Origin of the sequence: Solidesulfovibrio fructosivorans JJ], from assembly GCF_000179555.1 — a bacterium.
Classification (GTDB): domain Bacteria; phylum Desulfobacterota; class Desulfovibrionia; order Desulfovibrionales; family Desulfovibrionaceae; genus Solidesulfovibrio; species Solidesulfovibrio fructosivorans.
This window is the reverse complement of the sequence record NZ_AECZ01000024.1, coordinates 1-54,180: the sequence shown is the minus strand read 5'-3', so window position 1 is coordinate 54,180 and position 54,180 is coordinate 1. Positions and strand designations below refer to the sequence as shown.

Here is a 54,180-nt window from a genome sequence, read left to right as displayed (position 1 = left end):
CCCCGCGGCCAGGCAGACAAAGGCAATGCCGGCGGCCACCCAGGCCCGCCATGGCGGCGGCACGGCGATGAGCACGGCCACGCCGACAAGCCCCAGGCCCACGACCAGAAGCGCCGCGCCCGCGCAGGCCAGGATCAGGCACTGGGCCAGACGGACCTTGGCCTCCCTGGCCTCCAGCCCCAGAAGTTCCAGCCGGTCGGCCAGGATGTCCAGGCAGACGCCGGACAACCGGCCCCCGGCGGCAAGGGTTTCGTCAAGCGGGCCAAGCCCGGAGGCCATGCTACTTCCTGCTCATGAACCAGCCGAGGAACAGCCCCAGCAGAAAGGAGCCGCCCACGACGTGGTAGGGTTTTTCGCGCACCATGCGGTCCGCCGTGGCCACGGTCTCGTCGAGCAGCCCCTCGATGTCGGCGTATTTGCCTTTGGCGGCTTCGAGGCGTTCCTCCAGGCGCTGCCTGGCCTTTTGGATGCGCTCGTCGGCCTCGTCGGCCGTGGCGTCGAGGAGCGCCCCGGCGTGGCGCACGATTTCGCGCAATTCCTCGGAGGCCTGGTCGGCATAGGCGGGTTTCCTTGGCATCGCATTCCTCCTTGCACGGGCTTTGTCCATTATTTTGCAGGGTAGTCCGTAACGGGCGCGCTTGTCCATGCCCGGGCCTCGTCGTCCGGGGCGGCATCCGCTTCCCGGGACGAAGCGTCGGTGTCCACGGGCAGGAGGAAATGGAAGGCGCTGCCTCCCTCCGGCCCGCCGCGCAGGACCACGCGGCCGCTCATGCTCGTGGCCAGCAAGGCGCACAGCGCGAGTCCCAGCCCGGCGCCGCCCTGGCTCCGCGTGGTCGAGGCGTCGAGCAGGGTGAAGGGCATGAAAACGGCCTGCCGTTTGTCCGGCGGGATGCCCACTCCGGTGTCGATGACGCTGTAGCGCAAGACCTCCCGGCCAGTGCCCTCCAGCGAGCGGGCGAGCTCCAGGCGGACCTCCCCCGTGGCCGTGAATTTGACGGCGTTGTCGAGGAGATGGTCGAGCACTTGGCAGATTTTTTCGGGATCGCCGCAGGCCTCGGACGGCACGTCCGGTGCGACGGCCACGGTGAAGGCCAATCCCTTGGCCTCGGCCCGGGGGGCGCAGGCCTCGCCGGCCTGCCGGGCCAGGTCGGCCGGGACGTAAGGCCTAGTTTGCAATTGCAGGGTGCCGGAGTCCAGGCGCGAAATGGTCAGGACATCCTCGAGCAGGGTCAGAAGCGATTCGGCGGCCTGCTCGAGAGCGGCCAGATATTCGGACTGCGGGCCGGTGAGCCCGCTGTCGCGCAGCACGTCCACCATGCCGAGGATGGTGTTCATGGGCGTGCGGACCTCGTGGCTCATGACGGAGAGGAACCGCGTTTTGGCTTTGCTCGCCGTCTCGGCCGCCTCCTTGGCCTGGCGCAGCTCGCGCTCCATGTCCTTGCGTTCGGTGATGTCCATCATGACGCCGAGGAGGCAGGGCTCGCCGTAGGCGTCGAGGGGGATGCAGGAGAGCAGGCCGGTGGCCTTGCGTCCGTCCTTGAACCGCACCCGCAACTCCATGTTGCGGACGATGCCCTTGCGTTTGATGGTCCTGGCCACCCGTTCCCGGTCTTTCGGGTCCAGCCAGATGTCCAGGGATCTGTTGCTGCGGCCGATGACATCCTCCCGGGTGTAGCCGGTCATGTCGGTGAAGGTCTTGTTGATGTCGATGTAGCGCGCGTCCGCCTGGGTGGTGATGGCGATGACGGCGGGGGTGAGGTGGAAGATCTTGTCCAGCCGCTCGCGGCTTTCCCGCAGCATGGCTTCGGCTTCGAGCTCCTCGGTCACGTCCCTGGCGTAGATGGCCAGCCGGACCGGGGCGTCGGCCACGCCCGGCAGGCGGTACAGGACGCTGTCGTAGGTGCGCCCGCCCCGGATATCCCGGAAGCGGACGGTGCGGCCCGTGGTCATGGCCTCCGTGTAGTGCCGCCGGCGGGCAGCGGCGACGGCGGGTTCGGTCAGGTCCAGGATGACCCGGCCGCGCATGGAGGCGACGTCGCGGTCGAACCGCGCCGCCGCGGTGCGGTTGGCCGTGAGCACCCGGAAATCCTGGTCAAGGACCAGGATGGCGTCGCTTGTGGCGTCGAAGACCGTTTCGAGCAGGTCGTGCTGGGCGCGCAGGGCGCGTTCGGCTTCTTCGCGGCGGACGGTTTCGGCCCGCAGAAGGCGGTTGCGCCACAAGGCCAGGACCAGGGCAGTGACAAGGGCCAGGGCGAACAGGATGTCGACTGTGATGGTATGGGAAAGGTCGGTCCCAGCCTCGGCCGGGGCCGGAAGGCCGAGGAGGGCGGCGGGCAGCAGCCCGGCCCGGCCCGCTATCGCGGCTACATGAAGGCGTAGGCGCTGTGTCCGTGCTGGCGGCGCACCCGCTCGATCACGGCCGTGCGGTCCTCGGAGGCGTGCCCGCCGGGGCTGGTGGCGCAGACGAGTTCGGCCGGCGAAAAGCTGTAGCCGTTGAGGATGACGAAGCGGCGGCGCTCCCATTTGTTTTTGCATTCCCCAAGAGCCCAGCGAAAATCCTGGTCCTCATGGAGCCGGCTGACGAATTCCTTGGCGCTTTGCAGTGACATGGCTGCTCCTCCCTGTACGTGGCGCGGGCGAAGCAATGACCATGCCAATCCATGTCATACGGCTCCTCGAAAAGAGCTCTTTGATATTAACGGGTTGTGTTGTCGTTGTACGTCCGCTTCCCGCCCGCCCGGCCGGTCCGTTTCACCGGGGCAAACGGCCGCGCCAGGCGTCTGCATTTGGCAAACGCGGCCCCGGGTTACTTCGGATAGTTCGTATTGCAGTATTTCGCGCACCAGTTGTTGGCCATCATCACCGTGGACACGCACCCGTCGAACTCGTTGGGGACGTACAGGCGGTTGTAGACGTCCTGGCAGGCCTTGACACAGGCTTCCCGGGAGGCGTGTTTGACCGAGAGCACGTCCGTGTCGAATTCGTTGCAAATGGAAATGGTGTCGCAGGAGGCGCGTCGGCCGATGGAGGTGTAGCAAAAGCCCCGGAATTCGGAGTCGGTCAGGGGGCGCGCGGCGCAACCGGCAAGGCCGAGGGTGAGTCCGGCCAAAGCGAGTGCTAACAGCGTTTTCATGGGTTCCTTCCTTTTCGGAGCTCCGCGTCGGTTTTCCAAGTCCTGGTCGCGGACTCCGCCTGCATGCATATTATACTGTTTGACCGCGCGTTGGGAAGGGGGGCCGCCCGGTTGCGGCGGAAAGGGGCCGGGTACAAAATCTTGTACCGCCTGTCCGGGGGTTGGCTGGTCCGGTCAAGGATTCTGTACCCGAAACGACTGCCGCGGCCTGGAATTCTCTCCGCACCTTTCCTGCCAATACCTTGTTATTCCATGATGATTTTTTTTATTTTGAAGAAATGGGCGGGTTGGCCCCATCCTTGCTTATTAAAAAGTATCCTTCCTCCAAGAACGCAAATTTAGAAAAAGGACTTCCGGGATGGCGACCCGAAAGTCCTTTTTCGTTTGTGGCCGCTTCCCTGACGCCGCGACGGCCTGTGCCCGCAACCGGCCGGTCGGGGCGAAAAAAAAGGGGCGGCTGGCCGCGCGGCCGGGAAATCCCGGACATGCGCGGCCAGCCGCCCCGTCGCCCGCGGGCGTACAAATCCTTTGACCGCTACCGGCCGGCCGCCTTGGCCCAGGAGTCCCGAAGCGCCACCGAGCGGTTGAAGACCGGTTTTTGCGGCGTGCCGTCCTTGTCGGCGCAGAAATAGCCCAGCCGCTCGAACTGGATGTTCTCCCCGGCCGTAACGCCGGCCAGCGCCGGCTCGATCAGGGCGTCCTCGATCACTTCCAGGGAATCGGAATTGAGCCAGTCCTTGAAGTCGCCCTTGCCCTCGGACGGATTTTCCTTGGTGAACAGGCGGTCGTAGAGGCGCACCTCGGCCGGCTTGGCATGGGCGGCGGACACCCAGTGCAGCGTGCCCTTGACCTTGCGTCCGTCGTTGGACCAGCCGCCGCGCGTGGCCGGATCGTAGGCGCAACGCAATTCGACGACCTCGCCCGTGGCCGGGTCCTTTATGACGCCGGTGCAGGTGACATAGTAGGCGTAGCGCAGCCGCACCTCGGCCCCGGGGGCCAGACGGAACCATTTCTTGGCCGGGGTCTCCATGAAGTCGTCGCGCTCGACGTATATTTCCCGGGAAAACGGCACCGGCCGCGAACCCTGGGACGGGTCCTCGGGGTGGTAGGGGCAGTCGAAGGTTTCCACCTGGCCCTCGGGATAGTTCTCGATGACGACCTTGAGCGGCCGCAGCACCGCCATGACCCGTTTGGCCCGGCGGTTCAAATCCTCGCGCAGGCAGTGCTCCAACAGGGCCATGTCCACCATGTTGTCGGCCTTGGAGATGCCGATGCGCTCGCAGAAGTCGCGGATGGCCTCCGGGGTGTAGCCCCGGCGGCGGATGCCGCTTAAGGTGGGCAGGCGGGGGTCGTCCCAGCCGGTCACGTGCTTTTCCGTCACCAGCTGGATGAGTTTGCGCTTGCTTAAGACCGTATAGGAAAGGTTTAAGCGCGCGAATTCGATCTGCTGGGGATGCTGGGGCACGGGCAGGTTGTCGAGGACCCAATCGTAAAGCGGCCGGTTGTTCTCGAACTCCAGCGAGCACAGGGAATGGGTCACCCCTTCCAGGGCGTCGGAAATGCAGTGGGTGTAGTCGTACATCGGGTAGATGCACCACTTGTCGCCGGTGCGGTGGTGGGCGACGTGCTTGATGCGGTAAAGCACCGGGTCGCGCAGGACCACGTTGGGGCTTTGCATGTCGATTTTCGCCCGCAGCACCTTGGCCCCGTCCGGAAATTCGCCGGCGCGCATGCGGCGGAACAGGCCGAGGTTCTCCTCGGGCGTGCGGCCGCGATACGGGCTGTCCTTGCCCGGCTCGGTCAGGGTGCCCCGGTAGGCCCGGATCTCCTCCTGGGACAGGTCGTCGACGTAGGCCAGGCCCTTTTCGATCAGCATTTCGGCAAAGGCGTAGAGCCGGTCGAAGTAGTCCGAGGCATAGAACAGCCGGTCTTCCCAGTCGAAGCCGAGCCAATGCACGTCCGCTTTGATCGAGTCGACGTATTCCACCTCTTCCTTGGCCGGATTGGTGTCGTCGAAGCGCAGGTTGCACTGGCCGGAGAATTCCTTGGCCAAGCCGAAATTCAGGCAGATGGACTTGGCGTGGCCGATGTGCAGGTAGCCGTTGGGCTCCGGCGGAAAGCGGGTATGGACGCGGCCGGCCCATTTGCCGGTGCGCATGTCCTCGTCGATGATCTGGCGGATGAAATCCCGGGCCGGGGCGGCCCCGGCGGCGTCCTTGGCTTCCGCGTCGCGTGCGGTCATGGCTGTGCCTCGTTGCTTCTTAAGGAATGCGGCGGCCGGGCGGCCGCGAGAAGCGCGAAAAATAGGGCAAAAGCCGGGGACGGTCAAATGGGGCGGCCCCGTCCCGGACGCTTCCGGACGAGCCGGGGGCCGGGATCGGGGCCAGTTGGCGGACAGCGGCCGCGCTTTGGCGCGGGATGGTCAATTATTGGAAGATGTTGTTGGTGTTGACCCAGCCGTACATGTTCAGGGTCGGCACATGCACCAGGGCCCAGCCCTCACGGTCGTCCAGCAGGACGTCGACCTGGGTGCCGATGGGCATCTTGGCCAGCACGCCGCAGGAGAGGCCCTCGCAGTTGCGAAGCGGCAGCCCGGTGAAGCCGGCGTGGGCCGAGCGTTGCGGGGTCAGGGTCCAGGTCTCGGCCAGGATGGCCTGCTGTTGCGAAGACATGGCCGGGGCCTGTTGCATGGATTGGGCCTGGGCGGTCGCGGCCAGGGCGAAAGCGAACACGGCAACCCCGAACAGAAAACCGAAGATGCGCGTTTTCATGATGCAACTCCTCGTTTACGTTTCCCGACGGGCCATAAGACTGGCGTAGCTTTTCGCGGCGCGGCCGGTCCGCGCCACGGCGCTATGTCGCCGTTCCAGCCTGGAACGGCGAGACTGCCTTGTTCATAGCGCAGTTTTGGGGGTGGTCAAACTCTTTTTGTGAAAAAAGCGAAGTTGCGATTGCGCAAAAGTCTTTGAAATCTGCTGCGTTAATATTCATGTTCCATATATTTCAACACGTTGACAATTCGCGGTGCCTCCTGCAAAGCTCAAAGCATTCCTGTTGAGGCGGTGCCCATGTCTTTCGTTGCTTCCCTGTCTTCCTCAGGCGTGCCGGATGACGCCTTCAAGCGAGTCTTTCTTTCCTCCCCCAACGCCGCGCTCTTGCGGGATGCCGACGGCATGGTCATGGCCGTCAACACGGCCTTCGAGGCGCTTTTCGGCGTGGAGGCGGGCGAGATCGTGGGCCTGGACCTGCGCGAGGTGGTGCGGCCCATGGACGCGCGGGCCGAAGAGCCGGAAGGCGGGGCCTGGAATCTGTGCGGCGCGGCGCTCTTGCGCTGCACGCGCTGGAGCGCCGGGGAAAACGGCGCCGTGGACGTCAGCGTCTCCAATTTCACCGTGGGGGCCGTCGACGGCCGGCCCGTGTCCTGCATGCTCTTTCGGGACATCTCCACGCGGCGTCGGGCCGAGGAAAATCTGCGGGCCGCCGAGCGCAAGTACCGCTCCATTTTCGAAAACGCCGTGGAAGGCATCTTCCAGACGACGCCCGAAGGCCGCTATCTGGAGGCCAACCGGACCCTGGCCCGCATTTACGGCTTCGTCTCGGTGGTCGAGATGACGCAGCATTTTCGCGACATCGGAAGCCAGCTCTACGTCGATCCGGGCCGGCGCGACGATTTCGTGCGCCAGCTGTCCGCCCACGACCAGGTGCGCGATTTCGAATCCCAGATCCGCAAAAAGGACGGCGCCGTCATCTGGATTTCCGAAAACGCCCGGGTGGTGCGCGAGGCGGACGGCAAAGCGGCCTACTATGAAGGCACCGTCGTCGACATCACCGACCGCAAGCGGGCCGAGGAGAGCGCCGCCGCCCAACGCGCCTACTTCTCCCAGCTGTTCGCCAACTCCCCCCAGGCCATTTCGCTGATCGACATGCATCGCAACATCGTGGACGTCAACGCGGCCTTCGAAGACCTTTTCGGCTTTCGGGCAGTGGACCTCAAAGGCTTCGGCATGCGCGCCTTCATCGTGCCCGAGCCCCTGCTGACCGAGTGCGAAAACGTCCGCACCGCCATCCTGTCCGGCAAATCGGTCGTGCGCGAAACCTCGAGACGCCACCAGGACGGCCGGCTCATCCCCGTGTCCATGATCGGCTTCCCCATCCGGATCGCCGGCGAGACCCAGGGCATCGTCTACATTTACCAGGACATCTCCGAACGCAAGGCCTTCGAGGAGCAGATCACCCACCAGGCCTTCCACGACGCCCTGACCGGGCTCCCCAACCGCAGCCTGTTCGCCGACCGCCTGGAACGGGCGCTGACGCGCACGAGACGCCGCGACGACTACCAGTACGCGGTGCTCATGATCGACCTCAATAAGTTCAAGGGGATAAACGACACCATGGGCCATGCCGCCGGGGACCTGCTCCTGCGGGAAGTGGCGCGGCGGTTGGCCGGCTGCGTGCGCTCCATGGATACGGTGGCCCGGCTCGGCGGCGACGAATTCGCCGTCATTCTGGAGGAGCTCAAGTCGAAAAAAGAGGTCATGGCCGTTGTCGACCGCATCGGCGTGACCGTGGAACAGCCCTTTTGTCTGTGCGGCACTACGGTTTCGCCCGGGGCGAGCATCGGCATCGTGCTGCACACCCGGGACTACGCCGCGTCCGAGGATGTGCTGCGCGACGCCGATATCGCCATGTACCGGGCCAAGGAACAGGGCCGGCTGTCCATGATCTTCGACCGGCAAATGCACCAGGAAATCCTCGAGGCCATCACCCTCGAAGTCGACTTGCGCAACGCCCTCGAACAGAACCAGCTCCTGCTGCACTACCAGCCCATCGTGGACGTCAAAACCGGCGATATCGCGGGGTTCGAAGCCCTGGTGCGCTGGGACCACCCCAGCCGGGGCCTCGTGCCGCCGGTCAAATTCATCCCCCTGGCCGAGGAGACCGGGCTCATCGTGCCGCTCGGCCGCTACGTCATCGACGAAGCCTGCCGCCAACTGCGCGCCTGGCAGCTGGAAATGCCCGAAGCCGCCCATCTCACCGTCAGCGTCAACGTCTCCTGCCGCCAGTTCGTCAAGGACGGCCTGGTCGAACACGTGGCCGGCGTACTGGCCGAAACCGGATTGGCCCCTTCCTGCCTCAAGCTCGAGATCACCGAATCCGTGCTCATGCACGACGCCCGGGTCACCGCCCGGGAACTGCAACGCCTCAAAGACCTGGGCGTCAAAATCGCCATCGACGACTTCGGCACCGGCTACTCCTCCCTGTCCTATCTGCGCCAGCTCCCCATCGACCAGCTCAAGATCGACCGCTCCTTTATAAGCGGCCATGAATGCAACGACGAAAGCCAGGAAATCGTCAAATCCATCATCTCCCTGGCCCGTAGCCTGGGGCTGACCGTGGTCGCCGAAGGCGTGGAATGCCCCGACCAGCTCGACCGGCTGCGCCTGGCCGACTGCGACAAAGCCCAGGGATTCATGTTCTCCCGCCCCCTGGACAAGGACGCCGCCCACCGCCTCATCCGCGGGAACGGGTAAGAGCGGAACCGGGGCGCCGCCCCGAACCCCCGGCAGGGGAGGCGCTGCCTCCCCCGCACCCCACCGCCGAGGGGCCACGGGCCCCCCGGACCCCCCTTCTCGGCTCTGGCTTGTCGGGAATGGCATTGGTTGTCGGGGAGTCGGTTGGGTAAAGATGGAGGCGGAATTTGTCGGGACGGTGCGTGTCGCTGCGCGACAAGCTCGTCCCAAGCAAATTCCGCCTCCACCACGCCGGTCGCCCCAAGGGGGCGACATTCAGAAAAAATCTCTTGTTCTTAAAATGCGGCGCTTCGCCGCTGGCGTGGTTGTTGCCGCAATCGCGTCCGGCGTCGAGGCGCGAAGCGCCTCGTGTCGCCGGGCCGATTGCGGCAACAAACGTTCGGCGTCCGCCGCCGAACGACATCGGCCATCCCGTCCTCTCCGCTCCAGCACCACCCGCCAGACCAGCCCGGTAAAGGGGGGACCGGGGGGCATCAAGCCCCCCGGCGGGGGTGCGGGGGCGGAGCCCCTGCGTCTCTTCTCTTCTCTCCGCTCCTCTAGTCGACGTATTTCTTGGCGTAGGCGGCGTCGTTGTAGAGTCCGGCGCCGTATTGTTTCTTGCCGTAGTTGCCGATGATGTGCTGGCCTTCGGGGGAGGCGACGAAGGCGATGAATCCGGCGGCCAGGTCGGAAGTCGGCTTGCCGTCTTTTTGGCCGCACAGGGCGTGGTAGGTGTTGACGAGTTTTTTATCGCCGGAGAAGAGCACCTTGAGTTTGGGCATGTTTTTTTGTTCGGCCACCCAGGTGCTGCTGTCGGTCATGAAGTAGCCGCCCTCGTCGTTGGCGCGTTTGAGGGTGGCGGTCATGAAGTCCTTGGTGACGATGTACCAGTCTCCGGCCGGCTCTATGCCGGCGTCCTTCCATATGCCGAGTTCTTTTTTGTGGGTGCCGGAGTTGTCGCCGCGCGAGAAGAATTTGGCTTTGGCTTTGGCGATGTCCCGGTAGGCGTCGGCGGCGGTTTTGGCTTTGGCAATGCCGGCCGGGTCGCTTGCGGGGCCGACGATGAAAAATTCGTTGGACCCGAGCAGGGTCGGGCAGCCGGCCCAGCCTTCGGCCACGGCTTTTTTCTCGGCGGCCGGGGCGTGGACCATGATCATGTCCACCTTGCCCGCTTTGAGCAGGTCGAGGGATTGGCCGGAGCCGGCCTTGATCCAGTCGAGGCGGCAGCCCGCCTTGGCGCAGTAGGCGTTGCCGAGGATTTTGAGCAGCCCCAGTTCGCCGGGGCTGCCGGTGGCGAGGGTGAAGACTTTGGGACCCGGGCCGTAGGAGGCCGCGACGGGCGGCTCGGCCTGGGCGATCCGGGCAGCGATCAAAAGCAAGAACGCAAAGGCCAGGTAACGCAGTGTACGCATGGGGAACCTCCTTTATGATTTCGAGAACATATGAAATAGTGATTTGTGCGTCTATCGTTTCGTAAGAATACTATTAATAATCAATAATTTATGTTGGAAATGATAGAAGGTCAAAAAAAGGAAAAAAGCTCCTTTACACGTAATATGATTACGTGTTTGTATACATTTCCGCGAGGGAGCCGTCCCTTGTCGCCATTATGAAACGATCCGGATTCGCCACCGCTTTTGGCCGCAGACTGCGCCATTTGCGCCGGTTGGCCGGCCTGACCCAGGCCGCGCTGGCCGGACAGTCCGGTGTTTCCCTGGAACATCTCAACAAAATCGAACGCGGCGCGGCCGCGCCGTCGCTTGCCGCCGTCGAGTCCCTGCAACAGGCCTTGGGCGTGGAGCCGGCTTCGTTGTTTCTTTTTTCCGGCGAGGGGCGGGCCGAGGCGGAAGTCGGCCCGTGTGCCGGTTCCTCGCCCCGGGTCGGTATTTTCACCTGGCGTCCGGACTCCGGGTTGGTCCGGGCCGCGCCGTCCCTGCGTCGTCTGCTTGGCCAGGCCGGGCACGCGCGCCAGGAGCCGCCGGCCGTTTTTTTCGAAGCGTTGTTTCCGCTGGATGCCGAGCGGGTGATGGCCGCGTTTGACGCCCTGGAAAAGCCGAGTGACCGTCAGGTGTTGATGTCGCGCTTTCGCCGGCGCGACGGCGAGATGCGCCAGGGCACGCTGACCCTTGAGCTTTTCGCCGAGGAGCGGGGCGGCAGGCGGGTCGGCGTCGGCGTGGTGGCCGACATTTCCGAATCCCTGCGCCTGCAGCGGCTGGTGCGCGGCGAGGGAGAGCTGATCGATCGCCGGGTGCGGGAGCGCACCGCCCGTCTGGAGCGCATGGTGGAGCGCCTGGGCCGGGAGAAGGCCGAGGTGGAGGCGCGGGAGCGCCGCTACCGGGGGAGTTTTCACAGCGCGCCCTTGGGCATGTTCCACTCCACGCACGAAGGCGGCTATCTGGACGCCAACCAGGCGTTGGCCACGCTTTACGGCTACGACAATCCCGACGCCCTGCGCCGCCGGGTCAAGGATATCGCCCGGCAGATCTACGACGATGCGGCGAGAAGGGAGATTCTGACCCGGCTGTTGGCCGAACATGGCCATGTCAGCGGGTTCGAGGCGACCGTGCGCCGTCGCGACGGGACGTTGGTGTCCACCCGGCGCGACGTGCGGGCCGTGACCGGCTCCGAAGGGGAAATCCTTCATTACGAAGGCTTCGTCCAGGACGCCACGGCCCTGGACAATGCCGGGCAGTACCTGCGCCGTTACGTCCGCATCATCGCCGCCTCGTCGGACATGGTGGCGCTTGTCGATACGGACGGGCGGTATCTCTTCGTCAACGACGCTTATGTCAGGGCTTTCGGCCGGGAGCGCGAGGACATCCTGGGACGCCGGATCGGGGATTTTCTGGGGCATGCCTTCTACGAGGCGACCGTGGCCCCGCAGCTGGCCAAGTGCCTGTCAGGCACGCCGGTCATGTACGAGACATGGACCGAACTGCCGGCCCTGGGCCGCCGCTACCTCAGCGTGCATTTCGCCCCCTGGCTGGAGGATGACAAGCCTTGCGTGGTGACCAGCGTCAGGGATATGACCGAAACCCGGCTGGCCGTGGAGGAGCTGCGCGAAAGCGAGAAAACCACTTCCATCCTTTATCGCGTTTCCAGCGCCGTGGCCTCGGAAGAGGACATGCAGGTCCTTTTCCACACGATTCATGGCATTCTCGGCGAGGTCGTCGACGCCGACGAATTTTTCATCGCCCTCGTCGACCAGAAGCACGACCGCCTGGAATATGTGTACCATGTCAGCGCCAACGAGCCCGCGCCTCCGCCCCTGGAGCACGTAAAAAGCCTCGTCACCCCGCTGACCCGCGACAATTTCAGCGACTTCAAGGGGGCCGACGCGCTTGTCGAGGTGATGCGCACGGCCCATCCTCTGCGCGTCACCCGCCGGGGCATGCGGCTCTCCGGCATCACCTGTTCCCGGCGTACGCCCGAGGTCTGGCTCGGGGTGCCCATCCGGGTGCGCCAGGAGGTGCTCGGGGTCATGGCCGTCCTGCATTACACCGATGCGACGCGCTATGGCCGCAAGGATGCCGAGCTGCTGTTGTCCGTGGCCGAACAACTGGCCCTTGGCGTGGAGCGCCGCCGCACCCTGGACGCCTTGTGCGCCGCCAAGGAGGAGGCCGACCGGGCCAACGAGGCCAAAAGCCGGTTTCTGGCCAGCATGAGCCATGAGATCCGCACGCCCATGAACGCGATCCTGGGGCTGACGGAAGTGACGCTGCGCACGCGGCTGTCGGAGGAGCAGCGCGACTATATCGACACGGTGCGCGACTCGGCCCGCCATCTGCTCGACATCCTCAACGACATCCTGGATTTCTCCAAAATAGAGGCCTGCCAGATGACCGTAGACGTGGTGGACTACGACCTGCACGAGCTGCTGCGCCGCGTCATCAAGACCCTCGGCGGCGCGGCCCGGGACAAGGGCCTGTGGCTGACCCTGGACATCGACGTCGGCGTGCCGCGAAACGTGCGCGGCGATCCGGGCAAGGTCCGGCAGGTGCTCGTCAACCTCGTCGGCAATGCCGTCAAGTTCACCGAGGCGGGGGGCGTGACGGTGCGGGCCGCCCTGATGATGCCCGGGGCCGGCGGCCTGCCGCTTTTGGGCGTGGAGGTGGCCGATACGGGCATCGGCATCCCGGCCGAGATGCGCGAAGCCGTTTTCGAGAGTTTTCGCCAAGCCGACAATTCCACGGCCCGCCGGTTCGGCGGCACGGGCCTGGGCTTGGCCATCAGCCGGGAGCTGGCCCGCCTCATGGGCGGCGACATCCACGTGCGTTCGACGCCGGGAGGCGGCAGCCTGTTCACCTTCACCGTCGCCTTCGTGCCCGGCGCGTCCCTGCCGGAGGCCGATACGCCGCCCGGGAGCGACATCGCCGCCCCTTGCCGGCCGTTGCGGGTGCTTGTGGCCGAGGACAATCCGGTCAACATCAAGCTCATGTCCATCCACCTCAATAAGCTCGGACACACGGCCGTGGTGGCCACCTCCGGCGAGGCGGCGCTGGCGCTCCTGGCCGCCGGGGGTTTCGATCTGGTGCTCATGGATGTCGAGATGCCGTCCATGGACGGCCTGACCGCCGCCAGGGTCATCCGGGCCGGTGGAACCGACGACGCGCCCATCGCCTGCAAGGACATCCCCATCATCGCCGTGACGGCCCATGTCACGTCCGAGGCGCGCGAGGCCTGCGCGGCGGCCGGCATGGACGACTATGTGGGCAAGCCCGTCAATCTGGAGGAGCTTGGCCATATCATCGACCGGCTGGCGGCCCGGGGCGAGGCGGCCGGGCAGGGCATGCCCTGCGGGCGCGAGCCCGACCAGCCCAAAGGCGTGTTGGACGTGGATTGGGCCTTGCGCCGCATGGGCATTGAGCGGGAAATGTTCGCCCCGATCCTGGCCGCTTCACTGGATGAATTCGAAAAACGCCTGAAGGCGGCCGGTCGCGCCCTGGCCGGCGGCGACAGGGAGAACTTGCGGCTGCACGCCCATACCCTCAAGTCCATCGCCGCCACCATGGGCGCGGGGGAATGTCTGCGCCTGGCCGTATCCTTGGAACAGGCCGCCGGGGAAGAGACGCCGCGGGCGCTTGCCGATCTGTTGGCGCGACTCGGCCGGGCGCTCGCGGACGTGGCCGGAGCCGGCGGATCTTGACGCCGTCTGATGCAGATGAGATTATATCTGAATTGATAATCAGCAGCCCCGAGAGGGGCTGGCATGGGATGCCCAAATGCCGACATTGCTTATTGCCGACGACTCCATGTTCCAGCGTTTCCAGGCGGCCAAGGTCGCCCGGGAGGCCGGATTCGACGTCATCGAGGCCAAGGACGGCGCGGAATGTCTGCGCCTGGCCCGCGAGCACCGACCCCAGGCGCTGTTGCTCGACCTCAACATGCCCGACCCAGGCGGCATGGCCGTCATGGAGATCCTGGCGCGCGAGCTGCCGGACATCGCCGTGGCCGTGGTCACGGCGGACATTCAGGAAACCACCCGGAGCCGTTGCCTGGAGCTTGGGGCCAAATGCTTTCTCAACAAGCCGCTGGACGCCGCGGACCTGACGCGCGCCCTCGGCGCGTTGCTTCAGTAGCGCCGCGTTCTTGAAGCCTGTGCACACGCTCTTTTAAGAGAATCATTTCATCAAATTGATTTCCCTGTAAAAATGCTTCTGTATTTTTACGGGCTCAACACGAGCGCCGGGACGGCGCGGAACGGTCATGCCCCTTTCCCCATTGCAACTCGATATCCTGCAGGAACTTATCAATATCGGCGTCGGGCGTGCCGCCGGCATGCTCAACCAGATGGTCAACACCCATATCCAGTTGCAGGTGCCGGTGCTCAAGGTGGTTTCCACCGCCGAACTGGCCGCCATGCACGCCGGCCGGGCGAATACGCTTTTTTCCGTGGTGCAACTTCAGTTCTCCGGTGGTTTCGCGGGGATAAGCGCCTTGGTTTTCCCGCCGGAATCCGCCTCCAAGCTCGTGTCCGTGGTGCTCGGCAAGGAGGGCATGGGCTGTGACGAGGCCATGCGTTGCGGCACGCTTCAGGAAGTGGGCAACATCGTTTTAAACGGCGTCATGGGCTCCATCGCCAACATTCTCAAGGAGCCGCTCCATTTCGCTCCCCCGGATTTCGTCGAGGCCGACATCACCGACATCATTGGCCGGCAGTCGAGCATGATCCTCGTGGCCTGCACCCAGTTCAGCATCAAGGACCACCTCATCGAAGGCGAGGTCCTGATCATCTTCAGCCTGTCCTCGTTCGACGCCCTGCTCGCCGCCATCGATTCCCTGGCCGGCACGGCCTGAGGGCAGGGACGGGGGGAGGATGCGAGAGGGGGACCCTTTTTTCAAAAAGGGTCCCCCTCTCGCGCTCTCCCCTCCCCAAAACTTTAACGGTGACAGGTGTGGTGACAATAACAGCCCATACCCGTTAAAGTCTTTAGGAGGGGGGTCTGGGGGGAACCCTTTCTACAGAAAGGGTTCCCCCCAGCTCTTCTACCCCGTGACGAGCTTCACCATGGAAGCGATGGCCCCGGGGACGATGGTGTCCAGGGTCATCAGCGCCGTGAGTCCGATGAGCCCGGCCATCGTCACCCAGGCCACGGTGTTAAATACCGGGCCGTTGACGAATTTTCCCATCAGCCGCTTGTCGTTGACCAGCAGCAGCATGAGGATGAGCACGAAGGGCAGCACCACGCCGTTTATGACCTGCGAGACGTACATCACGGCCAGAAGCGGCATGCCCGGGAGGAGGATGGTCAGCGCCCCGATGACGATGCTGATGGTGAAAAGCCAGAAGAATTCCGGAGCCTTGCGAAAATCCTTGTCGATGCCGAGCTCCCAGCCCATGGCCTCGCAGATGTAGTAGGCCGTGGACAGCGGCAGGACGCCGGCGGCGAAGAGCGAGGCGTTGATGAGCCCCACCGCGAAAAGTCCCGAGGCGTATTTGCCGACCAGCGGCTCCAGGGCCTTGGCCGCGTCGGCGGCGGTCTCGATGGGCAGCCCCTGGCCGAAGATCGAGGCGGCGCAGGCCACCACGATGAAAAGCGCCACGGCCACGGCGAACAGGCAGCCGAAAATGACGTCCAGGCGCGTGTAGCCGTATTTCTCGGCGGTGATCCCTTTTTCCACCACGGCCGCCTGCTGGTAGAACTGCATCCAGGGGGCGATGGTCGTGCCGACCAGGCCGATCATCATGGCCACGTACCCGCCGTCGGCCCGGAAGCTCGGCGTCACCGAGGCCTTGGCCACCTCGAGCCAGGGCACGTCGGCGGAAAGCGCCGCCAGGGGATAGGCCAGGTAGATCACGCAGGCGACCAGAAAGACGCGCTCCACGATGCGGTACGAGCCCTTGACGATAAGCAGCCAGACCAGGACCGCGGCGATGGGCACGGAGACGAACTTGGAGACGCCGAAAATCTCCATGCCGGCGGCGATGCCGGCGAACTCCGAGATGGTGTTGCCGAGGTTGGTCAGAAACAGCGCGATCATGATGTAAAACGTGGTGCGAAGGCCGAACGACTCCCGGATGAGGTCGGACAGTCCCTTGCCCGTGACCGCGCCCATGCGGGCGCACATCTCCTGGACCACCACCAGCGAAATGGTGGTGGGGATGAGCATCCACAACAGCGAGTAGCCGTATTGGGCGCCGGCCAGGGAGTAGGTGGTGATGCCGCCGGCGTCGTTGTCCACGTTGGCCGTGATGATGCCAGGCCCAAGAATAGCTAAGAACATCAATATGTTGCGTCGAGAAAGCTTTTTGAACGGCGAAACGAGATCGGAAGCGGTCATGATGCAAATCCTCTTGGGCGCGCGTGCGGCCTACAGCGCGGCGAACCGCTTCCGGGTCACGGATTCGGGCAAAAACATCTCCAGCACGTCGTCGGCCGGCACGATCCCGGCCATGTGTCCGGCGTCGTCGAGCACGGGCACGGCGAGCAGGTTGTACTTGGCGATGATCTCCATCACGTCGTGGGGCGTGGCGTCGACGGACACGGCCTTGAGGCCCACGGTCATGATCTCGGCCACGGGGGTCTTGGGCGGGGCCAGAAGCAGCCGCTTGAGCGTGACCACGCCAAGCGGGGTCTCGTCGCCCCGGATGACGTAGACGTAGTAGATGTTGTCGACTTCGGCCCCGACGAGGCGGACGTAGTTGATGGCCTCCTCGGCGGTCATGGCCGGGGGCACGGAGGCGTAAAGGTTGTTCATGAGGCCGCCGGCCGTGTCTTCCTCGTGTTCCAGGAGTTCCTGGACCATCTCGGCGTCGTCGGCGTCCATGAGGTCGAGCAGTTCCTTGGCCTTTTCCTCGGGCAGGTCGCCGAGCAGGTCGGCCGCCTCGTGGGGCTCCATCTCCTCCAGGATGTCCGAGGCCCGCTCGCTGTCGAGCTGGCTTATGACCTTGACCCCGAGTTCGGGGTCGAGTTCGCCCATGGTCTCGCCCAATGTTTCGGGGTCGAGGGCGCCGAGCATGGCTCCGGCCTCCTTGTGGGGGAGTTGGGCCAGGATCTCGGCGATGTCGGCCGGGTGCATGTCGGTCAGGCGTTCGCGGGCCACGGTCAGGGTGAGGCGGTCGGCGTTGGGGTCGAGCTGGGCCACGTAGCGCCAGTCGATCTCGCGCGTCGGGAGGCTCGCGCCGAAAAGCCCGGCCAGCCGGTTCCAGAAGCGCAGCATGCCGAGCCTTCTGGCCATGCCGCGAAGGCCCACGTCCACGGCGGCCAGGAGCAGGTTCGCGCCCCGGGTGACGAGCTTGAGGTCGTTGACCCGCACCACCTTGGCTCCGTCCACATCCACGATCTGGCGGTCGAGGATGTCGCGGCGCAGGCGGATGTCCGGGGAATCGGCCAGGTGGGCGTCGGCGTGGCCGGCCACGTCCGGGTCGGCCGAGACCACCACCGGGGTGAAGAGGGTGACCGCGCTCCAGGGGATGAAGCGGCGTTCATGGCCTTCGCGGATGAAAAGCCCGGTGACCATGGGCAGGGAATCGCCCGGGACCAGGCGCAAATCCTCCAGGCGGCCGAGGGCCGCGCCGGACGGGTCGATGACGGGACGCCCCAGCATGGAGCTGATGTAGACTTCGCTCATGGCAAGCCTCCTCATGGGTAAAACGCGCGCGCGACGGGCGCGACGCATGCATTTTCTGCCCGCGGCGCGCGGCCGGCGGACACGATGCGCGAATGAGGGAATCTGTCAGCGGGCGAAATTCGCCCATGGCCCTACGCGAAGGGCGGGAGGCTTAATGAGGGAGGTTCCAGGGCGGCGCCGCCGGAAACGGCGCACAGCCTGCGGGAACAGGGAAAGATCTGCGCATGCCCGAGGAGGCAGGCGCACAAAAGGGGCCGCGAGGCGATATGACGGGACCGGATGAAGAATGCTTTCATCGGGCGCCTCCTTTGCCGCCGCCCATCCGGCGGGGCTGGCGGAGGCGACCTGTTTCCCGGACGGGAGGGCAGGCGTCGGCGCGGGCCGAGTCGGCGGGAGGCGTTATCTCAAAAGAATCCGCAACACCGTATGGTTATTGCGACAACTACTGTACGGCTCGTCCATTTTTTCCTCAAAAGGGTTTCCGTGTTGGTTGGGCTGTAAGCTCCCCCGGGACGCTTGTCAACCGATCCGGGCCGAAACGGCCTGGACCGCCGCGTCGAAGATGCCGGCGACGCCGTCGCCGCCTGATCCCGCGCCGCCCGTTTTGTTTTTCGCCTTGGCGTATTCGAGCTTGAGCTGGACCAGCTGGGTCTCGAGCAGCATTTGCCGGGCCTGTTTTTCCTCGTCGGGCATGGAGTCGGCGTCAAGCTCTTTGAGTTGCTTTTCGAGATCCTCGATGCGTTCCTTGAGCTGCTTGAGGGTGGCGTCGGCGGTATCGTCGTCAGCGGAGGAGGAGCGCGCGGAATCCTAGGATGCCCGGGTCGGCATTTTCCGGCCGGACGCGCTTAGGCGGGGGCGCGGCCTTTGCCGGGGGATACTACCGAATGAGCCGCCGGCGCATGCCGGCCAGGGCCAGGGGCAGGAAGGCCAGGAAGAACGCGGCCAGGACCAGGGCGTGGACCAGGGAGGCGGCGCGCAGGCTGCCCAGGCAGGCGGCCCGGGCCAGCTCGGCCAGATGGTAAAGCGGCATGGCGGCGGCGATATGGGCGGCCCAGGCGGGCAGGGCGTCGACGGGGAAAAAGGTGCCGGAAAAAAGAAACATAGGGGTGATAATCAGGAAAATCGGGATGTTGAACATATCGATGGAGCCCGTGACGCTGGTTACGGCCATGCCCATGGCTCCGAAGGCCAGCCCGCCGAGAAGGGCGATGGGCAGGCAGGCGAGCGCCTGCCAGCTCGGGGCGTAGCCGAGCCCGGCCACAACCGCGAGCATGAGCGTGGCGGCGATGCCCGAGCGGGTCGCGCCCCAGACGATCTCGGCCACGATGATTTCCTCGAGGGACAGCGGCGTGGCTAAAAGCGCGTCGTAGGTCTTCTGGTAGAACATGCGCACGAAGGAGGCGTAGGTCGTCTCCATGAAGGCCTGCCACATGGCTGTGGCGGCAATCAGCGCCGGGGCGAAAAAGCGGATGAAGCCAAGGGGCCTGCCGTGCCAGGTCACGTCGGAAACGAGTCCGGAGAACCCGACGCCGAAGGCGAGCAGGTAAAAAAGCGGCTCCAGAAGCGGCGGCAGAAAATTGATGACCCAGATGCGGCGATAGACCAGCAGGTTTCGCCGCCAGACCGTCCAAAAAAGGCTTGTGAAACGGGCGTCCGCCGTCATTCTCGAAGCTCCCTGCCGGTCAGGCGCAAAAACACGTCCTCAAGGGTGGCCGGACGAAACATGCCCAGCTCCGGGCAAAACCGCTCGCGCAAGGCGAGCAGGGCGGCCCGGTCGTCGCCGTAGACCAGAAGCCGGCGGCCCGACCGGTCGAAACGCCAGGCCTCGCGGGCGACGGTCTCGACGAAGTCCTCGCCGGGCGACTCCACCTCCAGCACATGGCGTCCGGCGTGCCGCGCGATAAGGCCGCGCGGGTCGCCCTCGGTCGTCACCCGGCCGTGGTCGACGATGCACAGCCTGTCGCAGAAGCGCTCGGCCTCCTCCATGGCGTGGGTGGTGAGCAGGATGGTGAGCCCCTGGCGCTTGAGGTCGAGCAGCCGGTCCCAGAGCGTGTTTCGCGACTGGGGGTCGAGGCCCGTGGTCGGCTCGTCGAGGATGAGCAGGTCCGGCTTGTTGATGATGGCCCGGGCGAGCATGAGCCGGCGGGCCATGCCGCCGGAAAGCTCCTCGTAGCTGAGGCGCTTTTTTCCTTCCAGGGCGAAAAAGGACAGCAGCGATTCGGCCCGGGAAAGCGCCTCCCGTTTGGGGATGCGGAAATAGGCGGCGAAAACGAGCAGGTTTTCGAGCACGCTTAAGTCCGGGTCCAGGGTGTTGGCCTGCTGGCACACGCCGAGCCGGGCCCTGATGCGGCGAAAGGCCGTGGCCACGTCCAGGCCGAAGACGCGGATGTTCCCGCCGCTTAAGGGCGAGAAACCGTAGATCATGCGGATGGTGGTGGTCTTGCCCGCGCCGTTCGGCCCGAGCAGGCCGAAACATTCTCCGCGCGCCACGGAGAAGCTCACGCCGTCCACGGCCGTAAACGTCCCGAAATTTTTGCGTGCCCCGGTCACTTCGAGCACCGGGGCGGAAGTCGTCTCGCGCATGGGGGCTTCTACCCCAAGCGTCGCCTTCCCGCCAGAGGCGCGATTTGTCCGTTTCGCGGCATGGCGGGTCGGGACGGCGACAGACGCGGGATACGGAACCGGGCTAGAGCCGCCAGTATCGTCTCCCGTCTTGCCGTATTGTCATGCAGGGGAAAGGTCGGGAGGAGACTTTTATGGTATGAAAAGAAAAAAGGAGGCGTCATCATGTTCGCAGGGCTGTTCGAACCCATCCATCTGCTGCTTATCCTCGGCGTGGTCCTCATCATCTTCGGGCCGGGCAAACTGGCCAACGTGGGACACGACCTGGGCAAGGCGGTGCGGGATTTCCGGGCCGCCACGGAAGCCCGGGACGTGACGCCGGAAGTCGCGGCGGCCGCCAAGCCGGTTGAAGAGGGGAATGCGAGAGGGGAAACCCTTTAAAAAGGGCAGTAGCCCCTCTCGCGCTCTCCCCTTCCTCAATTTTTCAGTGATTACAGCTGGTGTGCGGATGGCTCGCTGTAATTGTTAAAAGTCTTTGGAAAGGGGGTCCGGGGGGAAACCTTTCTTCAGAAAGGTTTCCCCCCGGCGGCCTCCATCTCTTTCCTCACCTCTCCCTCCTCTTCTCCACCCGGGCGGGCGGCGCATTCGGCGAAGACCCGGGTGTGGCAGCAGGCGCAGCGCTCGGGGTCCAGGCGCGAGATGATGCCGGCGATAGCCGTGGATTTGTCCGGAAAGACATTTTGCGGCCCGATGCGGGCCAGGCAGCCGCCACGCCGCAGCAGCTCCAGCACTTCCGACTTGAGCGAGCAGAAAAAGATTTCCCGTCCCGAAAGCCGCATGGTCCCGGCCTCGTGAAACAGCATGTGGCAGCCGCCGGCATCGATGAAATTGATGCCCGAGCCGAGGATGAGGATGTGGCACTGTTCCGGGCTTTTTTCGGCGATGCGGTGCAGTTCCTCGGCGATATGGTTGACCGCGCCGAAAAAGATCGAGCCGTCCAGGCGCAGGATCTTGAGTTGCGGGCACTCGGGCAGGGGGCGGCGGCGCACGTTGACCAGCGCCCGGTGGGGCGAGTCCGGGTCCGGGGCCAGGGTGATGAAGTGGGGATGGCTGGTGCGGCGCAGGTAGAGCAGGAGCGACAGGATCACGCCGGCGTAGATGGCGAATTGGAGCTCCGTAAAAAGCGTGGCCAGAAGCGTGGCCAGAAGCACCCCGGCCTCGCCCTTGTCCGTTTTCACGATGTGGCGGATGGCCGGGATGTTGATGAGCCCGGCGGCCACGACCAGGATGACGCCGGCCATGGAGGCGATGGGCAGGGCGGCCGAGAGCGGGGCGATGAGCAGCACGATGGCGGCCAGGAACACGGCCGAGAACACGGCGGCCAGCGGGGTCTTGGCTCCGGCGTCGAAGTTGACGCCCGTGCGGGTGAACGATCCCGAGGTGGCGTAGGCCGAGAAGAAGCTGCCCACGACGTTGGCCAGGCCCTGGCCGATGAATTCCTGGCTGTTGTCGATGTGCTGGTGGGAGCGGGTGGCCACGGCCCGGGCGATGGACACGGCCTCGGCCAGCCCCAGCATGCCGACGGCCACCGCGCCGGGGACCAGGATGCGCAGCGTGTCCAGGTCGAAGCGCGGCAGGGACAGGGGGGGCAGCGAGGCGGGCAGCGCGCCGACCAGGGCCACGCCGTGGGCCGGGCCGTTGATGGCCATGGAGACCAGGCTGCCGATGACCATGGCCAGAAGCAGGGCCGGGGCCTTGGGGTTCAATTTGCGGATGGCCACGGCGCAAAAAAGCGTGGTCACGCCGATGCACAGCACGCGCGGATTGACGTCCGGCAGGTGGCTTATCAGCGCGATCCAGGTGTCCAGGAACGAGCCGCCCCGGGGCAGGGTCAGGCCGCAGAAATGCCCGAGCTGGCTGGTGGCGATGAGGATGGCCGCCCCGGCCATGAATCCCGTGACCACGGAGTGGGAGACGAAATTGACCACCCCGCCGAGCCGGGCCAGGCCCAGGCCCAGCTTGAAGATGCCGGCCAGGAGCGTCAGCGCCAGCACGAGGTTCAGGTAGTCGGGGCTTCCCGGCGCGGACAGCTGGCTGACGTTGGCGAAGATGACCAGGGAGGCGGTGGTGGTGGGGCCGGAAATGAGGTGGAACGAGGAGCCGAAAAGGGCGGCCACGACCACCGGCACCATGGCCGCGTACAGGCCGTAGACCGGCGGCAAGCCGGCGATGGCGGCGAAGGCCACGCCCTGGGGCAGCACGATCACCGCGCCGGTGAGCCCGGCCCACAGGTCGGCGCGCGCCGTGCGGCGGTTGACCAGGGGCCACCAGGACAAAAACGGCAGGATATGGGGGAGGGCGGCCTTGATGCGGTCGCCGCGGGTTTTGGGGCGGGGAAGTTCGCATTGCTCCATGACGACGTGCTCCAAAAAAGACGATTGTCATCACAATACCCCGGCGTCGGTGCAGGTCAACCCGTGGGCTTTTTGGAACAAGGCCCCGTTTCGTAATCGTCGCTGGCCTGCCGGCCCAAAACGGCATATGCCGGAGAAAACCGAAGTCCGCCGTCGCGACGGCATTGCCGGCGCGCGCGGGCTTGATCGCGGGGGAGTTTCGCCATGCCCGATGCCGTGCTGGTCAGCGATTTCGACGGGACCATGACCGCCGACGATTTTTACCGACTGGTCGCGACGCGCTTGTTGCCGCCGGAAGCGCTTGCGCCCTGGGACGAATACCGGGCCGGTCGGATGACCCATTTCCAGGCGCTCAAAACGATTTTCAGCCGCATCCGCGCGCCCGAGGAAGATGTCCTGGCCGTGGTGGCGGACATGGGGCTCGACCCGGGCCTGGCCGCCTCCCTGGACAAGCTGCGCCGGGGCGGCTTCGAGGTTGTCGTGGCCTCGGCCGGCTGTGACTGGTACATCCGCCGGCTTCTGGCCGGGGCCGGGGTGACCCTCGAGGTGCACGCCAACCCCGGAACCTACCGGCCGGGCGGGCCGCTGGTCATGGACGCGCCGCCGGCCTCGCCCCTGACCTGCCCGGAGACGGGCGTGGACAAGGCGGCGGTGGTGCGCGACGCGGCCTCGCGGGCGTCGGTGGTGGCCTTTGCCGGGGACGGGTTCGCCGATCTGCCGGCGGCGCTGCTCGTGCCGCGCGAACGGCGTTTCGCTCGGGCCGACCTGGCCCAGGCGCTTGCGGCGCGCGGCGAGACGTTCCGGACGTTTTCGGTCTGGTCGGACATCGCGGACATGCTGCTGGCCGGGGAGGCGAGGACGTGAAGACGATTTCCGTGCCGGGGCTCGTGCGCATCAAGCCCGGGGCGATCGCCCGACTTGGCGTGTATCTGCGCCGGGCCGGGCACAGGCGGGTGCTGGTTCTGGTGAGCACGGGGCTGCCGGAAGCCATTGGCCAGGCGGCCCGGGCCGGCATGGCCGGCGAAGGGGTGGAGGTCGCGCACTGGGAGGAAGCGGCGGACAACCGCTTCGAGGACGCGGCCGCCGGGTTCGCCGCGCTGCCCAAAAAAATCGCGGCCGTGGTGGGCATCGGCGGCGGCAAGGCCCTGGACATGGCCAAGTACCTGGCCTTTCTGGCCAGGCTTCCCTATTACGCTGTGCCCACCTCGCTTTCCAACGACGGGTTTTGCAGCCCCCAGTCGAGCCTGACCATGGGCGGCAAGCGCCGGTCCCTGGCCGCGGCCCTGCCCCAGGGCGTGGTCATCGACGTGACGGTGTGCCTGTCCGCGCCGAAAATCCTGTGGCTTTCCGGGGTGGGCGACCTGGCTTCCAAGCTGACCGCCGTGTTTGACTGGAAGCTGGCCTTCCACCACCGGGGCGAGCCGGTGGACGATCTGGCCGCGCTTTTATCCGACGCCACGGTACACCAGTTCATGGACAGCCCGCGTTTCGACGAGCCCAGCCTGGCGCTGCTCGGCACGGCGCTGATGCTTAACGGCATCGCCATGGAAATGTGCGGCTCGTCGCGCCCGGCCAGCGGCTCCGAACACCTCATCTCCCACGCCCTGGACGCGACTGCGGCCCGGCCCCGGCTCCACGGCCTGCAAGTGGGCACGGCCGGCTACATCGTCAGCCGTCTTCAGGGCGGACAGCAGACCGACACCCTGGCCCGGCTCTTTACCGAAACGGGCTTTTTCGACGCCATCCGGGCCGACCCCTTTTCCCGGTCGGAATGGATCACGGCGGTGCGGCTGGCGCCGGGCGTCAAGGACGATTTTTTTACAGTCCTTTCGTTGCGGGACTGCCTGACCGAGGTGCTGCAAACCATCGACCACGATCCGCTTTTGGCGGGCTGCTTCACGGACTGACGGAATTCCGACGCGTCGGGCCGGCTTGCCACGACGGCTTTGATGCGTATATGAAAAAAAAAGACCTCTCCACGGATGGAGCCGGTTCCCGACGGTCGGGACCGAGAGGGCAGGCACGCTCGTGTCCCTGTGGCGGCGTGACGCCACGCCCGGAGACCGCCCATGGCCGCCATCCAAGCCGTCGCCAGCGCCAGTTCGGCCTACCAGCGGGAAGCCGCGCGCTTTGTCGCGTCCACGCCCAAGGTCGGCGGCAAGGTCATCAACCGCGAGGCCACGGTTTCCTTCGGTCCGTTTCGCGTCAGCTACGCGGCCACGGATTACGAATTCGACCTGACCGGGGCCAAGGCCCAGACGTCGTTCGCCGACGCCCTGGACGCGGCCGCCACAACCGCCCGTCTGGCCGATACGCCAAGCCAATCCGATGCAAGCTTCGGGCCGACGAACGCCATAAGCCGCCGTCTGGCCCTGGCCGGCTACCAGGCCGCCGCCAATGCGCCGCAAACGCCAACCTCCGGCATGTTTTCCGCCACGGCCTGAGAACCCCTCTTTATATCCTGTGCAACTGCGGGCGCATAAGCCCGGTGATCGCCTCGCCGCGCAGATAGCGCCCGATGTTGGCGAAGGCCGCTTCGTAGCTCAGTTGCGGCCATTCGGCCACGTCGAAGGAGTTGTGCGGGCTGGCCAGCAGGTTCGGCAGGTCCAGCAGCGGATATTCCACCTCGAAGCGGCCGTGGCGCAACGGCTCCACCCACCAGGACTCGATGCCGGCCCGAAACGCGGGATGGTCGCGCAAGTGCTCGTAGAGCGCCTTCTGGTCGAGAATCTCGCCCCGGGCCACGTTGACCAGGATGGCGTCCGGGGCAAGGAGGGCCAGCTCCCGCGCGCCGATCATCTCATGGGTGAGCCGTGAATAGGGCAGGGTGAGCACCGCCACCTGCGCGCCTTCGAGGATGGTTCGCAGATTGTCGCGGGTGCCGACGTAGGCCACGGGCTCGTCGGTCTTGCCCGAGGTGTTGAGGGCGTAAATCTCCATGCCCAAGGCGGCAAGGAGCCTGGCCACGGCCTTGCCCGCGCCGCCGAGCCCGAGCACGGCCGCTTTTTTGCCGGATAAAAGCAGGGTGGGGACCATCTGGTTGAACTCCCCGCGCCGCATGGCCGCGTCCTCCTCGCGCAAGCGCTTGGCCAGGCACAGCACCATGGCCAGGGCGTGCTCGGCCATGGGCCGGGCAAAGGCCCCGGAATTGCCGGCCACGGTCACGCCGTCGGGAATCCTGTCGAACGGCAGGTCGTCGAGACCGGCCGAAAGGATCTGGAGCAACTGCCCCGGATGCAGGGCGGCCATGGCGTCTCCCATTTCCTTGTGGGGCTTGAACGACAGCACCACCTTGGCGCTGGCCACAGCGGCGGCCCGGTCGGCCTCGGGCACGTCGGCGAAATTCGCATAGCCGCCGTACGGGGCGGCCATTTCGTCTAGGAGCGGGCGGTTGGCATGGGGGCTGGTCAGGGTCACCAGGATGTCGGCCATGAAAACGTCTCCTTCCCCCCGCCGCGAAAAACGACAGCCAGGGCGGGGGAAAAGGAGCTGGCCGGGGCGCGCGCCGAAGGGCGGCTCCAGTCGATTATCACAGGAACGAAGTCGGGAAAAGTCGTCTTCTTTTCATCGGGATACAGCGCCTTTGGCGCGTTTTTTCCGTTGATGGTCAGGGGGAGGGGGCGCGGCGGCGGGCGGCGGCGTGATGATTGGCGGCGCAGGCTGTGAGGCAGTGGGGGAGAGAGGGAGAGGGGGGATACCGTTTGGATATGGTTCGGTTTCTTTCGCTGATGTCCGTGGCGGGGAGAGCGCGGGCGGGCGGCGCATATTTGAAGAATACGCCTTCGCCCGCGCTTCCCCCCGCCACGGCCCAGGCCACGCGGCCCATGGGTGGCAGCGGAGCGGTCGCGGTGCGAAACGACGGGCATGTGCCTTTTGTCAGATGAAAAAAGAAATTGCGGCCGACGAGGCCGGCGGCACAAGGTGCTTGCCCCGACTCGTTTTTCCTTCAACCGGTTATAAAATTTGAAATTTCTTCCCGTTGAAAGTTTTTGAAGGGGGTCCAGGGGGAAACTTTTTTCAAAAAGTTTCCCCCTGGCCGCCGGAGGCATATCTTCCCCGGTTTATGCGTCTTTCAAGTACGCGGCGATGGCGGCGTCGTAGGCGCTGGTCTTGGCGAAGGTGGCGGCGGCGGTTTTCTGGCGCAGGGGCAGGGGCGCGGCCATGGCGTTTTGGGCCAGGGTGTCCATGACCTCGGGGTAGAAGGCCGGGTCGGGCACGACCAGGATGCTGGAGAAATTTTTGGCCGAGGCCCGCAGCAGGGTGGGGCCGCCGATGTCGATCTGTTCGACCATTTCGGGCAGGGCCAGGCCTTTTTCGAGGGCCTTTTCGAAGGCGTAGAGGTTGACCACCACCATATCGAAGGGGGCGATGCCGTGCTTCGCCAGGGTGGCCAGGTGCTCGGGGTTGTCCTTGTCGGCCAGGATGCCGCCGTGGATATGGGGGTGCAGGGTTTTGACGCGGCCGCCCAGGATTTCCGGGAATCCCGTCACGTCGCTGACGGCGGTGACGGGTAGGCCCGCTTCCATGAGCAGTTTGCGGGTGCCGCCGGTGGAGACGAGTTCGACTCCGGCGGCGCTTAAAAACCGGGCCAGTTCGGGCAGGCCGGACTTATCCGTGACGCTTAAAAGCGCCCGTTTGACAGGCAGAAGTTCCATGGCGACCTCGCGGATGTTTTCGGCGAGGTGCCACACTCCTTGGGCCTTGGCAAGTCCGGGGCCTGGCCGGGGCGACCGGTCGCGGCTTTTTTGCCGCGACCGGTCGGCGCGAAGGGGATAAATCCGGTGGAAGCCGGTCTGGTCAGGCGGCGATGCGCTTGAGTTCCTCGGCCAGGTCCTTGGCGGCGGCGTAGCGGGGGTCCTGGGCCAGGATGGTCTCGAGTTCGGCGCCGGCTTCGGCGTGGCGGCCGAGGCTGACCAGGCAGCCGGCCAGGGTGAAGCGCACGTCGTGCTTGGCCGGGTCGATGGCGAGGTAGTCCCGCAGGTAGGGCAGGGTTTCCTCGATGCGGCTTTCGGCGTGGCCCAGGCGCACCATGCCGAAGATGGCGACCAGGTTTTCCGGGTTCTTGGCCAGGGCGCCCCTGAAATGGGTGAATGCCTCGGCCGCTTCGCCGCGTTCCATCTCGATGAGCGCCATGCCGGAAAGGGCCCGGTCGTCGGGCTCGATGGTGGAGGCCTTGCGGTAGAGCGTCATGGCCTGGTCGAGCTCGCCGCGCTGCACGGCGATGGTGGCCAGCCCCAGATAGGGATCGGGGTGAACGCCGTTATTGGTCATGGCCTTGGAGTAGTATTCTTCGGCCTTGTCCAAATCGCCCATGAAAAGATAGCACTCGCCGAGTTCCTTGTTGATTTCGTAATCCAACTGCCCGCTCATGACGTCCCCTCCGTAGTCGACGCCCGCTTTTTGTGCTCGCGTGCGCGTCGCCGGGTTGGCGCGCTTCCCTGCGCCGTTTTTTTTCGCGTCTTTCTTTTTTTACGGCCTGTGGCCGAAACCGGCAGCGCGTTCTGCCGGGCACGAGGGGTTTAGCAAGCCGCGTGCCAGCCATGGGGTGCGAAGGTTTTGCCGGGAAAATCTCGCTTTCGGGGAGGGGAGTTAGGTCTGGGGCGCATGTTTTTTTGAGAAAGTGAAACGCGCCGGTCCGGTAAAAAATTCCCAGCTTCCGGCGTCGGGTTTTCGTGATGGAACGTTTTTTGCCCAGTAGTCCCCCGAAAGCGATCGGCCGCCATGGGGCGCGGCCACGGTAAAGCGAGGGAAAAGGCCATGAAATCAATATTTCCCGAAAATACGGACCTGCTCGGCAAGGTTTTGGACCTGCGCCTGGAGCGTCAGAATGTCGTCATGTCCAATCTGTCCAACCAGGACGTGCCCGCCTACAAGGCGCGCCGGCTGGAATTCGAGAACGAACTGCAATCCGCGCTCGGGCTCGAAACGGAGGGCAAGCTGACGCGCACCGGATCCAAGCATCTGTCCCAGAAGTTTTCCCCGGCCACCTTCACGGGCGCCCTCGAGATGGGCTGGAAGCCGCGTGTGGTGGCGGGCCTGGACAGCGTGGATATGGACAAGGAAATGTCGATCATGGCCAAGAACACGCTCATGTACAACGCCCTGACCGAGATCACCAAGAAGGGCTTCGAAGGCCTGCAAAAGGTCCTCGCCGAGGGAGGTAAGTAGACATGGACCTCTTTACCGCCATGGACATCGGGTCCTCGGGCATGTCCGCCCAGCGCACCCTGATGAACACCATCTCCATGAACCTGGCCAACATCCGGACCACCCGCACGGTCAACGGCGGCGGCCCCTATGTGCGCAAGTCCGTGATGCTCGAATCCACCCCCATCGACTCGCCTTTCTCCGAGGCCATGAAGACCGCCCAGGATCGCGAACTGGCCGGGGTCAAGGTCACGGGGCTCGTCAACGACAACCGCCCCTTCCGCATGCAGTACGAACCGGGCCATCCCGACGCCAACGCCGAGGGCTACGTGGCCTACCCCGACATCAACGTGGTCGAGGAGATGGCCAACATGATCACGGCCATGCGCAGCTACGAGGCTTCGAGCTCGTCGATCGGCACCGTCAAGACCATGTTCAGCAAAGCCCTGGAAATCGGGCGATAACGGAGGCGTATCATGATATCTCCCCTGGCGCTCAGCGCATACAAGACCGCCATGGCCCAGACCGGGGCCATCGACGCCCAGGTCTCCAAGTCCCTGACCAAGCCGGGCGCGCCGGCCGAGGGCTTCGGCCAGATGCTCACGGACTCGCTGACGACCGTCAACAATATGCAAAACGAGAAGAACGACATGGTCGAAGCCTTTGCCGCGGGCAAGAGCCAGAACGTGCACGAGCTGATGATCAACCTGCAAAAGGCCGGCATGGCCATGCAGATGACCACGGCCGTGCGCGGCAAGGTGCTCGAGGCCTACAAAGAACTGGTGAAGATGCAGTTCTAGGGAATCCGTTCCGCTAACCGACGCGCCCTGGGAGAAAAGCCATGCCCCCGTTCTTCAAGCAGAGTTTCGAAAAGCTCATCCAGTACTGGTCCAACCGCACCGCCGCCCAGCGCATACTGCTTGGAGGCCTGGCCGCCTCCACGGTCGCCGCCTTCCTGGTCATGATCTACTTCCTCAACCAGCCCGAGATGCGCGTGCTCTACACCCGGCTGGCCCCCGAGGACGCGGCCCGGGTCGTGGAGCAGCTCAAGGCCTCCAAGACGCCCTACGAACTGCGCGACAACGGCGCCACCATCATGGTCCCGGCCGAATCGGTCTACGAACAGCGCCTGAAAATCGCCGGCGAAGGCCTCATGCACGGGCAGGGCGTCGGCTTCGAACTTTTCGACCAGCTCAAGGTCGGCCAGACCGATTTCGTCCAGCGCATCAACTACACCCGCGCCCTGCAAGGCGAACTGGCCCGCACCATCACCGAATTTCCCCAGGTGGAAAAAGCCCGGGTCCATCTGGTGCTGCCCCAGAAGAGCCTTTTTATCGAGGAACAGAAGCAGGCTTCGGCCTCGGTGGTCCTGACCCTCAAGCGTGGCCAAAAACTTGACGCCAAGCAGCTCCAGGGCATCGTCAACCTGGTGTCCATGGCCGTCGAGGGCCTCACCCCGGAACACATCACCATCACCGACACCACGGGCCAGTCGCTGTACCAGCCCCAGGGCGATTCCGGCCTGGCCGGCATGTCCAACAGCCAGTTCGAATTCAAGAACACCTACGAATCCAACCTCGAAAACCGCATCGAACAGCTGCTGACCCCCATCGTCGGGCCCGGCCGGTCCATCGTCAAAGCCAACGTGGACCTGGATTTCAGCCAGCGCACCATCCGCAAGGAACTCTACGACCCCAACGTCACCGTGGTGCGCAGCGAGCAGAAAAACGAGGAAACCACCTCCGGCACGGCGGCCGTGGACGCCTCCGGCCAGACCGTGACCCCGCGCGGCGGCGGCGCGGCCGTGCCCAACAACAATTTCCAGGGCTCGGGCTATTCCGGCACCGAATCCACCCAGAAATCCAGCCGCCAGAACAGCACCACCAATTTCGAGATCAACAAGGAAGAACAAAACGTCGTCACCCCGGTCGGCGACTTGAAGCGCCAGTCCATCGCGGTTATCGTGGACGGGACCTACGTCAAGGATAAGGACAAGGAGACCTACACCTTCGTGCCCAGAAAGGCCGAAGAGCTCGAGCGCATCAAGCAGGTGGTGGCCCGGGCGGCCGGCCTCGACCCTTCGCGCGGGGACGAGATCCAGGTGTCGAGCTTCGAGTTCGGCGCGCCGGACGGCTCGGACCAGCCGAGCCTGGTCCAGACCATGCTGGAATACGCCCAGCGGCTGGGCAAGCCTTTCCTGAACGGCCTGCTGCTCTTCCTCTTCCTGATCCTGGTGGTGCGGCCGGTGGTGCTGGCGCTGATCCGCCCGCGCGTCACCGAAGAAGAGATCGAGACCCTCGAACGCCTGCCCGAAGGCGAGGCGCGGCTGGCCCTGGCCGAACCCGAGGAAAGCGAGGGGCTGGGCATGCTCGAGGGCGGCAAGGAGCTGGAGCTGGCCAAGAACCTGGCCCTGCAACTGTTCGAGGAAAACATGGAACAGTCCATGACGCTGCTCAAAGCCTGGCTCAAGCAAGAGGCTTAGGATGAAAGCGCTCGATAGTGTGCGGATAACGCTTCGCTATTATTAAAAGTTTTTGGAAAGGGGGCCTGGGGGGAAACCTTTCGGAAGACAAGGTTTCCCCCCAGGAGAGTTGACCGGAGATGGCCACCATGACCGGACCGCAAAAAACCGCCGTCTTGTGCCTGGCGCTCGGCGAGAAGTTCACGGGCGAGGTGTTCAAGCGCCTGGAGCGCAAGGAGATCGCCCGCATCTCCAAGGCCATGATGGAGATGGAGACCGTGCCCAAGGAGCAGGTCGAGGAAGTGGTCCGGGAATTCAACGAAACCATGCAGGTCGGCAAGGACATGGTCACGGGCGGCCCCGAGCAGGTGCGCCGCATGCTGTCCAAGACCCTGGACGCGGACACGGCCAAGTACATCATGGAGACGTTGGAGCTCGACACCGGCCCGACCCCCTTCCAGGAGCTGGTCAACGTGTCGCCGCGCATCCTGGCCCAGATTCTGCGCAACGAACACCCGCAGACCCTGGCGCTGATCCTCGGCCACCTGCATCCCGATCAGGCGGCCGAACTCCTCCAGAACCTGCCGTCCGGGGTGCGGGCCGAAGTGCTCATGCGCCTTTCCAAGCTCGAGGCCGTGGCCGAGGACATGCTGCTCGAAGTGGACAAGGTGCTACAAAACCAGCTCATCGCCATGGGCGGCAAGGAAGGCAAGAAGGTCGGCGGCATCACGTCCGTGGCCGAAATCCTAAACGCCGTGGACCGCGCCACCGAGGAAGAGGTCCTCTCCGAGATCGAAGAGGAATCCGCCCAGATGGCCGAGGATATCCGCAACCTCATGTTCGTGTTCGAGGACATCAAGGGCCTCGACGACCGGGCCATCCGCGAGCTTTTGAAGGAAGTCTCCAACGAGGAGCTGACGCAGGCCTTAAAGGGCGCTTCCGAGGATCTGCGCGACAAGTTCTTCAAGAATCTCTCCGAGCGCGCCGCCACCATGATCCAGGAAGACCTGGAAATCATGGGCCCCATCCGACTGGCCGAGGTGGAGTCCGCCCAGCAAAACGTGGTCAAGACCGTGCGGCGTCTGGAAGCCGAGGGCAAGATCGCCATCGGCCGCGGAGGCGGGGATGTCTTTATCTGACGGCAACTCCCTGGGCGTGCTCACCGGCCGGGTCATTCTCGGCCCGGGCACCGACGGCGGCGAGGCCGAGACGACCGTCTCGGAGATGGAGTCGCGCCGTTCGCCCATGCATTTCGAAGAGGTCGAGGCCCAGTTCTGGGAGCGTGTGCGGGCCAAGGCCAAGGCCAAGGCGTCGGCCATCATCGCCGAGGCCATGGCCGAGGGCGAGCGCATCAAGGCCAAGGCCCAGGAAGAGGGCTATGCCGCGGGCGTGGCCGCCGCCGGGGAACAGATCCAGACCGAGCTGGCCCAGATGTCGAAATCGCTCGGCTCCATGCTCGAGTCCCTGACCGCCGAGCGGGGCAAGCTGTGGGCGACGCACCGCCAGGAATTCGTCACCCTGCTGCGCCTGGCCGTGGAGCGCACCACCATGGCCGCCATCGACGCCCGCCGGGAAGAGATTCTCGGCAACCTGCTCGGGGAATGCCTGGAACTCATGGACGCCAAGTCCAGCCTCACCCTGGTCGCCCATCCCGACGACGAACCCTTCGTGCGCGAACTCATCGCCCGGGCCGGCCAGGAGCGCGGCGGCCTGGACAAGGTCCTGGTGCGCACCGATCCCCAGCTCATCCCCGGCAGCCTGATCCTCGAGAGCCCGGACGGGCTGGTGGACAATTCCATCGGCAGCCGCTTTAGCGAAGTGGAAAAGATTTTCGAGCAGCTCGCCGCCTCGGGAGACGACGGTGCCGGCGCTTGACGCCTCCGGGGCCATCGGCTTTCTGGAGCGGCTGCGCCCGGCCCACACCTTCGGCAAGGTGTCCAAGGTGGTGGGGCTTATCGCCGAGGGCCGGGGGATTCGCGCCCCGGTCGGCTCGGTGTGCCAGCTGCTCTCCGACGACGGCGGCAACGGACAGATCCGCGAGGTGCCGGCCGAGGTGGTGGGCTTTCGCGACGGAGCCTGCCTGTTCATGCCCTACGGCGACCTGCGCGGCATCGCGCCGGGGACGCTGATCCGCAACACCAGCACGCCGCCCCTATTCCCGGTGGGCCGGCGTTATCTCGGCCGGGTCATCGACGCCTTCGGCAACCCCATCGACGACGGCGCGGCCATAACCCCCGCCAATTTCAACCCCATCTTCGCCTCCGCGCCCATGCCCATGGACCGCCCGCGCATAAACGAGCCCATGGACGTCGGCGTGCGGGCCATAAACGGCCTGCTCACCCTCGGCAAGGGGCAGCGCGTCGGCATCATGGCCGGTTCCGGCGTCGGAAAATCGACGCTTATGGGCATGATCGCCCGCAACACCAAGGCCGACATCAACGTCATCGGGCTGGTGGGCGAACGCGGCCGCGAACTGCGGGAATTTATCGAAAAGGACCTCGGCCCCGAGGGCATGGCCCGTTCCGTGGTGGTCGTGGCCACCTCGGACCAGAGCCCGCTTATCCGCATGCGCGCCGCCTACGCGGCCACGGCCATGGCCGAATTTTTCCGGGACCAGGGGGGCGACGTCATCCTCATGATGGATTCCGTCACCCGTTTCGCCATGGCCGGCCGGGAAGTGGGGCTGGCCGCCGGCGAGCCGCCGACCACGCGCGGCTACACGCCCTCGGTCTTCGCCCAGCTGCCCAAGCTCCTGGAGCGGGCCGGCAAGAACAACCAGGGCAGCATCACTGGCATCTACACCGTGCTCGTGGATGGCGACGACTTCAACGAACCCATCGCCGACGCCGTGCGCTCCATCCTCGACGGCCACATCGTGCTCACCCGCGACCTGGCCGATCAGGGGCATTTCCCGGCCATCGACGTGCTCAAGTCCATCAGCCGTCTGCGCTCGGACGTGACGCCCAAGGAGGCGCTGACCGCCGGCCGGGAGATGATCCGCCTGCTCGCCACCTACCGGCGGGTGGAGGACATGGTCAATATCGGGGCCTACGCCCGGGGGGCCAACCCCGAAATCGACCGGGCCATCGACATGATCGGCCCCATCAACGGCTTCCTGCGCCAGGCCGTGGACGAAAGCCAGACCCTGGACGAGAGCTTCGCCGCCATCCTGGAACTCATGAAGTAAGGCCCCGACCGCGTCGCGCGGCCGCCGGGGGAAAAGAGACGCCCCCGCCGGTCAGCTCGTCTTGCCGTTCGATCCGGAGACCGCCGAAATTTTGGCTTCGATGCGCTCGAGCAACAGGTTCTGGCGCTCCAGAAGCTCCATGGCCCGGTTGATCTTCCAGTACCAGCACACGATTTCCCGACAGACCAGGAAGATGAGCGCCAAAATGGCCAGGGTGATCAGAAACGAGATCAACCCGCCGCCGAACGTGCCGTATTCGTAGAATCCGTGCATTTTTTTCTCCTTTGAGGGTGAGAGCCGGGGGGAAACCTTTCTGAAGAAAGGTTTCCCCCCGGGCCCCCTTTCCAAAGACTTTTAACGGTTACAGGGTGTTGTCGCCACCCTTTTGTAACCTTTGAAAGTTTTTGGGGGGGGAGAGCGCGAGAGGGGGCCCCTTTTTTCAAAAAGGGGCCCCCTCTCGCACCTTCTTCTCTCCTTCCCTCCCTAAAATTTGATGGCGAAGGAGCCGTAGATCGTATCGCCCAGGAAGGAATGGCTGGCGCCGAGGTCGTGGATCCATTTGGCCATGAGCATCAGGTCCTTGCCGCCGACGGGCACGGTGCAGGTGACGGCCGGGCCGATGCCCGAGCCCGAGGACTCGAAGGAGCCCATCTTGGCCCCCGTGCCCGAATCCGGCGTGGTCTGGGCGAGCAGGTAGCCCACCGCGCCCAGGCCGAAGCGCGGGGTGAAGTGGTAGGCCGCGGTCCAGTCCACATGCAGTTGGTTGCCCGAGAGGTAATGGGTGGAAGGGTTTTCGGTGTTGATCATGTAGCCGGCGTTGACCGAGATCTCGTATTTTTCCTTGTGCAGCCAGGTGAAGGCCACGTTGCCGTCGAAGGTGGCGAAGTTCATGCCGAGGTTGGTCAGCTTGTGCTTGTTGTAATAGCCGGTCGGCAAAAACACGATGGGCATGACGGCGATGTGGCATTCGCCGGGGTTCCAGGCGGCGATGATCGGCATGAGGAAGATGTCGGAAAGTCCGCCCCGGTCGCCGCCCGCGCCGTAGGCGAGATGGTGGGGCGTATCGAGCCCCGTCGATGCGGACCGGGTCGTGTAGTTGGCCGCCAGGTCGCCGGTGATGTGCTCGTTTACGATCACGGGCACGCCGACGCCGATGCCGAGCAGGCCGTGTATGGCCGGCACGTCGAACATGGCGCTCATCTTGGTGAGGTTGATCACCGAATGGACCTTGAGTCCGGCGTAGACGCGTCCGCCCTTGAGCGTCCCGTCCATGTGGTAGGACTGGTGGAGGGTGTCGTTTCGCAGGTAGAAGCCGGCCTCGGGAATGTAGCCCATGAGGAAGTCGCCGTAGGCTCCGGGAATGTAGTGGCTAAGGCCCCCCTCCACGGCCGTCGCCCGACCGGGGGCGAAAAGGACGAGGCATAGGGCGAGGACCATCGGATATAGGCAGGGCAGGGCTTTGCCGTGTCGGCAGGGGATGTGGTTCATGCGGGACCTTACCGGATTGGGGATGCTGGGTTTCGCGCGGCGGGAGATACGCCCCCGCCGCGCGAAGCGGGCCAGAATTATTTGAGGGGATTGGCCTGGGCCGTGACGTCGGGATAGTCGGCCGGGATGTCGATGGGCAGGCTGGTGATGTTCGATCCGGCTTTGGCCAGGGCTTCCTTGACGTCCACATAGCGCCAGTTCTTGTCGTTGTAGGTGCGGAAGTAGAAGCGCCCGCGGGCGGTGTCCGAGGCAATGGTCCACTGGGTGTAGTCGAACAGCGCGCCTTGCGGGCTGTTGTCGCGGACCGCGCCGTAGGGGATGTCCACATTGCTGATGATCGTCATGACCAGGGCCAGCCCGGCGTCGGCGCCGGTCACCGGCTTGGCCGCCTGGGTGAGCGCCACCATGCGCAGGAAACGGTTGGGCGGGGTGAAGTCGCCGGGAAGCCCGAGCATGCCCGAGCCCTGGCCCGTCGGGTCCACCTTGAAACCATTCACGGCGATGGGCTTGGCGTTGACCGCCGAGAGGTTGACGAAATTGCCCAGGTAGATGCGCATCCAGGGGAAATCCGGGGCATTGGTCAGCACTCCCAGCGGATTGTCGTAGATGTGGCATTGGCCGTTTTGGTACTCGATGACGATGCTCGCCCCGCTGGCGTCATGCACGGTGTAGTGCATGGGGACCGGTCCCGTGGTCACGCCGTCCAGGCTTCCCGGCCCCTGGCACACGATGACGTCCTTCATGCCGGAACGCACCTCGTCCACGGTGGCGAACTGGGACAGGATGTATTTGACGACGTCGAAATTGGAGATGGTGTGGCCGGCCTTGCTTTTGCTGTAGGACTGGTAGCCGGCATAGCCCGGGAACAACAGCCCGCCGGCCACGAGTCCGGCGTCGTTCATGCCGTCGCAGACAATCGGCTTCCCGAAGGCGTCCATGCCCACGACGCCGTGCTTGGCTTTCCATTTGAGTCCGCCGAGGCTGCCGTCGGGCAGGATGCCGGCCATGGCCGTGCCCTTGGGAATGGTTAACACGCCGCTGTGCAGTTGCTGGGCGTATTCCATGGTGCGGGCGTAGAAAATTTTGCCGTCCGTGGTCTTGATGCGAATGCTGGTGCAGGCCGAGACCGGGGGGACGGCCAGCAATAACGACAGGCCGACGACGACGAGACAAGAAAGGAACTGTTTCATGGGGCATCCTTTGGAGTTGGGTGTGCGCAATCGAAGAGAAGGCTTTACGGAGCAGGGTATGTCGGTACGTATGGTTGGCATAGCCCAAGGGTGCTTTTGGGTAAAGCGACGCTTTGCCGACGAGGCGTCCTTCGCATTGACCCCGCGCCCCGGGGGACGCTAAGGGAGTCCCACGGTCATCCCGGCCTGATTCCCGTTTCGCCGCCCAAGCCAAGGAGGCTTTCCCCATGCTCCGTCGTCTCGCCGCATCGTCCTGCCTCGTCGTGACAGCCCTGCTGAGCCTCGGCTGCGCCGGTTCCGGTCCCAAATCCGACAATGTGTCCCAGCAGACCCTCGATGCCGATTATCGGGACTGCGAGTCCCGGGCCTATGTGTCCACGGCCCTGATCCAGTCCCCCGGCGAGGCCGCGGACAAGCAGGAAGCGATCCTCGACGCCTGCATGAAGGAAAAGGGGTATAAGGTAAAATGACGCCGCCAGTACAAAATCCGCTTACGGCCAAGCCCGTGTCGGCCAGCCGGGTGGTCATGCCCCAGCGCATGCTTCCCCCGGACGCCAATCCCGCCGGCAACGTCCACGGCGGCGTCATCCTCAAGTACATCGATACGGCCGGCGGCATCGCGGCCATCCGCCATGCCCGCTCGGCCGTGGTCACCGCCTCCATCGACCGCATGGACTTTCTCAAGCCCGCCTACATCGGCGAGGTGGTGACGTTTATGGCTTCGGTCAATTACGTGGGTTCCACCTCCATGGAGGTGGGGGTCCGGGTGGAGTGCGAAAATCCCATGACCGGCGAGACGCGCCATGCCGGCTCGGCCTATCTGACCTACGTGGCCCTGGATGCCGAGCGGCGTCCCCATGCCGTGCCGCCGCTCATTTTGGAAACCGAGGACGACAGCCGCCGCAATCGCGAGGCCGCCGCCCGCCGCGAAGCCCGGTTGGCCGAACGCCGCCGCGAACGCGACTCCCAGCGTCAGGGGCGCGGCGAATAACTCCCATAGAGGTGCATTGTGGCCGAGACCATCGACGATTTGACCGTCAATTACGAAGAAGACGGGGTGCTTTTGACCAAGGAGCTGGACAAGGTGATCCTGACCCGGGGGGCCTGGACCACCATTTTGTTCCGGTTCGTCCAGTGGGACCCCAAAAAGGACGCCTACGGCCCGGACCGCTACGCGATCCGCCGCTACAAGAAATCCGGGGACACCTACCGCGTGCAGTCGAAGTTCGCCATTTCCAGCCGGGATCAGGCGAAAAAGATCATCAACGCGCTGGCCGGCTGGGTCGAGGCCCCCGAAGGCGAGGCGTGAGCGACACGGTTGCGGTGCGCGCCCTGGCCACCCTGGCCGGCTATGCCCCGCCGGGCGGGGAGGCGCGAATCGGGCCGGGCGAAACGGTCGCGGGCCTGGCCGGCCGGCTGGGCCTGCCCCTCGGCGCGATCGGGACCGTGCTCGTAAACGGCCGGCCGGCGCGGGCGGAAACGCCGCTTTCCCCGGGCGACACCGTTTCCTTCGTGCCCCCCATCACCGGGGGCTGATATTGACTTCCCCTAAAATATAGCTACGTTACCGCCTCCCCCCAGCAACAGCCGGGGGAATGCCGCGCCTTGCGAAAGGGGCCTTTCCTTCTTTTTCAAGGACCTTTTCACAAAACGGGAGAAAGCCCTCTCCGGCATCACAACAGGGAAAAGTTTTTCGGAGGGGAGAGCGCGAGAGGGGGACCTTTTTTCAAAAAGGGTTCCCCTCTCGCCCCTTCCTCTTCAAATTCAAAAAAGGGTTTTCCTCTCGCGGGCCAACCCCTGTCGACACGGCTGACGCTCCGCGTTATCGTGTGTCCAAGGCGCGAATTGCGCCAACCTTCGAGGATGCGCCATGTCGCTTAAATCCGATTACTGCCCACTGGCCACGCCACTTTTACTGACAGGCCTCAATCCCAGGGAGCGTCTGCACAACATTATCGGGGCGGCCCCCCCGGCCGTGCGTACGGCTATCGCCGACCTCATGTTCTCCATCAAGACGTCCCTGGACGTGTTGCCGGGCCTTGCCAACATCCCCGACCCGGAGCAGGCGATCACGGGCTGGGAGTCGCTTTTGACGGCCCTGACCTCGGTGCGTCGGGAACTCGACATCGTCAAGGCCCACAAGATCGAGGGCCTCACGCGGGCCAACCCCGGCTTCGTGCAGCTCGAATACCGCTGCGGCAAGCTGAAAAAGGCCCACGACAAGACCACGCTCATGCTGGAGATCCTCTACGAGCTTATTAACGCCGGACAGGATTTCCAGACCGCCGCCGAAATTCTGGAGCAAAGCGCCGAGGTGCTGCTCAAGGAGCTCAAGGGCGACCTGTACGTCTGCCGGCTGCGCGACGAACGGGGCAACTGGGTCAACATCGCGGCCAACACCCATACCGGCCGGGCCACGCCCATTTTCGTGCGCTTCATGGAAGAGACCCTGCCCCACCATCCGGTCATGCGCTCCGTGGCCGACCCTGAGGCCCTGTTCGTGGTTTCCAACAATCTGCACGGGCCCGAGCACGGCGGCGAATCCATCGACTGCGTGCCGTATCTGGAGGGATTTCGCTGCCGGCTGGTCTTTTTCCTGCGCGAGCCGGCGGGCAAGGCCTTCGGCCTGGTCATGCTGTATTCGAAGAAGCCCAAATTCTTCGACCGCTACGAATCCGATTTCCTGGTCGACTGCGCCCGCATCGTGTCCCTGACCGTGGGCCGGCGCATGGAGCTCGGGCGCGACGCCTTGGCCAAGGCCGCCGGCGGCATGGCCCATGTGGGCAACAACGTGCTGGCCATCATGAAAAACGCGGCCGAGCTGATCCTGGAGGAGGACGAGGAGTTTCTCGACGACGAGGACGCCATCGCCACGTCCATGATCACCGAGGCCATGCAGCTCGTGCCCGGCCCCTGGCCGCCGCTGGCCCCGGCCGCCATGCGCCACCTGTTCGGCCTGGCCGTGGAACGCATCGATGTCGAAAAGAAGATGCAGTACGTCAACCTGATCGTGGAGAACATCAACCGGCTCAAGGGGGCCATCGTCAACCTGCTCAAGGCGGTGGAGAAGCCGATCCTCATGCCCTACATCGGCGGCGAGGAAGTGCTCGACCTCGAACCGGAAAAGGATGGGGGCGACGACGCCTGAACCTCCCGCCCCTGTAAAAGTTTTTCGGAGGGGAGAGCGCGAGAGGGGGACCCTTTTTTCAAAAAAGGTCCCCCTCTCGCACGCTTTTCATTTCCTTCTCTTTCCCTTCCCCATCAACCGGCGTGGACGTCCGGCAGGGCGCCGATTTCCGCCTTGGTGGCGGCAAGCGTCACTTCCCCGTCCTTGTAGCCGGAAACCAGCCCGGCCGGGATCTGGACTTCACGCGCGCCCCAAAGGTGGCCCTGGCGCAAAAGCAGGTGGGTGATGCGGCCGGAATGCCTGTCCGCCAGCACGCCGTCCACCCGGCCCACCTTGCCGTCGCTGGCGAGGACGGTCTCGTGGCCGACCAGGGCCACGGAGCCTTCGGGCGTGGCCGGATGCTCCACGCTCCAGCTGGCCGGGGACAGCGGCAGCTTCATGTGCTCGTTCTTGGCCAGTTCCAGGAAAAACATCGGCGAGTAATAGTCCGTCTGGATGTATTCCCGGCATTCCGACGCTTTTTTGCGGGAAATCGACAGGTGCAGCGCGCCGTCCCGGGTGTTGGCGATGTATTTCTCCGCCACCAGCCGCAACGTGTTGGGGATGGCGTCTTCCCGGACCACCACATGCGTGGCCTTGCCCGTTTCCGGGTTGACGATGATGCGTTCGACGCTTCCAACGAGCCCATCGGTTGCGTGAACCGGGGCGGAAAGGGCGAGGTCGATAGCCTGCTCGGGCATGGGCGATGTCTCCATAAGCGGGTTGTTGCGGCCAAATTCCGCGGCGTTCCTTGCCGTGTAGCCTCTCCGGGTATAAGGAAAACGCACGGCTGGTCAAGCCGTGAGCGATCCTTCCCCTTACGCCGCACCTTCAACGACACGAGGGAAGCATGACGTTTTTCATCCTGATCCTGCTCGGCATCGCTCATGCCATCGGCATCGCTTCGGCGGCCCGGGCGCTTTTCACCGCCCGCTCGCCGCAAGGCTCCATGGCCTGGGTCATGGGCATGATCACCTTTCCGTACGTGGCCGTGCCGCTGTACTGGGTGCTCGGCCGCAACCGTTTCCAGGGCTATGTGGCCTCCCGCCGCGAGGGCGACAAGGTGGTCGGGGGGCTGGCCCCGGAGATCGACCAGTTCAAGGCCTTTCCCGATGCCCACGCCTCGGCGGTGCCCGGATTTTTCCCGGTCATCGAGCGGCTGGCCGAACTGCCCTTTACCAAGGGCAACGCCGTGGAGCTTTTGATCGACGGGCAGGCCACCTTCGACGCCATCTTCGCGGCCATCGACGCGGCCGAGTCGTATGTGGCGGTCCAGTTCTTCATCATCCGCGACGATGCGATCGGCCAGGCCCTCAAGGAGCACCTCGTGGCCAAGGCCCGGGCCGGCGTGACCGTGTACGTGCTCTACGACGAGATCGGCAGCCATTCTCTCGACGCGGCCTACCTCGCCGACCTGCATCGGGCCGGGGTCAAGGTGTCGGCGTTCAACACCACGCTGGGCTGGCGCAACCGGCTGCAGCTCAATTTCCGCAACCACCGCAAGATCGTGGTGGTGGACGGCAGGACGGCCTTTGTCGGCGGCCACAACGTCGGGGACGAATACATGGGCAAAAGCCCCCGCTTCGGCCATTGGCGCGACACCCACGTGCGCTGCCAGGGGCCGGCGGCCACCCTGGTCCAGCTCACCTTTGCCGAGGACTGGTACTGGGCCACCCGGACCGCGCCCAAGCTCGACTGGCAGCTGCGCCCCGCTCCGGACGGCGATATGCCCGTGCTGGTGCTGCCCACCGGCCCGGCCGACGACATCGAATCCTGCGACCTCTACTTCTTTCAGGCCATCGCCGCCGCGAAAAAGCGCCTTTGGATCGTCAGCCCCTATTTCGTGCCGGATCGGGAAATCATCTCCGCCCTGCAATTGGCCGTGCTGCGCGGTGTGGACGTGCGCATCATGCTGCCCCAAAAGCCCGACCACAAACTGGTCTATCTGGCCTCGTTCTCCTACCTCTCCGACCTGGAGACCCTGGGCGTCAAATTCTACCGCTACACCAACGGCTTCCTGCACCAGAAGGTGATCCTGGTCGACGACGTCATGGCCTCGGTCGGCACGGCCAACTGCGACAACCGCTCCTTCCGCCTCAATTTCGAGATCAGCATGGCCGTGGCCGACCCGGCGTTCATCCGCGCCGTCGAAGCCATGCTCCTGACTGACTTCACCTTCTGCCAGCCCGTCAGCGCCGACGACTACGAGGAACGCTCGTTTGCGTTCAAGACCGGCGTTATGCTGAGCCGCCTGCTTTCGCCCATTTTGTAGGCAAGGGAAGCGCCGGGGGAGGGAGCCCCTTTTTGAAAAAAGGGGCTCCCTCCCCCGGACCCCCGCCCTCCCGAAAAACTTTGAAGGTGACCGTTGGAGACCGCAACGTGCAAGGAGGGTGTATGTTAAGATTGGGGTGTCGTTTCGGGGGAATGGTGCTTTTGGCGGTGTTGTTGCTTTGCGGCAAGGCCTTTTGCGATTCCGCGCAACAACATGGCGAAGTCGACTACGGCAAGAAAAAGAACTGGTCCATGCTGCCGGAAAAGACGGCGCATGCTGTCGATGTGTTTTTTGTCCATCCGACCACCTACGGGCCTCCGGCCAATGGAAATACACCGCCTCCCTGGACGACAAGGCGCTCAACGCCAAAACGGACAAGGATACCGTCCGCTGGATAACGGCGGCCTTTTCCGACAACTGCAACGTGTTCGCCCCGCGCTATCGCCAGGTCAACATCGAAGTCATGAAGATGGGCGACGCGGAAAAGGCGAAATATATCGAGATGCCGGTCGAGGATGTTACGGCGGCGTTCGAGTATTATTTGCGCCACCTCAACAAGGGGCGTCCGTTTATTCTGGCGAGCCACAGCCAGGGCTCCAATGTCTTGCAGCTGATGCTGCTGCGCAATCCCGGGCTGTTGGATAAAAGCAAGCTGGTTGCCGCCTATATGCCCGGCTGGACGTTCACGGATGCCGATTTGGCCCGGATGGGCCTGCGCCTGGGCCGGCGTCCCGACGAAACGGGCGTGCTGCTGACCTGGAACACCGTCGGCCCCGGCGGCGTTTCGCCGACGGTGCTGCCCGGCGCCCGGTGCGTGAATCCCTTGTCCTGGACGACGGACAAAAAAGAGTATCCGGCGTCCATGGACATTGCGGCGAGAATTTTGCGCGAAGACAAACCGCCCCTTGTCGTGCCGCATTTCACCGCCGCCCGCATCAACGACAGCGGGGCCCTCGAGATTCCGACGCCGCGGCCCGAGATCGCCAGGCAACTCAGCATGTTCATGGGCAAGGAATGCTATCACCGCTATGATTATGATTTTTTCTTCGACAACATAAAGGAGAACGTCAGGCTGCGGTGCGAAGCCTACCGCAGGGAGGATCGCCCTTAGCGCGCAAAGAACGCGTTGCGTCGTCCGGCGGCTGTTTCGCCCGCGAGGAGGACGCGTTTCGCGCGCAAACGGGGGGCTTGTCGATAATGCCAAGTGGATCGGGCCGTTGTCGTGGCCCGAGGGGTCGCCGGTTTTCCGGCGGCCCCTTTTGCTTGGCGTTGTGGAGCGCGCCTGCGGCCTAGAAGGTGAAGGTCTTGGGGGGATTGCCGCTGAAGTCGAACAGGATGGCCCGGCCGTGGTCGATGCTGAAGGTCGTGAAGTCGGGGTTGTCCGGCGCGCCGTAGATGGAGCGGACCAGGGCATTGCCGTCGAGGATGCGCTTTTTGACCGCCGGATCGTCTTCGAGGACCGCGGTCCCGGCCAGGCGCAGCGTGACCATGTCCTTGCTGCAACACGACAGCTCCAGCCGGTTGTCCGCTTTGAGCTGGGCATAGGTTTCCTTGCTTTTGGCCGTGCAGAACCACAGCCGGCCGTCCTGTTCGAACTGGAACTGGAAGGGCCGGACCCGGGCCGCGCCCTTGTCCGATGTGGCCAGGAACACGGTGGAATTGGCTCGCAGGAAATCGATGACTTCGCGCATATGCTGCTCCTTTTTTTTGTTCGATATCGAACCAGTTGGGGAAATTTTTTAGCCCAGGTTGTCCCGCACGGTTTCCAGACCGGCGACGAGCGCCTGCCGCTTTGCGTCGTCCATGCCGCCCCAGACCCGGGCCAGCAGGGCGGTCGACACAGCCTCGAAATCGCCGCGAAACGCCTCGCCTTTTTCCGTCAGGGCGACCAGGGTGACGCGGCTGTCGTCCGGGCTGCCCTGGCGGCGGACGTAGCCGGCCTCGTCGAGCTTGCGCACGAGCACGGTGACGGTGTTCTTGCGCCGTCCGATGGCCGTTGCCAGCGCGTTCATGGCCATGGGTCCCTGGTCGTAGAGCCGGACCAGAATCGCGCCGTGGGAGGGCACGATGCCAGGGTGTCCCCGGCGCGTCAGTTCGGCCACGATCCACTCGTGGGCACGCTCGCGGATATCGGCGATCAGGGCGATGACATGGTCGGTGCGCATGGATGTTGGATAGTTCTACGTCGAACTATTGTCAACGCGAAAAAAGGTCCTGACCGGGCGGGACCTGCGCTCCCGGTTTCGGCCGGTGTTTCTGGGCGGGGACTTACTTGCGCGCCGTGGGCCGGCAGGTGCCCTGGCAGCAGCCGTCGGCGAGAAATTCGCTGTAGGCGAAAAGGATGCGCCGTTCCCTCGCCAGGGCGTCCTCGGGCAGGGCCGCAGCGGGGGCGTTTGCCGCCATGGCGTCTTTATAGGAGGGCAGGGCGCGCATGCCGTGGCCGAGTTCACGGCCTGTGGCGGCTTCGAGCAGGACGGCGTCGTGGGTGTCGGTGACGGCGACCAGGGGCACCGGTCCCCCCTGGTAGATGCGGGCGGCGGCCAGGGCCTCGCGGACGTAGGAGCCGGGCTCGCCGGAGCAGAAGATGACGAAAAGCAGCGGGTTGCCATCCGCGTCCACGGCCAGCAGGTCCACCATGCGGGTGTAGTCCTTGCCCTCGATGGGGAAGCAGACCCCGACCTTGGGCGTCAGCCGGTCCTTGGGATAGCCTTTTTCCTCCACCAGGAGCTTGGCCAGGGCCTGCCGGAACTCCTCGTAAGACGTTTCGGCGACTTCCTCGCCGGTCAGGTAGTCCCGGATGACGTTGCCCAGCGGTTCCTCATGCATGGCGAGCCTCCTTGGGCGTTTCGGCCGTGAAAAGGCCCGGCCGGCGGCGGTTGAGCGAGATGGTTCCGGCGGTAAGCGCCGCAAAAGCCAGGGCGGCCAGGACAAGGAGCGGGAAGCGGTGGCTGTCGTCGGGGAGGATGACCACCGGCCGGGAGGCCGCCGTCACCTCGAGGACGGTGCCGCCGCCCGGCGCTTCGCAAAAGGGCCGCGCCCCCTCGAAGCGGTAGTGGCCGCGTTCCTTCCAGGCCATCCAGGGCAGGCGGACGTGCTGGCCGGGGATGCCGGACGGAATGAGGGTGACGCTCCCTGGCGTCGCGGTCACGGGCAGGCGGGTGTCCCCGGCCAGGGCGACGATGCGGTCCTTGTAGAAATCGGCAATGGAAAACGCGCCGTAAAAGTTGGGGTTCTCCGTCAGGTACGGCATGAGCTCCCGGTTGCGGCCGTAAAAGGTCAGACAGGTGCAGGCGAGCAGGGCGTAAAGGGTCAGGGCACGCAACCGGGCGGCGGCTTTTGTCGGAAAGCGGCCCAACCGGTCGGCCACGAAAAAAATCAGGAAATTGTAGGCGATGAAAAGAAAACGGAAAGGATAGATTTCGGCCGAGGACAGGTGCAGCCAAAGGGAAACGGTGCGCCAGACCGTGCCCCAGCCAAGGGCGAGAAAAACGCAGGCGCAAAGCAGGCAGGCCCCGTCGCGAAGCCGCCGGGGATCGTCCTTGCGCGGGCGCGCCAGGTATTCCGCCGCCAGCCATCCGACAAGAACCACAAAGGCCGCGCCGACCAGGAGCGAGCCGTCGTAAAAGGCCACGTTGTACTTGGAATAGGTCTCCGGGAACCGGAACATGGGGAAGACGGCGTCGGTCAACAGTCCCCAGATGTCGGCCAGGGAGCCGTAGCCCCCGGCCGGGATGCGGGTCCAGCCGCCGTAGACCTTGGATACGGCATAGGCCTTGGGCGAAACGAGGATGAGCGTGCCCGCAAAAAAGAAGGCCGCCCGCCACAGCGTGCCGGCGCGCCGGGAGAGCAGGGCGTAAAACGCGATGCAAAGTCCCACGGCCATGCACAGCCACACGAAAAGGTGCAGCGCGCCCTGGTAGAAGATCCAGGCGGCCAGAAGCGACGCCCCTGCCCAGGCCAGCGGTCGAAAACGCTTGCCGGCCAGGAGCCCGGCCAGCAGCGGCACCAGGCACAGGCTGATCTGGGGGGAATAGCCGATGGCGAGATGTTGCACTAGCCAGGGGTTGAAGAGGAAAAGGACGAGCAGCGCCACGGCCTGCCCGGTGGCGAGGCCGGCGCGCCTGGCCAGCAGGCGCACGCCGACGATCGCGAGCAGGATGTGCAGCCCGAAATAGGCCTTCATGAAGGCCGTAAACGGCAACACCCAGGCCAGCGGCAAGAAAGGGGAAAGGCTTATGACTTCCGGATTGGACCAGTAGGACAGGTCCTGCAGGGTGGAAAACCAGGTGGTGTCCGCCGGAATGGCCAGAAAGGCCAGCGGCAGGCGGCCGAAGGAGCGCAGGCTGTCGTAGAGGAAATGGAAATAGAAAAGGTCCTTGCTCCAGTCCAGAATGCCCACGCGGTCGGAGAAGAGAAACGCGCCGTAAAAAAGAAACGTCCCGGCCAGGGCCACGGTCCAATAGACGGCCGTGCCGGTCCCGGTCCCGATGCATGACGCCGGGGGACGCCGGGGCGCGGCGTCTGGGCGGCGTTCTTTGGCCGGGGCGGCATGTGTGGCGTCTTGTTTGGGCATAGGCTGGCTTCATGTGGGGTGAGGCTTTCCGGAAATAGCGGCAACGTCCTCTCCGGGGCAAGGTTTTTCGGCGGGTTTCAGGCGTTTGGTTTCCGTCCGACGCCGCCGCCGTCTCGACGAAGTGCGGATTTTAGGGTAGTTGGGGCCATTCTGTACTTGGGTGGGGGACGTATGGAAGACGGGCGACTGCGCGACAGGCTGGCCAGCCTCAAGGAACATCTGCAACTGGAAAATCCGCTGCTGGTCGACGCGGTGGAGAGCTTCGGCAAGCTGGACAAGGTCTGCCGGGGCCTCGGGCTTCTCGGCAACGACCAGTCCACCATCTCCCAGATCGCCTGGTGGCCGCTCATTTCCGTATTGGGACCCTTTTCCGCCGGCAAATCCACCTTTATCAATTCGTATCTCGACATGCCGGTGCAGCAGACCGGCTCCCACGCCGTGGACGACAAGTTCACGGTCATCTGCTACAATGCCGCCGGCGAATCCCGGGTGCTGCCCGGCACGGCGCTCAACGCCGACCTGCGCTTTCCCTTCTACAAGATGAGCGAGGAGCTGGAGAAGGTGGAGCCCGGCGAGGGCGGGCGCATCGATTCCTACATCCGGCTCAAGACCAGCCCCAGCGACAAGCTGCGCGGGCTTATTCTCATCGACTCCCCCGGCTTCGACGCCGACGCCCAGCGCACGGCGACCTTGCGCATCACCAACCACATCATGGACCTCTCCGATCTGGTGCTGGTCCTTTTTGACGCCCGCCGGCCCGAACCCGGGGCCATGCGCGACACGCTGACCCACCTGGTCGCGGCCACCATCAACCGCCGCGACTCCAATAAATTTATCTATATCCTTAATCAGATGGATATCGCCGCCCGGGAGGACAACCCCGAAGAGGTGGTGGGCGCCTGGCAGCGGGCCCTGGCCCAGCAGGGGCTGACCGCCGGCAAGTTCTACCGCATCTACGCGCCCTCGGCCGCCCTGCCCATTGCCGACGACGCCTTGCGGGCGCGCTTCGAGGCCAAACGCGATGCGGACCTGGCCGCCATCCGCAGCCGCATGGACCAGGTGCGGGTGGAGCGGGCCTACCGCATCATCGGCGACCTGGAGAAGTTGGCCCGGGAGGTGGAGGATCTGCGGGTGCCGGAGATACGCGGCATGCTGCTTCGCTGGCGCAAGGGGGCGCTGCGGCGCGACGCCATGCTCTTTGGCGGCGTGGCCGTCGTTTTGGTGGCGCTCTACTTTCTCACCGGCCACCCCTTCACCAACGGCGTCGTGCCGGACTGGCTCGGCTGGATGTTCGACGCGTCCTGGCGCTGGATTCCGTTTCTTGCGCTGTGCCTGGGCGGCGGATGCTGGCTGCACCACTTGGCCCGCAAATGGTCGGTTACGGCCGTGGCCCGGGTGGTGGAAAAGGCCTATCCCCACGGCCCGGTGCGCGAGGGGCTCATGCGGGCCCTGGCCAAAAACACCGCCCCCTGGCGTTCGGTCTTCCGCCTGGAGCCGGCCGGCTGGGGCCAGAAGGCGCGAAACGCCCTGTCCTCGGTCATCATGGACAGCGAGAAGTTCATCCAGTCTTTAAACGACCGCTACGCCCACCCCTCGGGCGTGTGCCAGCCGCTCCCCGACGCCACGAACGACTAGATTTTTCCCGGGCGCGGCGACTCGACCCGTCGCGCCCGGCAATCCCCTACCGGACAGTTGCCATGAATCCCGCCTGCAAGGACATCACATCGTTTCTCGTCATGGACATCCTGGAACGGGCCAACGCCATCGAGGCGGCCGGCCACCGGGTGATCCATCTGGAAATCGGCGAACCCGACTTCGACACGCCGGACTGCGTCAAGGAAGCCGCCATCAAGGCCGTATCCGACGGCAAAACCCACTACACCCACAGCCTCGGCATCCCGCCGTTGCGCGAGGCCCTCTGCCGCCTGTTCGCCGACGAATACGGCGTGCGCGTCACCCCTGACCGCATTCTGGTCACCGGCGGCACCTCGTCGGCCATGCTGCTGGCCTTTGCCGCCCTGGCCCGGCCCGGGGCCAACATGCTGCTGACCGACCCGGCCTACGCCTGCTACCCCAATTTCCTGCGCTTCACCGGCATCATTCCCCATTACGTGCCCGTGGCCGAGGAGGACGGCTTCCAGTTCACCCCGGAGTCCATCGCGGCCAAGGTTTCCGAGATGACCGCCGGCATCCTGCTCAATTCGCCGGCCAACCCCACCGGCACCCTGATTTCGGACGACGCCATGGAGGCGGCCTGCGCCACGGGACTGCCGGTGGTGTCCGACGAGATCTACCACGGCCTGACCTACGAGGGACGGGCCCGCTGCGCCCTGGAATTTTCCGAGGACGCGCTGGTCCTAAACGGCTTTTCCAAGCGCTTCGCCATGACCGGCCTGCGCCTGGGCTACCTCATCGCGCCGTGCTCCATGATGGGGCTTTTGCAAAAGCTCCAGCAAAACCTTTTCATCTGCGCCTCTTCCGTGGCCCAGTGGGCCGGGCTGGCCGCCTTGTCGCCCGAGGGGCTGGCCGCGGCCGAGGCCATGCGCGAAACCTACGCCACGCGGCGCAAGGCGCTGCTCGCCGGGCTCAGAAAGCTCGGCCTGTCTCCGCGCACCGAACCCACTGGCGCGTTTTACGTGTTCGTGCGCGCCGACCACCTGAACCCGGATTCCCTGGCCCTGGCCTACGACATCCTGGAGAAGGTCCATGTGGGGGTGACCCCGGGCATCGACTTCGGCCCCGGCGGGGAAGGGCACCTGCGCTTTTCCTACGCCAATTCCCTGGAAAATATCGAGGAAGGCCTGGACAGGCTCGGCCGCTACGTGAGCGATCACTGCGGCTGAGGCGCGAGCGTCCTACCCCAATCCGTTTTCTCTGTTTCCCCGGGCCCTTGACGCCCACACGGCTGTCGGGGAAAAAAAGGCAGCGCGACCGGGAAAGGCAACCACCGTGGAAGGACTGACCATCGGCGGCGTCACGCCGCTTTCGCCCCTCGATTATCCCGACGCCCTGGCGGCCGTGATCTACTGCCAGGGCGATCCCTGGGGCTGTCCCTTCAGCAACGCCCGTCCCGAGGCCGGCGGGGCCTTTGATCCGGCGGCGGTGCTGTCCTGGCTGGAAAGCCGGCGGGGGCAGGTGGACGCGGTCCTTTTTTCCGGGGGCGAACCGGCGCTTTTAGCCGGCATGGCCGAAACCCTGGCCGCCGCGCGGGATTTCGGCTTTTTGACGGGACTCCATACCACCGGGCTTTTCCCCGAGGCGCTGGCCTCCGTGCTGCCGGCCTGCGACTGGGTGGGGCTGGCCGTGATGGCGCCGCGCGCGGCCTATGAACGCCTGACCGGCGATGCCGGCAGCGGCGCGGCGGTGTTCGCCAGCCTGGAGCGGCTGCTGCGGGGCGCGATCCCGTTCGAGATCCGCACCACCTGGCATCCCGGACTCTTGGACGAGGCGGGTCTGGCCGTCCTGGCCGGGGAACTGGCCACGGCCGGCGCGATCCGCTGGAGCCTGCAAATTTTTCACCCGGGACCGGCTCCCGAGGGCGGGGACGTCCCCCCTTCGGCCTTTCCGGCGCGGCTGGTCAGCCGGCTTCAGGCCGCCGCCCCGCGCCTGACCATCGATGTGAGAACGTAAGGTACCCTCCCATGGACGCGTCCGATATTTTGCGCATCACGCCCGGCGTGGCCATCCCGCTGTCCGAGCTGACGTTTACCGCCTCGCGCAGCAGCGGCCCCGGCGGGCAGCACGTCAACAAGGTCAGCTCCCGCGTGACGCTGCTTTTTGATCTCGATGCCTCGCCGAGCCTGTCCCCGGCGGCCAAGGAGCGCCTGCGAGCCGTCCTTGGCGGGCGCATCGGCAAGGACGGGGTGCTGCAAGTCAGCTCCCAGACCAGCCGCAGCCAGACCGCCAACAAGGAACTGGCCGTGGAGCGGTTCGTCATGCTCCTGCGCGCCGCCCTGACGCCCAAGCCCCCGCGCCGCAAGACCCGGGCCACCCTGGCCTCGAAACTGCGCCGCCTGGAAACCAAAAAGCGCCACGGCGCGCGCAAGCGGGAACGCACCAAGATAGAAGAATAGAGGAGAGGGAAGAGGATGCGAGAGGGGAAACCCTTTTGCAAAGGGTTCTCCCCTCTCGCGCTCTCCCCTTCCTAAATTCTTTCATGGAGTTGGGTTGTTTTTTTGCCTGGGGAGCTATGTTCCTTCTCGGTGCTTAGGAAGAGGCCGCATTCACCCCCCTTGAAAAGTTTTTGGGGAGGGTGGGGGCCGGGGGAGGGAACCCCTTTTTTCAAAAAGGGGTTCCCTCCCCCGGCGCGGCCTCCCTTGACGCTCACGCCCCCCCGGGCTAGGGAAATCTGTCCTGGCGACCCGATCCGGCAGGACGCCAAAGCCCAATTCGGAGCGACCACCCCCTATGTCTTCATTGGAACAAACGCGCCAGAAGAAATCCTTCTGGCTGTCGGCCACGCGGGAACAGGCCAAGGATACGGGCATGGCCCTCGTCCTGATCAGCCTGATCGTCTTCTTCGTCACCAGGGAAATCCGCTACGCGACCATCGCCGCCTTGCTGCTGCTTTTGGATATGATCGCGCCGGCGCTTTACAAGCCCGTGGCCAAGCTGTGGTTCGGCCTGTCCAACGTCATGGGCATGGTCATGTCCAAGGTGTTGCTTTCCCTCATATTCTACCTGGTGCTCACGCCCATGGGCGTCCTGCGCTCCCTTGGCGGCAAAGACCCCATGCGGATGCGGCGGTTCGGCAAGGGCGAGGACTCGGTGTTTCGGGTCCGGGACCATACCTTTGTCGCGGCGGATATCGAACAGCCGTTTTGACGCCGGGCGCTCCCCCGGCGAGAACCTTGCCGTCGCGGCCGGACGTCTCTCCGTATGCTGTGGCGGTTTGTGGAGGTTTCATGGAATTTCTGCGTGAACTTTGGGGATTTCTGCGGGTTCGGAAAAAATTCTGGCTTTTGCCCATCATCCTCGTGTTGCTGCTTTTCGGTGTCCTCGTCGTGCTGACCAGCGGCACGGCCGTGGCGCCTTTCATCTACACCCTGTTTTAACGAGTAGGTTCATGGCCGAATACATACTCGGGCTTTCCGCCTACTACCACGACAGCGCGGCCGCGCTTTTGCGCGACGGCGTCGTCGTGGCCGCCGCCCATGAGGAACGCTTCACCCGCAAGAAGCACGACGCCGCCTTCCCCCGGAAGGCGGCCGCCTACGTGCTCGAGGAAGGCGGCGTCGGCCTGTCCGATCTGGCCGCCGTCGCCTTCTACGACAAGCCGTACCTCAAATTCGAGCGGCTGATGGAGACGTACCACGGCTTCGCGCCGCGCGGCGTGGTGAGCTTCCTGTCGGCCATGCCGGTGTGGATCAAGGAAAAGCTCTTCATGAAAAAGATGTTGCGCGAGGAACTGGCCAAGTTCGGCCGGGGCAAGCCGCGCATTCTTTTCCCGGAGCACCACCTGTCCCACGCGGCCTCGGCCTTTTACCCCTCGCCCTTCGACGAGGCGGCGATCCTCACCATCGACGGCGTGGGCGAGTGGTCCACCACCACCATCGGCGTCGGGCGCGGCAAGGACATCACCTTCCTGCGCGAGCTCGACTTCCCGCATTCCCTGGGACTGCTCTATTCCGCCTTCACCTACTACTGCGGCTTCAAGGTCAACTCCGGCGAGTACAAGCTCATGGGACTCGCTCCCTACGGCATCGCCGGTTCCGAGCGGGTGGAGACGTACAAGCAAAAGATCCTGGACGAACTGGTCGACCTGCGCCCCGACGGCTCCATGCTGCTCAACATGGCCTACTTCGACTACGCCACCGGGCTCACCATGTGCCGGGACGGCAAGTGGGAGCGGCTGTTCGGCCTGCCCAAGCGCGCCGCCGAGTCGGACCTGTCCCAGGAGCACATGGACATGGCCCTGGCCATCCAGGAAGTCACCGAAGACGTGGTCATGCTTCTGGCCAAGACGGCCCGGGAGCTTTCGGGCTGCAAGAACCTGGTCATGGCCGGCGGCGTGGCGCTCAACTGCGTGGCCAACGGCAAGCTGCTGCGGGCCGGGGTGTTCGACGACGTCTGGATTCAGCCGGCGGCCGGCGACGCCGGCGGCGCGCTTGGCGCGGCCCTGGCCGCCCACCACGTCTGGGCCGGTCACGAACGCGCGCCCCTGCCCGAAGGGGCCATGGACCGCATGGCCGGCTCGTACCTGGGGCCGGAGTTCACCCGCCGCGACGCGCTGCGCGTGGCCTCCCGCAATGACGCGCCCTGCGAGGTCTACGACGAGTTCGACGCGCTTTGCGCCAAGGTCGCCGACCTCTTGGCCGACGGCAAGGTGGTGGGCTGGTTCCAGGGCCGCATGGAATACGGCCCGCGTGCCCTTGGCGGCCGCAGCATCCTGGGCGATCCGCGAAACCCGGAGATGCAGAAAAAGCTCAACCTCAAGATCAAATACCGCGAGGGATTTCGGCCCTTTGCCCCCTCGGTCCTGGCCGAGGCCGTCTCCGACTGTTTCGAGCAGGACCGGCCCTCGCCCTACATGCTGCTGGTGGCCCCGGTGGCCGAAAAGCTGCGCTTCGAGCTGCCCGAGGGCTACTGGCAAAAGCCCATGTTCGACCGGCTTTACGTCGAGCGCTCCAAGCTCCCGGCCATCACCCACGTGGACTTCTCGGCCCGCATCCAGACCGTGCACGCGGCCACCAATCCGCGCTACCACAAGCTCATCAGCACCTTTAACGCCCGCCACGGCTGCCCGGTGGTGGTCAACACGAGCTTCAACGTGCGCGGTGAGCCCATCGTCTGCTCTCCCTGGGACGCCTACCGCTGCTTCATGCGCACCGAGATGGATTACCTCGTGGTCGGCGACTGCCTCTTCGACAAGGAAAAACAACCCGAATTCGCCGAATCCGGCGATTGGCGCGACGAGTACGAACTGGATTAGGCCGAAAGAAAAGAGAAGGAAGAGAATGCGAGAGGGGGACCCTTTTTGAAAAAAGGGTCCCCCTCTCGCGCTCT

General features: G+C 64.9%; 54 protein-coding genes and 1 pseudogene (1 of these 55 only partly in view). 30 read left to right on the top strand and 25 right to left on the bottom strand.

Going from position 1 to position 54,180, the window contains the following annotated elements; all coding sequences use genetic code 11:
• From DESFRDRAFT_RS15315 to DESFRDRAFT_RS15285, 7 genes are all read right to left on the bottom strand, one after another.
• A protein-coding gene (locus DESFRDRAFT_RS15315; RefSeq protein WP_005995395.1) for a phage holin family protein crosses the window boundary here: on the bottom strand, positions 1-279 show its 5' portion. It extends 99 nt beyond the left edge of the window; only the first 279 of its 378 coding nucleotides appear in the window; it begins with the start codon at positions 277-279; its stop codon lies beyond the left edge, outside the window.
• A gap of 1 nt (position 280) precedes the next feature.
• Complete coding sequence (locus DESFRDRAFT_RS15310) at positions 281-577, bottom strand: DUF883 family protein (protein ID WP_005995394.1); 297 nt, start codon at positions 575-577, stop codon at positions 281-283.
• A 29-nt stretch (positions 578-606) separates the two neighbouring features.
• Positions 607-2,220, bottom strand: a complete 1,614-nt coding sequence (locus DESFRDRAFT_RS15305) for a PAS domain-containing protein (RefSeq protein WP_005995393.1) — start codon at positions 2,218-2,220, stop codon at positions 607-609.
• Between the two features lie 143 nt (positions 2,221-2,363).
• Positions 2,364-2,609 (bottom strand): Nif11-like leader peptide family natural product precursor, encoded by a 246-nt coding sequence (locus DESFRDRAFT_RS15300; protein WP_005995392.1) that lies wholly within the window; start codon positions 2,607-2,609, stop codon positions 2,364-2,366.
• Between the two features lie 197 nt (positions 2,610-2,806).
• Positions 2,807-3,133 carry a hypothetical protein gene (locus DESFRDRAFT_RS15295; protein WP_005995391.1) on the bottom strand — a complete coding sequence of 109 codons (327 nt, stop codon included), beginning with the start codon at positions 3,131-3,133 and terminating at the stop codon, positions 2,807-2,809.
• Between the two features lie 535 nt (positions 3,134-3,668).
• Positions 3,669-5,375 (bottom strand): glutamine--tRNA ligase/YqeY domain fusion protein, encoded by a 1,707-nt coding sequence (locus DESFRDRAFT_RS15290; RefSeq protein WP_005995390.1) that lies wholly within the window; start codon positions 5,373-5,375, stop codon positions 3,669-3,671.
• Between the two features lie 184 nt (positions 5,376-5,559).
• Positions 5,560-5,904 (bottom strand): SH3 domain-containing protein, encoded by a 345-nt coding sequence (locus DESFRDRAFT_RS15285; protein WP_005995389.1) that lies wholly within the window; start codon positions 5,902-5,904, stop codon positions 5,560-5,562.
• 297 nt (positions 5,905-6,201) lie between these two features.
• On the opposite strand from DESFRDRAFT_RS15285, the gene DESFRDRAFT_RS15280 reads away from it, so the two are divergent.
• Positions 6,202-8,664: a sensor domain-containing protein gene (locus tag DESFRDRAFT_RS15280; protein WP_005995388.1), complete on the top strand. Its 2,463-nt coding sequence runs from the start codon at positions 6,202-6,204 to the stop codon at positions 8,662-8,664.
• A 536-nt stretch (positions 8,665-9,200) separates the two neighbouring features.
• On the opposite strand, the gene DESFRDRAFT_RS15275 is transcribed toward DESFRDRAFT_RS15280, so the two are convergent.
• Positions 9,201-10,055: a substrate-binding domain-containing protein gene (locus DESFRDRAFT_RS15275; protein ID WP_005995387.1), complete on the bottom strand. Its 855-nt coding sequence runs from the start codon at positions 10,053-10,055 to the stop codon at positions 9,201-9,203.
• A gap of 197 nt (positions 10,056-10,252) precedes the next feature.
• On the opposite strand from DESFRDRAFT_RS15275, the gene DESFRDRAFT_RS15270 reads away from it, so the two are divergent.
• The 3 genes from DESFRDRAFT_RS15270 to DESFRDRAFT_RS15260 all read left to right on the top strand — a co-directional run bounded on the left by DESFRDRAFT_RS15270 (position 10,253) and on the right by DESFRDRAFT_RS15260 (position 14,940).
• The gene (locus DESFRDRAFT_RS15270) at positions 10,253-13,789 is read left to right on the top strand and encodes a PAS domain S-box protein (RefSeq protein WP_005995385.1); all 3,537 of its coding nucleotides are present in this window, start codon (positions 10,253-10,255) and stop codon (positions 13,787-13,789) included.
• Between the two features lie 76 nt (positions 13,790-13,865).
• Entirely contained in the window at positions 13,866-14,222 is a 357-nt protein-coding gene (locus DESFRDRAFT_RS15265; RefSeq protein WP_005995383.1) for a response regulator, read from the top strand.
• A gap of 127 nt (positions 14,223-14,349) precedes the next feature.
• Positions 14,350-14,940, top strand: a complete 591-nt coding sequence (locus DESFRDRAFT_RS15260; RefSeq protein WP_005995382.1) for a chemotaxis protein CheC — start codon at positions 14,350-14,352, stop codon at positions 14,938-14,940.
• Positions 14,941-15,129: 189 nt separating this feature from the next.
• Here DESFRDRAFT_RS15260 and DESFRDRAFT_RS15255 read toward each other — a convergent pair whose 3' ends face one another.
• The 5 genes and pseudogenes from DESFRDRAFT_RS15255 to DESFRDRAFT_RS15240 all read right to left on the bottom strand — a co-directional run bounded on the left by DESFRDRAFT_RS15255 (position 15,130) and on the right by DESFRDRAFT_RS15240 (position 20,298).
• Entirely contained in the window at positions 15,130-16,425 is a 1,296-nt protein-coding gene (locus DESFRDRAFT_RS15255) for an Nramp family divalent metal transporter (protein WP_005995381.1), read from the bottom strand.
• Positions 16,426-16,455: 30 nt separating this feature from the next.
• Positions 16,456-17,715, bottom strand: coding sequence for a magnesium transporter MgtE N-terminal domain-containing protein (locus DESFRDRAFT_RS15250; RefSeq protein WP_005995380.1), 1,260 nt, complete (start codon positions 17,713-17,715; stop codon positions 16,456-16,458).
• 519 nt (positions 17,716-18,234) lie between these two features.
• A pseudogene (locus tag DESFRDRAFT_RS22575) lies at positions 18,235-18,501 on the bottom strand (FlxA-like family protein); the annotation flags it as partial.
• A gap of 91 nt (positions 18,502-18,592) precedes the next feature.
• The gene (locus DESFRDRAFT_RS15245; protein WP_005995377.1) at positions 18,593-19,378 is read right to left on the bottom strand and encodes an ABC transporter permease; all 786 of its coding nucleotides are present in this window, start codon (positions 19,376-19,378) and stop codon (positions 18,593-18,595) included.
• On the bottom strand, positions 19,375-20,298 hold the full coding sequence (locus DESFRDRAFT_RS15240) for an ABC transporter ATP-binding protein (RefSeq protein WP_005995376.1): 924 nt from the start codon (positions 20,296-20,298) through the stop codon (positions 19,375-19,377). Before DESFRDRAFT_RS15240 ends, DESFRDRAFT_RS15245 begins: the two co-directional genes overlap by 4 nt.
• Before the next feature lie 204 nt (positions 20,299-20,502).
• On the opposite strand from DESFRDRAFT_RS15240, the gene DESFRDRAFT_RS15235 reads away from it, so the two are divergent.
• A complete protein-coding gene (locus DESFRDRAFT_RS15235) occupies positions 20,503-20,718 on the top strand; it encodes a Sec-independent protein translocase subunit TatA/TatB (protein ID WP_005995375.1) in 216 nt (71 codons plus the stop codon).
• A gap of 125 nt (positions 20,719-20,843) precedes the next feature.
• On the opposite strand, the gene DESFRDRAFT_RS15230 is transcribed toward DESFRDRAFT_RS15235, so the two are convergent.
• On the bottom strand, positions 20,844-22,691 hold the full coding sequence (locus DESFRDRAFT_RS15230; RefSeq protein ID WP_005995373.1) for a SulP family inorganic anion transporter: 1,848 nt from the start codon (positions 22,689-22,691) through the stop codon (positions 20,844-20,846).
• Positions 22,692-22,895: 204 nt separating this feature from the next.
• Here DESFRDRAFT_RS15230 and DESFRDRAFT_RS15225 point away from each other — a divergent pair, with 204 nt between their 5' ends.
• From DESFRDRAFT_RS15225 to DESFRDRAFT_RS15215, 3 genes are all read left to right on the top strand, one after another.
• Positions 22,896-23,555 carry an HAD-IB family phosphatase gene (locus DESFRDRAFT_RS15225; protein ID WP_005995371.1) on the top strand — a complete coding sequence of 220 codons (660 nt, stop codon included), beginning with the start codon at positions 22,896-22,898 and terminating at the stop codon, positions 23,553-23,555.
• A complete protein-coding gene (locus tag DESFRDRAFT_RS15220) occupies positions 23,552-24,598 on the top strand; it encodes an iron-containing alcohol dehydrogenase family protein (protein ID WP_005995370.1) in 1,047 nt (348 codons plus the stop codon). The genes DESFRDRAFT_RS15225 and DESFRDRAFT_RS15220 overlap by 4 nt, the downstream gene beginning before the upstream one ends.
• Before the next feature lie 162 nt (positions 24,599-24,760).
• Positions 24,761-25,135 (top strand): hypothetical protein, encoded by a 375-nt coding sequence (locus DESFRDRAFT_RS15215; protein WP_005995367.1) that lies wholly within the window; start codon positions 24,761-24,763, stop codon positions 25,133-25,135.
• Between the two features lie 10 nt (positions 25,136-25,145).
• Here the strand turns inward: DESFRDRAFT_RS15215 and DESFRDRAFT_RS15210 are convergent, their stop codons facing one another.
• The 3 genes from DESFRDRAFT_RS15210 to DESFRDRAFT_RS15200 all read right to left on the bottom strand — a co-directional run bounded on the left by DESFRDRAFT_RS15210 (position 25,146) and on the right by DESFRDRAFT_RS15200 (position 28,061).
• A complete protein-coding gene (locus tag DESFRDRAFT_RS15210) occupies positions 25,146-26,123 on the bottom strand; it encodes a 2-hydroxyacid dehydrogenase (RefSeq protein WP_005995366.1) in 978 nt (325 codons plus the stop codon).
• Positions 26,124-26,752: 629 nt separating this feature from the next.
• On the bottom strand, positions 26,753-27,346 hold the full coding sequence (locus DESFRDRAFT_RS15205) for an IMP cyclohydrolase (protein ID WP_005995361.1): 594 nt from the start codon (positions 27,344-27,346) through the stop codon (positions 26,753-26,755).
• Positions 27,347-27,488: 142 nt separating this feature from the next.
• On the bottom strand, positions 27,489-28,061 hold the full coding sequence (locus DESFRDRAFT_RS15200; protein WP_005995359.1) for a tetratricopeptide repeat protein: 573 nt from the start codon (positions 28,059-28,061) through the stop codon (positions 27,489-27,491).
• A 387-nt stretch (positions 28,062-28,448) separates the two neighbouring features.
• On the opposite strand from DESFRDRAFT_RS15200, the gene flgB reads away from it, so the two are divergent.
• The 7 genes from flgB to DESFRDRAFT_RS15165 all read left to right on the top strand — a co-directional run bounded on the left by flgB (position 28,449) and on the right by DESFRDRAFT_RS15165 (position 34,486).
• Positions 28,449-28,859 (top strand): flagellar basal body rod protein FlgB, encoded by a 411-nt coding sequence (flgB, locus tag DESFRDRAFT_RS15195; protein WP_005995357.1) that lies wholly within the window; start codon positions 28,449-28,451, stop codon positions 28,857-28,859.
• A gap of 2 nt (positions 28,860-28,861) precedes the next feature.
• A complete protein-coding gene (gene flgC, locus DESFRDRAFT_RS15190) occupies positions 28,862-29,302 on the top strand; it encodes a flagellar basal body rod protein FlgC (protein WP_005995356.1) in 441 nt (146 codons plus the stop codon).
• Positions 29,303-29,311: 9 nt separating this feature from the next.
• The gene (gene fliE / locus DESFRDRAFT_RS15185; RefSeq protein ID WP_043794985.1) at positions 29,312-29,638 is read left to right on the top strand and encodes a flagellar hook-basal body complex protein FliE; all 327 of its coding nucleotides are present in this window, start codon (positions 29,312-29,314) and stop codon (positions 29,636-29,638) included.
• A 41-nt stretch (positions 29,639-29,679) separates the two neighbouring features.
• Complete coding sequence (fliF, locus tag DESFRDRAFT_RS15180) at positions 29,680-31,320, top strand: flagellar basal-body MS-ring/collar protein FliF (protein ID WP_005995354.1); 1,641 nt, start codon at positions 29,680-29,682, stop codon at positions 31,318-31,320.
• A gap of 119 nt (positions 31,321-31,439) precedes the next feature.
• Positions 31,440-32,438, top strand: coding sequence for a flagellar motor switch protein FliG (gene fliG, locus DESFRDRAFT_RS15175; protein ID WP_043794984.1), 999 nt, complete (start codon positions 31,440-31,442; stop codon positions 32,436-32,438).
• Complete coding sequence (locus tag DESFRDRAFT_RS15170; protein WP_005995352.1) at positions 32,425-33,174, top strand: FliH/SctL family protein; 750 nt, start codon at positions 32,425-32,427, stop codon at positions 33,172-33,174. Before fliG ends, DESFRDRAFT_RS15170 begins: the two co-directional genes overlap by 14 nt.
• A complete protein-coding gene (locus DESFRDRAFT_RS15165) occupies positions 33,161-34,486 on the top strand; it encodes a FliI/YscN family ATPase (protein WP_005995351.1) in 1,326 nt (441 codons plus the stop codon). Before DESFRDRAFT_RS15170 ends, DESFRDRAFT_RS15165 begins: the two co-directional genes overlap by 14 nt.
• Before the next feature lie 51 nt (positions 34,487-34,537).
• On the opposite strand, the gene DESFRDRAFT_RS15160 is transcribed toward DESFRDRAFT_RS15165, so the two are convergent.
• From DESFRDRAFT_RS15160 to DESFRDRAFT_RS15150, 3 genes are all read right to left on the bottom strand, one after another.
• A complete protein-coding gene (locus DESFRDRAFT_RS15160) occupies positions 34,538-34,759 on the bottom strand; it encodes a hypothetical protein (RefSeq protein ID WP_005995350.1) in 222 nt (73 codons plus the stop codon).
• 210 nt (positions 34,760-34,969) lie between these two features.
• Complete coding sequence (locus tag DESFRDRAFT_RS15155) at positions 34,970-35,974, bottom strand: SphA family protein (RefSeq protein WP_005995348.1); 1,005 nt, start codon at positions 35,972-35,974, stop codon at positions 34,970-34,972.
• Positions 35,975-36,051: 77 nt separating this feature from the next.
• Positions 36,052-37,164, bottom strand: coding sequence for a linear amide C-N hydrolase (locus DESFRDRAFT_RS15150; RefSeq protein WP_005995345.1), 1,113 nt, complete (start codon positions 37,162-37,164; stop codon positions 36,052-36,054).
• Between the two features lie 227 nt (positions 37,165-37,391).
• Between DESFRDRAFT_RS15150 and DESFRDRAFT_RS15145 the strand changes: the two genes are divergently transcribed.
• The 5 genes from DESFRDRAFT_RS15145 (at position 37,392) to DESFRDRAFT_RS15125 (ending at position 40,312) form a co-directional block, all read left to right on the top strand.
• A complete protein-coding gene (locus DESFRDRAFT_RS15145) occupies positions 37,392-37,634 on the top strand; it encodes a hypothetical protein (protein WP_005995343.1) in 243 nt (80 codons plus the stop codon).
• Entirely contained in the window at positions 37,631-38,155 is a 525-nt protein-coding gene (locus DESFRDRAFT_RS15140) for an acyl-CoA thioesterase (RefSeq protein WP_005995341.1), read from the top strand. Before DESFRDRAFT_RS15145 ends, DESFRDRAFT_RS15140 begins: the two co-directional genes overlap by 4 nt.
• 18 nt (positions 38,156-38,173) lie before the next feature.
• Positions 38,174-38,473 (top strand): hypothetical protein, encoded by a 300-nt coding sequence (locus DESFRDRAFT_RS15135; protein ID WP_005995340.1) that lies wholly within the window; start codon positions 38,174-38,176, stop codon positions 38,471-38,473.
• A complete protein-coding gene (locus DESFRDRAFT_RS15130; protein WP_005995339.1) occupies positions 38,470-38,700 on the top strand; it encodes a MoaD/ThiS family protein in 231 nt (76 codons plus the stop codon). The genes DESFRDRAFT_RS15135 and DESFRDRAFT_RS15130 overlap by 4 nt, the downstream gene beginning before the upstream one ends.
• Before the next feature lie 334 nt (positions 38,701-39,034).
• Positions 39,035-40,312: a hypothetical protein gene (locus DESFRDRAFT_RS15125; protein ID WP_005995337.1), complete on the top strand. Its 1,278-nt coding sequence runs from the start codon at positions 39,035-39,037 to the stop codon at positions 40,310-40,312.
• Positions 40,313-40,425: 113 nt separating this feature from the next.
• Here the strand turns inward: DESFRDRAFT_RS15125 and DESFRDRAFT_RS15120 are convergent, their stop codons facing one another.
• Entirely contained in the window at positions 40,426-41,031 is a 606-nt protein-coding gene (locus DESFRDRAFT_RS15120) for a hypothetical protein (protein ID WP_005995335.1), read from the bottom strand.
• A 149-nt stretch (positions 41,032-41,180) separates the two neighbouring features.
• Here DESFRDRAFT_RS15120 and cls point away from each other — a divergent pair, with 149 nt between their 5' ends.
• The 3 genes from cls to DESFRDRAFT_RS15110 all read left to right on the top strand — a co-directional run bounded on the left by cls (position 41,181) and on the right by DESFRDRAFT_RS15110 (position 43,713).
• Positions 41,181-42,602, top strand: coding sequence for a cardiolipin synthase (cls, locus tag DESFRDRAFT_RS15115; RefSeq protein WP_005995333.1), 1,422 nt, complete (start codon positions 41,181-41,183; stop codon positions 42,600-42,602).
• A gap of 122 nt (positions 42,603-42,724) precedes the next feature.
• A complete protein-coding gene (locus tag DESFRDRAFT_RS23005) occupies positions 42,725-43,000 on the top strand; it encodes a DUF3089 domain-containing protein (protein WP_233489625.1) in 276 nt (91 codons plus the stop codon).
• Positions 42,946-43,713 (top strand): DUF3089 domain-containing protein, encoded by a 768-nt coding sequence (locus tag DESFRDRAFT_RS15110; protein ID WP_233489623.1) that lies wholly within the window; start codon positions 42,946-42,948, stop codon positions 43,711-43,713. The genes DESFRDRAFT_RS23005 and DESFRDRAFT_RS15110 overlap by 55 nt, the downstream gene beginning before the upstream one ends.
• Before the next feature lie 178 nt (positions 43,714-43,891).
• On the opposite strand, the gene DESFRDRAFT_RS15105 is transcribed toward DESFRDRAFT_RS15110, so the two are convergent.
• The 4 genes from DESFRDRAFT_RS15105 to DESFRDRAFT_RS15090 all read right to left on the bottom strand — a co-directional run bounded on the left by DESFRDRAFT_RS15105 (position 43,892) and on the right by DESFRDRAFT_RS15090 (position 47,175).
• Positions 43,892-44,293, bottom strand: coding sequence for a pyridoxamine 5'-phosphate oxidase family protein (locus DESFRDRAFT_RS15105; RefSeq protein WP_005995329.1), 402 nt, complete (start codon positions 44,291-44,293; stop codon positions 43,892-43,894).
• Positions 44,294-44,341: 48 nt separating this feature from the next.
• The gene (locus DESFRDRAFT_RS15100; RefSeq protein WP_005995327.1) at positions 44,342-44,767 is read right to left on the bottom strand and encodes a MarR family winged helix-turn-helix transcriptional regulator; all 426 of its coding nucleotides are present in this window, start codon (positions 44,765-44,767) and stop codon (positions 44,342-44,344) included.
• Positions 44,768-44,870: 103 nt separating this feature from the next.
• A complete protein-coding gene (locus DESFRDRAFT_RS15095; protein WP_005995324.1) occupies positions 44,871-45,428 on the bottom strand; it encodes a type I restriction enzyme HsdR N-terminal domain-containing protein in 558 nt (185 codons plus the stop codon).
• A complete protein-coding gene (locus DESFRDRAFT_RS15090) occupies positions 45,421-47,175 on the bottom strand; it encodes a glycosyltransferase family protein (RefSeq protein ID WP_005995322.1) in 1,755 nt (584 codons plus the stop codon). The genes DESFRDRAFT_RS15095 and DESFRDRAFT_RS15090 overlap by 8 nt, the downstream gene beginning before the upstream one ends.
• Positions 47,176-47,346: 171 nt before the next feature.
• Here DESFRDRAFT_RS15090 and DESFRDRAFT_RS15085 point away from each other — a divergent pair, with 171 nt between their 5' ends.
• From DESFRDRAFT_RS15085 to DESFRDRAFT_RS15060, 7 genes are all read left to right on the top strand, one after another.
• Positions 47,347-48,810 (top strand): dynamin family protein, encoded by a 1,464-nt coding sequence (locus DESFRDRAFT_RS15085; protein WP_005995320.1) that lies wholly within the window; start codon positions 47,347-47,349, stop codon positions 48,808-48,810.
• A 62-nt stretch (positions 48,811-48,872) separates the two neighbouring features.
• Positions 48,873-50,018 (top strand): pyridoxal phosphate-dependent aminotransferase, encoded by a 1,146-nt coding sequence (locus DESFRDRAFT_RS15080; protein WP_005995318.1) that lies wholly within the window; start codon positions 48,873-48,875, stop codon positions 50,016-50,018.
• A gap of 106 nt (positions 50,019-50,124) precedes the next feature.
• Positions 50,125-50,805 (top strand): radical SAM protein, encoded by a 681-nt coding sequence (locus DESFRDRAFT_RS15075; RefSeq protein WP_005995317.1) that lies wholly within the window; start codon positions 50,125-50,127, stop codon positions 50,803-50,805.
• An 11-nt stretch (positions 50,806-50,816) separates the two neighbouring features.
• A complete protein-coding gene (gene arfB / locus DESFRDRAFT_RS15070; protein WP_005995315.1) occupies positions 50,817-51,248 on the top strand; it encodes an alternative ribosome rescue aminoacyl-tRNA hydrolase ArfB in 432 nt (143 codons plus the stop codon).
• Positions 51,249-51,582: 334 nt separating this feature from the next.
• The gene (locus tag DESFRDRAFT_RS15065) at positions 51,583-51,999 is read left to right on the top strand and encodes an SxtJ family membrane protein (protein WP_005995313.1); all 417 of its coding nucleotides are present in this window, start codon (positions 51,583-51,585) and stop codon (positions 51,997-51,999) included.
• An 80-nt stretch (positions 52,000-52,079) separates the two neighbouring features.
• Positions 52,080-52,229: a DUF5989 family protein gene (locus DESFRDRAFT_RS22745; RefSeq protein WP_005995311.1), complete on the top strand. Its 150-nt coding sequence runs from the start codon at positions 52,080-52,082 to the stop codon at positions 52,227-52,229.
• 11 nt (positions 52,230-52,240) lie between these two features.
• A complete protein-coding gene (locus DESFRDRAFT_RS15060; RefSeq protein ID WP_005995309.1) occupies positions 52,241-54,106 on the top strand; it encodes a carbamoyltransferase family protein in 1,866 nt (621 codons plus the stop codon).
• Positions 54,107-54,180 lie beyond the last annotated feature (74 nt).

What these genes read in the sequence shown, in the direction of transcription:
- DESFRDRAFT_RS15145 (WP_005995343.1), top strand. Translation starts at nt 37,392, where the DNA reads ATGCTCCGTCGTCTCGCCGCATCGTCCTGCCTCGTCGTGACAGCCCTG.
- DESFRDRAFT_RS15230 (WP_005995373.1), bottom strand. Translation starts at nt 22,691, where the DNA reads ATGGAGCAATGCGAACTTCCCCGCCCCAAAACCCGCGGCGACCGCATC.
- DESFRDRAFT_RS15120 (WP_005995335.1), bottom strand. Translation starts at nt 41,031, where the DNA reads ATGCCCGAGCAGGCTATCGACCTCGCCCTTTCCGCCCCGGTTCACGCA.
- cls (WP_005995333.1), top strand. Translation starts at nt 41,181, where the DNA reads ATGACGTTTTTCATCCTGATCCTGCTCGGCATCGCTCATGCCATCGGC.
- fliG (WP_043794984.1), top strand. Translation starts at nt 31,440, where the DNA reads ATGGCCACCATGACCGGACCGCAAAAAACCGCCGTCTTGTGCCTGGCG.
- flgC (WP_005995356.1), top strand. Translation starts at nt 28,862, where the DNA reads ATGGACCTCTTTACCGCCATGGACATCGGGTCCTCGGGCATGTCCGCC.
- DESFRDRAFT_RS15280 (WP_005995388.1), top strand. Translation starts at nt 6,202, where the DNA reads ATGTCTTTCGTTGCTTCCCTGTCTTCCTCAGGCGTGCCGGATGACGCC.
- DESFRDRAFT_RS15250 (WP_005995380.1), bottom strand. Translation starts at nt 17,715, where the DNA reads ATGAGCGAAGTCTACATCAGCTCCATGCTGGGGCGTCCCGTCATCGAC.
- DESFRDRAFT_RS15310 (WP_005995394.1), bottom strand. Translation starts at nt 577, where the DNA reads ATGCCAAGGAAACCCGCCTATGCCGACCAGGCCTCCGAGGAATTGCGC.
- DESFRDRAFT_RS15270 (WP_005995385.1), top strand. Translation starts at nt 10,253, where the DNA reads ATGAAACGATCCGGATTCGCCACCGCTTTTGGCCGCAGACTGCGCCAT.
- DESFRDRAFT_RS15105 (WP_005995329.1), bottom strand. Translation starts at nt 44,293, where the DNA reads ATGCGCGAAGTCATCGATTTCCTGCGAGCCAATTCCACCGTGTTCCTG.
- arfB (WP_005995315.1), top strand. Translation starts at nt 50,817, where the DNA reads ATGGACGCGTCCGATATTTTGCGCATCACGCCCGGCGTGGCCATCCCG.
- DESFRDRAFT_RS22745 (WP_005995311.1), top strand. Translation starts at nt 52,080, where the DNA reads ATGGAATTTCTGCGTGAACTTTGGGGATTTCTGCGGGTTCGGAAAAAA.
- DESFRDRAFT_RS15150 (WP_005995345.1), bottom strand. Translation starts at nt 37,164, where the DNA reads ATGAAACAGTTCCTTTCTTGTCTCGTCGTCGTCGGCCTGTCGTTATTG.
- DESFRDRAFT_RS15085 (WP_005995320.1), top strand. Translation starts at nt 47,347, where the DNA reads ATGGAAGACGGGCGACTGCGCGACAGGCTGGCCAGCCTCAAGGAACAT.
- DESFRDRAFT_RS15295 (WP_005995391.1), bottom strand. Translation starts at nt 3,133, where the DNA reads ATGAAAACGCTGTTAGCACTCGCTTTGGCCGGACTCACCCTCGGCCTT.
- DESFRDRAFT_RS15255 (WP_005995381.1), bottom strand. Translation starts at nt 16,425, where the DNA reads ATGACCGCTTCCGATCTCGTTTCGCCGTTCAAAAAGCTTTCTCGACGC.
- DESFRDRAFT_RS15060 (WP_005995309.1), top strand. Translation starts at nt 52,241, where the DNA reads ATGGCCGAATACATACTCGGGCTTTCCGCCTACTACCACGACAGCGCG.
- DESFRDRAFT_RS15275 (WP_005995387.1), bottom strand. Translation starts at nt 10,055, where the DNA reads ATGCGTACACTGCGTTACCTGGCCTTTGCGTTCTTGCTTTTGATCGCT.
- DESFRDRAFT_RS15170 (WP_005995352.1), top strand. Translation starts at nt 32,425, where the DNA reads ATGTCTTTATCTGACGGCAACTCCCTGGGCGTGCTCACCGGCCGGGTC.
- DESFRDRAFT_RS15225 (WP_005995371.1), top strand. Translation starts at nt 22,896, where the DNA reads ATGCCCGATGCCGTGCTGGTCAGCGATTTCGACGGGACCATGACCGCC.
- DESFRDRAFT_RS15215 (WP_005995367.1), top strand. Translation starts at nt 24,761, where the DNA reads ATGGCCGCCATCCAAGCCGTCGCCAGCGCCAGTTCGGCCTACCAGCGG.
- DESFRDRAFT_RS15160 (WP_005995350.1), bottom strand. Translation starts at nt 34,759, where the DNA reads ATGCACGGATTCTACGAATACGGCACGTTCGGCGGCGGGTTGATCTCG.
- DESFRDRAFT_RS15140 (WP_005995341.1), top strand. Translation starts at nt 37,631, where the DNA reads ATGACGCCGCCAGTACAAAATCCGCTTACGGCCAAGCCCGTGTCGGCC.
- DESFRDRAFT_RS15090 (WP_005995322.1), bottom strand. Translation starts at nt 47,175, where the DNA reads ATGCCCAAACAAGACGCCACACATGCCGCCCCGGCCAAAGAACGCCGC.
- fliF (WP_005995354.1), top strand. Translation starts at nt 29,680, where the DNA reads ATGCCCCCGTTCTTCAAGCAGAGTTTCGAAAAGCTCATCCAGTACTGG.
- DESFRDRAFT_RS15235 (WP_005995375.1), top strand. Translation starts at nt 20,503, where the DNA reads ATGTTCGCAGGGCTGTTCGAACCCATCCATCTGCTGCTTATCCTCGGC.
- DESFRDRAFT_RS15205 (WP_005995361.1), bottom strand. Translation starts at nt 27,346, where the DNA reads ATGGAACTTCTGCCTGTCAAACGGGCGCTTTTAAGCGTCACGGATAAG.
- flgB (WP_005995357.1), top strand. Translation starts at nt 28,449, where the DNA reads ATGAAATCAATATTTCCCGAAAATACGGACCTGCTCGGCAAGGTTTTG.
- DESFRDRAFT_RS23005 (WP_233489625.1), top strand. Translation starts at nt 42,725, where the DNA reads ATGTTAAGATTGGGGTGTCGTTTCGGGGGAATGGTGCTTTTGGCGGTG.
- DESFRDRAFT_RS15155 (WP_005995348.1), bottom strand. Translation starts at nt 35,974, where the DNA reads ATGAACCACATCCCCTGCCGACACGGCAAAGCCCTGCCCTGCCTATAT.
- DESFRDRAFT_RS15200 (WP_005995359.1), bottom strand. Translation starts at nt 28,061, where the DNA reads ATGAGCGGGCAGTTGGATTACGAAATCAACAAGGAACTCGGCGAGTGC.
- DESFRDRAFT_RS15245 (WP_005995377.1), bottom strand. Translation starts at nt 19,378, where the DNA reads ATGACGGCGGACGCCCGTTTCACAAGCCTTTTTTGGACGGTCTGGCGG.
- DESFRDRAFT_RS15290 (WP_005995390.1), bottom strand. Translation starts at nt 5,375, where the DNA reads ATGACCGCACGCGACGCGGAAGCCAAGGACGCCGCCGGGGCCGCCCCG.
- DESFRDRAFT_RS15095 (WP_005995324.1), bottom strand. Translation starts at nt 45,428, where the DNA reads ATGCATGAGGAACCGCTGGGCAACGTCATCCGGGACTACCTGACCGGC.
- DESFRDRAFT_RS15240 (WP_005995376.1), bottom strand. Translation starts at nt 20,298, where the DNA reads ATGCGCGAGACGACTTCCGCCCCGGTGCTCGAAGTGACCGGGGCACGC.
- DESFRDRAFT_RS15100 (WP_005995327.1), bottom strand. Translation starts at nt 44,767, where the DNA reads ATGCGCACCGACCATGTCATCGCCCTGATCGCCGATATCCGCGAGCGT.
- DESFRDRAFT_RS15260 (WP_005995382.1), top strand. Translation starts at nt 14,350, where the DNA reads ATGCCCCTTTCCCCATTGCAACTCGATATCCTGCAGGAACTTATCAAT.
- DESFRDRAFT_RS15125 (WP_005995337.1), top strand. Translation starts at nt 39,035, where the DNA reads ATGTCGCTTAAATCCGATTACTGCCCACTGGCCACGCCACTTTTACTG.
- DESFRDRAFT_RS15210 (WP_005995366.1), bottom strand. Translation starts at nt 26,123, where the DNA reads ATGGCCGACATCCTGGTGACCCTGACCAGCCCCCATGCCAACCGCCCG.
- DESFRDRAFT_RS15265 (WP_005995383.1), top strand. Translation starts at nt 13,866, where the DNA reads ATGCCGACATTGCTTATTGCCGACGACTCCATGTTCCAGCGTTTCCAG.
- DESFRDRAFT_RS15285 (WP_005995389.1), bottom strand. Translation starts at nt 5,904, where the DNA reads ATGAAAACGCGCATCTTCGGTTTTCTGTTCGGGGTTGCCGTGTTCGCT.
- DESFRDRAFT_RS15300 (WP_005995392.1), bottom strand. Translation starts at nt 2,609, where the DNA reads ATGTCACTGCAAAGCGCCAAGGAATTCGTCAGCCGGCTCCATGAGGAC.
- DESFRDRAFT_RS15065 (WP_005995313.1), top strand. Translation starts at nt 51,583, where the DNA reads ATGTCTTCATTGGAACAAACGCGCCAGAAGAAATCCTTCTGGCTGTCG.
- DESFRDRAFT_RS15080 (WP_005995318.1), top strand. Translation starts at nt 48,873, where the DNA reads ATGAATCCCGCCTGCAAGGACATCACATCGTTTCTCGTCATGGACATC.